The organism is Nocardioides turkmenicus (assembly GCF_011045035.1).
GTDB lineage: Bacteria > Actinomycetota > Actinomycetes > Propionibacteriales > Nocardioidaceae > Nocardioides > Nocardioides turkmenicus.
On sequence record NZ_JAALAA010000030.1, the window covers coordinates 1 to 48,988 of the forward strand.

General features: G+C 68.4%; 57 protein-coding genes and 1 pseudogene. 28 read left to right on the plus strand and 30 right to left on the minus strand.

Features of this window, described 5'->3' with window-relative positions:
- From G5C66_RS23780 to G5C66_RS26650, 3 genes are all read right to left on the minus strand, one after another.
- Window positions 1-1,468 (minus strand): hypothetical protein (locus G5C66_RS23780; protein WP_206444498.1); only part of this gene is annotated, 1,468 nt, incomplete at its 3' end.
- A gap of 312 nt (window positions 1,469-1,780) precedes the next feature.
- Entirely contained in the window at window positions 1,781-3,118 is a 1,338-nt protein-coding gene (locus G5C66_RS23785) for a hypothetical protein (protein WP_165113817.1), read from the minus strand.
- A complete protein-coding gene (locus G5C66_RS26650; protein WP_165113819.1) occupies window positions 3,115-3,744 on the minus strand; it encodes a peptidoglycan DD-metalloendopeptidase family protein in 630 nt (209 codons plus the stop codon). Before G5C66_RS26650 ends, G5C66_RS23785 begins: the two co-directional genes overlap by 4 nt.
- Before the next feature lie 939 nt (window positions 3,745-4,683).
- Here G5C66_RS26650 and G5C66_RS23795 point away from each other — a divergent pair.
- Both G5C66_RS23795 and G5C66_RS23800 read left to right on the plus strand, forming a co-directional pair.
- The gene (locus G5C66_RS23795; RefSeq protein WP_165113821.1) at window positions 4,684-5,409 is read left to right on the plus strand and encodes a YcnI family protein; all 726 of its coding nucleotides are present in this window, start codon (window positions 4,684-4,686) and stop codon (window positions 5,407-5,409) included.
- Window positions 5,410-5,474: 65 nt separating this feature from the next.
- Window positions 5,475-7,022 carry a copper resistance CopC/CopD family protein gene (locus G5C66_RS23800; protein ID WP_241248812.1) on the plus strand — a complete coding sequence of 516 codons (1,548 nt, stop codon included), beginning with the start codon at window positions 5,475-5,477 and terminating at the stop codon, window positions 7,020-7,022.
- A 12-nt stretch (window positions 7,023-7,034) separates the two neighbouring features.
- On the opposite strand, the gene G5C66_RS23805 is transcribed toward G5C66_RS23800, so the two are convergent.
- The 4 genes from G5C66_RS23805 to G5C66_RS23820 form a co-directional block, all read right to left on the minus strand.
- A complete protein-coding gene (locus tag G5C66_RS23805; protein WP_165113824.1) occupies window positions 7,035-7,514 on the minus strand; it encodes a GNAT family N-acetyltransferase in 480 nt (159 codons plus the stop codon).
- Between the two features lie 108 nt (window positions 7,515-7,622).
- Entirely contained in the window at window positions 7,623-10,649 is a 3,027-nt protein-coding gene (locus G5C66_RS23810; protein ID WP_165113826.1) for a 3-keto-alpha-glucoside-1,2-lyase-like domain-containing protein, read from the minus strand.
- A gap of 89 nt (window positions 10,650-10,738) precedes the next feature.
- The gene (locus G5C66_RS23815; RefSeq protein ID WP_165113828.1) at window positions 10,739-11,416 is read right to left on the minus strand and encodes a DUF998 domain-containing protein; all 678 of its coding nucleotides are present in this window, start codon (window positions 11,414-11,416) and stop codon (window positions 10,739-10,741) included.
- 35 nt (window positions 11,417-11,451) lie between these two features.
- Window positions 11,452-12,096 (minus strand): TetR/AcrR family transcriptional regulator, encoded by a 645-nt coding sequence (locus tag G5C66_RS23820; protein WP_165113830.1) that lies wholly within the window; start codon window positions 12,094-12,096, stop codon window positions 11,452-11,454.
- 71 nt (window positions 12,097-12,167) lie between these two features.
- Between G5C66_RS23820 and G5C66_RS23825 the strand changes: the two genes are divergently transcribed.
- Window positions 12,168-12,659, plus strand: a complete 492-nt coding sequence (locus G5C66_RS23825; protein WP_165113833.1) for a DnaJ family domain-containing protein — start codon at window positions 12,168-12,170, stop codon at window positions 12,657-12,659.
- 61 nt (window positions 12,660-12,720) lie between these two features.
- Here the strand turns inward: G5C66_RS23825 and G5C66_RS23830 are convergent, their stop codons facing one another.
- The 6 genes and pseudogenes from G5C66_RS23830 to G5C66_RS23850 all read right to left on the minus strand — a co-directional run bounded on the left by G5C66_RS23830 (window position 12,721) and on the right by G5C66_RS23850 (window position 15,943).
- Complete coding sequence (locus tag G5C66_RS23830) at window positions 12,721-13,158, minus strand: iron chaperone (RefSeq protein WP_165113836.1); 438 nt, start codon at window positions 13,156-13,158, stop codon at window positions 12,721-12,723.
- Window positions 13,159-13,234: 76 nt separating this feature from the next.
- Window positions 13,235-13,492: a hypothetical protein gene (locus G5C66_RS26985; protein WP_338144300.1), complete on the minus strand. Its 258-nt coding sequence runs from the start codon at window positions 13,490-13,492 to the stop codon at window positions 13,235-13,237.
- 118 nt (window positions 13,493-13,610) lie between these two features.
- Window positions 13,611-14,180: pseudogene (locus G5C66_RS26990) on the minus strand (methyltransferase domain-containing protein); the annotation flags it as partial.
- A 117-nt stretch (window positions 14,181-14,297) separates the two neighbouring features.
- Window positions 14,298-15,173 carry a Scr1 family TA system antitoxin-like transcriptional regulator gene (locus G5C66_RS23840; RefSeq protein WP_165113838.1) on the minus strand — a complete coding sequence of 292 codons (876 nt, stop codon included), beginning with the start codon at window positions 15,171-15,173 and terminating at the stop codon, window positions 14,298-14,300.
- Between the two features lie 47 nt (window positions 15,174-15,220).
- Window positions 15,221-15,772 carry a DUF6879 family protein gene (locus tag G5C66_RS23845; RefSeq protein ID WP_165113841.1) on the minus strand — a complete coding sequence of 184 codons (552 nt, stop codon included), beginning with the start codon at window positions 15,770-15,772 and terminating at the stop codon, window positions 15,221-15,223.
- Between the two features lie 6 nt (window positions 15,773-15,778).
- A complete protein-coding gene (locus G5C66_RS23850) occupies window positions 15,779-15,943 on the minus strand; it encodes a hypothetical protein (RefSeq protein ID WP_165113843.1) in 165 nt (54 codons plus the stop codon).
- A gap of 270 nt (window positions 15,944-16,213) precedes the next feature.
- Here G5C66_RS23850 and G5C66_RS23855 point away from each other — a divergent pair, with 270 nt between their 5' ends.
- Entirely contained in the window at window positions 16,214-16,891 is a 678-nt protein-coding gene (locus G5C66_RS23855) for a TetR/AcrR family transcriptional regulator (protein WP_165113846.1), read from the plus strand.
- Between the two features lie 207 nt (window positions 16,892-17,098).
- Here the strand turns inward: G5C66_RS23855 and G5C66_RS23860 are convergent, their stop codons facing one another.
- On the minus strand, window positions 17,099-17,467 hold the full coding sequence (locus G5C66_RS23860; RefSeq protein ID WP_165113848.1) for a pyridoxamine 5'-phosphate oxidase: 369 nt from the start codon (window positions 17,465-17,467) through the stop codon (window positions 17,099-17,101).
- A gap of 134 nt (window positions 17,468-17,601) precedes the next feature.
- On the opposite strand from G5C66_RS23860, the gene G5C66_RS23865 reads away from it, so the two are divergent.
- Both G5C66_RS23865 and G5C66_RS23870 read left to right on the plus strand, forming a co-directional pair.
- Window positions 17,602-18,009 (plus strand): ArsI/CadI family heavy metal resistance metalloenzyme, encoded by a 408-nt coding sequence (locus G5C66_RS23865; protein ID WP_165113851.1) that lies wholly within the window; start codon window positions 17,602-17,604, stop codon window positions 18,007-18,009.
- A 14-nt stretch (window positions 18,010-18,023) separates the two neighbouring features.
- Window positions 18,024-18,908, plus strand: a complete 885-nt coding sequence (locus G5C66_RS23870) for an NAD(P)-dependent oxidoreductase (protein WP_165113854.1) — start codon at window positions 18,024-18,026, stop codon at window positions 18,906-18,908.
- 86 nt (window positions 18,909-18,994) lie between these two features.
- On the opposite strand, the gene lpdA is transcribed toward G5C66_RS23870, so the two are convergent.
- Both lpdA and G5C66_RS23880 read right to left on the minus strand, forming a co-directional pair.
- Window positions 18,995-20,410: a dihydrolipoyl dehydrogenase gene (gene lpdA / locus G5C66_RS23875; RefSeq protein ID WP_165113857.1), complete on the minus strand. Its 1,416-nt coding sequence runs from the start codon at window positions 20,408-20,410 to the stop codon at window positions 18,995-18,997.
- The gene (locus G5C66_RS23880; RefSeq protein WP_165113860.1) at window positions 20,407-21,021 is read right to left on the minus strand and encodes a TetR family transcriptional regulator C-terminal domain-containing protein; all 615 of its coding nucleotides are present in this window, start codon (window positions 21,019-21,021) and stop codon (window positions 20,407-20,409) included. The genes lpdA and G5C66_RS23880 overlap by 4 nt, the downstream gene beginning before the upstream one ends.
- A gap of 67 nt (window positions 21,022-21,088) precedes the next feature.
- Between G5C66_RS23880 and G5C66_RS23885 the strand changes: the two genes are divergently transcribed.
- Together G5C66_RS23885 and G5C66_RS23890 are read left to right on the plus strand one after the other, a co-directional pair.
- Window positions 21,089-21,766 carry a GDSL-type esterase/lipase family protein gene (locus G5C66_RS23885; RefSeq protein WP_165113862.1) on the plus strand — a complete coding sequence of 226 codons (678 nt, stop codon included), beginning with the start codon at window positions 21,089-21,091 and terminating at the stop codon, window positions 21,764-21,766.
- A gap of 54 nt (window positions 21,767-21,820) precedes the next feature.
- Window positions 21,821-22,384, plus strand: a complete 564-nt coding sequence (locus G5C66_RS23890) for a TetR/AcrR family transcriptional regulator (RefSeq protein WP_165113865.1) — start codon at window positions 21,821-21,823, stop codon at window positions 22,382-22,384.
- On the opposite strand, the gene G5C66_RS23895 is transcribed toward G5C66_RS23890, so the two are convergent.
- Window positions 22,369-22,827: an SRPBCC family protein gene (locus G5C66_RS23895; RefSeq protein ID WP_165113868.1), complete on the minus strand. Its 459-nt coding sequence runs from the start codon at window positions 22,825-22,827 to the stop codon at window positions 22,369-22,371. The two genes, G5C66_RS23890 and G5C66_RS23895, sit on opposite strands and share 16 nt — an antisense overlap.
- A 66-nt stretch (window positions 22,828-22,893) precedes the next feature.
- On the opposite strand from G5C66_RS23895, the gene G5C66_RS23900 reads away from it, so the two are divergent.
- Window positions 22,894-23,682 (plus strand): pentapeptide repeat-containing protein, encoded by a 789-nt coding sequence (locus G5C66_RS23900; RefSeq protein WP_338144298.1) that lies wholly within the window; start codon window positions 22,894-22,896, stop codon window positions 23,680-23,682.
- Between the two features lie 4 nt (window positions 23,683-23,686).
- Here the strand turns inward: G5C66_RS23900 and G5C66_RS23905 are convergent, their stop codons facing one another.
- Together G5C66_RS23905 and G5C66_RS23910 are read right to left on the minus strand one after the other, a co-directional pair.
- On the minus strand, window positions 23,687-24,739 hold the full coding sequence (locus G5C66_RS23905; protein WP_420901755.1) for an NAD(P)-dependent alcohol dehydrogenase: 1,053 nt from the start codon (window positions 24,737-24,739) through the stop codon (window positions 23,687-23,689).
- 23 nt (window positions 24,740-24,762) lie between these two features.
- On the minus strand, window positions 24,763-25,218 hold the full coding sequence (locus G5C66_RS23910; RefSeq protein ID WP_165113875.1) for a MerR family transcriptional regulator: 456 nt from the start codon (window positions 25,216-25,218) through the stop codon (window positions 24,763-24,765).
- A gap of 163 nt (window positions 25,219-25,381) precedes the next feature.
- Here G5C66_RS23910 and G5C66_RS23915 point away from each other — a divergent pair, with 163 nt between their 5' ends.
- From G5C66_RS23915 to G5C66_RS23950, 8 genes are all read left to right on the plus strand, one after another.
- Window positions 25,382-25,855, plus strand: coding sequence for an agglutinin cell wall attachment protein (locus G5C66_RS23915; protein WP_241248809.1), 474 nt, complete (start codon window positions 25,382-25,384; stop codon window positions 25,853-25,855).
- Between the two features lie 142 nt (window positions 25,856-25,997).
- Window positions 25,998-26,657, plus strand: coding sequence for a DUF433 domain-containing protein (locus G5C66_RS23920; protein ID WP_206444499.1), 660 nt, complete (start codon window positions 25,998-26,000; stop codon window positions 26,655-26,657).
- Window positions 26,611-27,030 carry a PIN-like domain-containing protein gene (locus tag G5C66_RS23925; protein ID WP_165113877.1) on the plus strand — a complete coding sequence of 140 codons (420 nt, stop codon included), beginning with the start codon at window positions 26,611-26,613 and terminating at the stop codon, window positions 27,028-27,030. Before G5C66_RS23920 ends, G5C66_RS23925 begins: the two co-directional genes overlap by 47 nt.
- Window positions 27,031-27,170: 140 nt before the next feature.
- Entirely contained in the window at window positions 27,171-27,968 is a 798-nt protein-coding gene (locus G5C66_RS23930) for an ABC transporter ATP-binding protein (protein WP_165113880.1), read from the plus strand.
- The gene (locus G5C66_RS23935) at window positions 27,965-28,729 is read left to right on the plus strand and encodes an ABC transporter permease (RefSeq protein ID WP_165113882.1); all 765 of its coding nucleotides are present in this window, start codon (window positions 27,965-27,967) and stop codon (window positions 28,727-28,729) included. Before G5C66_RS23930 ends, G5C66_RS23935 begins: the two co-directional genes overlap by 4 nt.
- A gap of 41 nt (window positions 28,730-28,770) precedes the next feature.
- Window positions 28,771-29,550: a MerR family transcriptional regulator gene (locus tag G5C66_RS23940; RefSeq protein ID WP_165113885.1), complete on the plus strand. Its 780-nt coding sequence runs from the start codon at window positions 28,771-28,773 to the stop codon at window positions 29,548-29,550.
- Window positions 29,551-29,626: 76 nt separating this feature from the next.
- Window positions 29,627-30,106: an SRPBCC family protein gene (locus G5C66_RS23945; protein WP_165113887.1), complete on the plus strand. Its 480-nt coding sequence runs from the start codon at window positions 29,627-29,629 to the stop codon at window positions 30,104-30,106.
- Entirely contained in the window at window positions 30,103-30,438 is a 336-nt protein-coding gene (locus G5C66_RS23950) for an ArsR/SmtB family transcription factor (protein WP_328528182.1), read from the plus strand. The genes G5C66_RS23945 and G5C66_RS23950 overlap by 4 nt, the downstream gene beginning before the upstream one ends.
- Window positions 30,439-30,499: 61 nt before the next feature.
- On the opposite strand, the gene G5C66_RS23955 is transcribed toward G5C66_RS23950, so the two are convergent.
- The 4 genes from G5C66_RS23955 to G5C66_RS23970 all read right to left on the minus strand — a co-directional run bounded on the left by G5C66_RS23955 (window position 30,500) and on the right by G5C66_RS23970 (window position 35,494).
- Entirely contained in the window at window positions 30,500-32,368 is a 1,869-nt protein-coding gene (locus tag G5C66_RS23955; protein ID WP_165113890.1) for a hypothetical protein, read from the minus strand.
- Window positions 32,250-32,972, minus strand: a complete 723-nt coding sequence (locus tag G5C66_RS23960) for a hypothetical protein (protein ID WP_165113892.1) — start codon at window positions 32,970-32,972, stop codon at window positions 32,250-32,252. Before G5C66_RS23960 ends, G5C66_RS23955 begins: the two co-directional genes overlap by 119 nt.
- A 136-nt stretch (window positions 32,973-33,108) precedes the next feature.
- Window positions 33,109-34,611, minus strand: coding sequence for a glycerol kinase GlpK (gene glpK / locus G5C66_RS23965; RefSeq protein ID WP_165113894.1), 1,503 nt, complete (start codon window positions 34,609-34,611; stop codon window positions 33,109-33,111).
- 112 nt (window positions 34,612-34,723) lie between these two features.
- A complete protein-coding gene (locus tag G5C66_RS23970; RefSeq protein WP_165113896.1) occupies window positions 34,724-35,494 on the minus strand; it encodes an IclR family transcriptional regulator in 771 nt (256 codons plus the stop codon).
- Window positions 35,495-35,675: 181 nt separating this feature from the next.
- Here G5C66_RS23970 and G5C66_RS23975 point away from each other — a divergent pair, with 181 nt between their 5' ends.
- From G5C66_RS23975 to G5C66_RS23990, 4 genes are all read left to right on the plus strand, one after another.
- Window positions 35,676-36,494 (plus strand): MIP/aquaporin family protein, encoded by an 819-nt coding sequence (locus G5C66_RS23975; protein ID WP_165113898.1) that lies wholly within the window; start codon window positions 35,676-35,678, stop codon window positions 36,492-36,494.
- A 55-nt stretch (window positions 36,495-36,549) separates the two neighbouring features.
- Window positions 36,550-38,067, plus strand: a complete 1,518-nt coding sequence (gene glpK, locus G5C66_RS23980) for a glycerol kinase GlpK (RefSeq protein ID WP_165113900.1) — start codon at window positions 36,550-36,552, stop codon at window positions 38,065-38,067.
- Between the two features lie 141 nt (window positions 38,068-38,208).
- Window positions 38,209-38,463 carry a hypothetical protein gene (locus G5C66_RS23985; RefSeq protein ID WP_165113902.1) on the plus strand — a complete coding sequence of 85 codons (255 nt, stop codon included), beginning with the start codon at window positions 38,209-38,211 and terminating at the stop codon, window positions 38,461-38,463.
- Between the two features lie 11 nt (window positions 38,464-38,474).
- On the plus strand, window positions 38,475-38,861 hold the full coding sequence (locus tag G5C66_RS23990; RefSeq protein WP_165113904.1) for a VOC family protein: 387 nt from the start codon (window positions 38,475-38,477) through the stop codon (window positions 38,859-38,861).
- Between the two features lie 31 nt (window positions 38,862-38,892).
- Here G5C66_RS23990 and bfr read toward each other — a convergent pair whose 3' ends face one another.
- Together bfr and G5C66_RS24000 are read right to left on the minus strand one after the other, a co-directional pair.
- Entirely contained in the window at window positions 38,893-39,381 is a 489-nt protein-coding gene (gene bfr, locus G5C66_RS23995) for a bacterioferritin (protein WP_165113906.1), read from the minus strand.
- An 89-nt stretch (window positions 39,382-39,470) separates the two neighbouring features.
- On the minus strand, window positions 39,471-39,674 hold the full coding sequence (locus G5C66_RS24000; protein ID WP_165113909.1) for a (2Fe-2S)-binding protein: 204 nt from the start codon (window positions 39,672-39,674) through the stop codon (window positions 39,471-39,473).
- 147 nt (window positions 39,675-39,821) lie between these two features.
- Between G5C66_RS24000 and G5C66_RS24005 the strand changes: the two genes are divergently transcribed.
- A complete protein-coding gene (locus tag G5C66_RS24005; RefSeq protein ID WP_165113911.1) occupies window positions 39,822-41,234 on the plus strand; it encodes a flavin-containing monooxygenase in 1,413 nt (470 codons plus the stop codon).
- Window positions 41,235-41,310: 76 nt separating this feature from the next.
- A complete protein-coding gene (locus tag G5C66_RS24010) occupies window positions 41,311-41,529 on the plus strand; it encodes a hypothetical protein (RefSeq protein WP_165113913.1) in 219 nt (72 codons plus the stop codon).
- A gap of 72 nt (window positions 41,530-41,601) precedes the next feature.
- On the opposite strand, the gene G5C66_RS24015 is transcribed toward G5C66_RS24010, so the two are convergent.
- The gene (locus G5C66_RS24015; RefSeq protein ID WP_338144299.1) at window positions 41,602-42,231 is read right to left on the minus strand and encodes a Rid family hydrolase; all 630 of its coding nucleotides are present in this window, start codon (window positions 42,229-42,231) and stop codon (window positions 41,602-41,604) included.
- Window positions 42,232-42,257: 26 nt separating this feature from the next.
- On the minus strand, window positions 42,258-43,835 hold the full coding sequence (locus tag G5C66_RS24020) for a flavin monoamine oxidase family protein (RefSeq protein WP_165113917.1): 1,578 nt from the start codon (window positions 43,833-43,835) through the stop codon (window positions 42,258-42,260).
- 122 nt (window positions 43,836-43,957) lie between these two features.
- Here G5C66_RS24020 and G5C66_RS24025 point away from each other — a divergent pair, with 122 nt between their 5' ends.
- Window positions 43,958-44,452 carry a GNAT family N-acetyltransferase gene (locus tag G5C66_RS24025; RefSeq protein ID WP_165113919.1) on the plus strand — a complete coding sequence of 165 codons (495 nt, stop codon included), beginning with the start codon at window positions 43,958-43,960 and terminating at the stop codon, window positions 44,450-44,452.
- 2 nt (window positions 44,453-44,454) lie between these two features.
- Here G5C66_RS24025 and G5C66_RS24030 read toward each other — a convergent pair whose 3' ends face one another.
- Window positions 44,455-45,300 carry an SDR family oxidoreductase gene (locus tag G5C66_RS24030; RefSeq protein ID WP_165113921.1) on the minus strand — a complete coding sequence of 282 codons (846 nt, stop codon included), beginning with the start codon at window positions 45,298-45,300 and terminating at the stop codon, window positions 44,455-44,457.
- A 90-nt stretch (window positions 45,301-45,390) separates the two neighbouring features.
- Here G5C66_RS24030 and G5C66_RS24035 point away from each other — a divergent pair, with 90 nt between their 5' ends.
- Window positions 45,391-45,768 carry a winged helix-turn-helix transcriptional regulator gene (locus G5C66_RS24035; RefSeq protein ID WP_165113923.1) on the plus strand — a complete coding sequence of 126 codons (378 nt, stop codon included), beginning with the start codon at window positions 45,391-45,393 and terminating at the stop codon, window positions 45,766-45,768.
- On the opposite strand, the gene G5C66_RS24040 is transcribed toward G5C66_RS24035, so the two are convergent.
- Complete coding sequence (locus tag G5C66_RS24040; RefSeq protein WP_165113925.1) at window positions 45,757-46,227, minus strand: winged helix-turn-helix transcriptional regulator; 471 nt, start codon at window positions 46,225-46,227, stop codon at window positions 45,757-45,759. The genes G5C66_RS24035 and G5C66_RS24040 overlap by 12 nt on opposite strands.
- 93 nt (window positions 46,228-46,320) lie before the next feature.
- Here G5C66_RS24040 and G5C66_RS24045 point away from each other — a divergent pair, with 93 nt between their 5' ends.
- Together G5C66_RS24045 and G5C66_RS24050 are read left to right on the plus strand one after the other, a co-directional pair.
- Window positions 46,321-46,911, plus strand: a complete 591-nt coding sequence (locus tag G5C66_RS24045) for a dihydrofolate reductase family protein (protein ID WP_165113927.1) — start codon at window positions 46,321-46,323, stop codon at window positions 46,909-46,911.
- Window positions 46,912-46,934: 23 nt separating this feature from the next.
- Entirely contained in the window at window positions 46,935-47,330 is a 396-nt protein-coding gene (locus tag G5C66_RS24050; protein ID WP_165113929.1) for a TIGR03618 family F420-dependent PPOX class oxidoreductase, read from the plus strand.
- A gap of 13 nt (window positions 47,331-47,343) precedes the next feature.
- Here the strand turns inward: G5C66_RS24050 and G5C66_RS24055 are convergent, their stop codons facing one another.
- Window positions 47,344-47,913, minus strand: a complete 570-nt coding sequence (locus G5C66_RS24055; protein ID WP_165113931.1) for a TetR-like C-terminal domain-containing protein — start codon at window positions 47,911-47,913, stop codon at window positions 47,344-47,346.
- A 47-nt stretch (window positions 47,914-47,960) separates the two neighbouring features.
- Between G5C66_RS24055 and G5C66_RS24060 the strand changes: the two genes are divergently transcribed.
- The gene (locus tag G5C66_RS24060) at window positions 47,961-48,329 is read left to right on the plus strand and encodes a VOC family protein (RefSeq protein ID WP_165113934.1); all 369 of its coding nucleotides are present in this window, start codon (window positions 47,961-47,963) and stop codon (window positions 48,327-48,329) included.
- Window positions 48,330-48,988 lie beyond the last annotated feature (659 nt).

The window sequence follows — 48,988 nt, forward strand, 5'->3', positions numbered from 1 at the left end:
GCTGCTCACCGGACGGCTGCTCCCCCGAGGGCTGCTCCGAGCCCGGCAGGGGCAGGCCGCCGGTCAGGCCGCCCAGCGGGTTGCTGCCGCCGAGGAGACCACCCAGGGGGTTGTCGCTGCTCGGCTCTTCGCCAGCGGGCTCCTCGCCCGAGGGCTGCTCACCGGACGGCTGCTCACCCGAGGGCTGCTCCGAGCCCGGCAGCGGAAGGCCGCCTGCGCCGGGGAGACCGGGCATGCCGAGGGACTCGAGCGTCTTGAGGTTGTTGGTGACCTCCAAGACGTCCAGGATCGCGGTCGGGTTGCCACTGCTGACCTGCTGGAGCGCCGTCGCCCACAGCAGGCGGAAGGCGTCGAAGTTGTTGCCGGCGAAGGAGAGGTACTCGTCCGGCGTCATGGTCGAGCTCGGTCCGATCCGGCTCATGATCTCCTTGGTCTGGAGGGTGTTGTAGAGGTAGTCCGGACCAGTGATCTTCGAGACGGACGGGACGCTCGGGAAGATCTTGCCCGCGAAGGTCGTGACCTTCTCCGGGGTCGGGATCTTGTTGAGGTCCACGCTGCCGTCCTTCGGGTTGACGGGCAGGCCCATGCCGCCGCACCCGGTGAGGAGCGTGACGTAGTCGGTGCCGTGGCCACGCACGTGGGACGGGTTGAAGATCGGGATCCAGCCCAGCGGGCCCCCGTAGATGTCGATGATCGGCATTTGCGAGTTGCCGATCGCGCCGCTGGCCAGGGACAGCGGCAGGTTCTTGTACGACGGGTCGGTGTGGTAGGTCAGGAAGTGCGAGTTGGTTCCGATGACGGGAATGCCGTCCTCGTTCTTCCACATGTGCTGCAGGAAGAAGTCACACGCGTCCCCGCCACCCTCGTGGGAGGTGTCGCCGCTCGAGTGGGCTCCGCCCGACTGGTTCGGGTCGGTCGAGGTCTGGACGGTCTCTCCGCCGAACAGTCCGGTCTCGAACAGCTCCGGGGCGTTGGCGATGAAGCCACCGGCGACCGGGAGACCGGCAGCCGACGACGTGGGCAGTGACGAGCCGATGCCGCCGACAGCCGAGCCGGCGCCGGTCGTGCCGGTGCTCTCCGGCCGGCCATCGCTGGGCTGCTTGTCCTCCGGCACCTGCGAGGTCGGCCCCGAGGTGGTGGCCGACGCATCGGCGGTGGTGCTGGGTGCCGAGATGGTCTGGGCATCGATCGGGGTCTGCGGGTCGTTCGACGCCGCGAGGGTCTCCGAGGTGTGGGCCTGGGCAGAGGGCGCCATCGCCGCGACGGACACGACTGCCACGCTCGCGGTGAGCGCGGCGGCCGGAGCGGCCAGGCGACGGACGGTCCTGTGAACGGTGTTGCGGAGCGCGGGCGTGGTCTCGCGACGAACGAGAGCGACCGGGGCAGCCGGTGCGGCCTTGGGAAGCCCGATCGGCTGCCAGCCAGCGGGAGCATCGGCACGACGCCGAGTCCTGATGTTGATAGACATGAGAGTTTCTCCGTTACTCGAAATCAGAGTGATGTCGGTCAGGCAGCGGCCGATCCCAGGTGCTGATCGCGTACTGCCGTACTGATGAATTCGGTTGGACTGAAACGGTGAGAATCTGCTGGGTCGCAGTGGGGTCGGCGTGTCCTGGCCGTGGCGGTGGATCGCGAAGATCACGGGTGCCGTTGAGGAGGCTCGAGCGAGTCCGACACGTTCCGAGGCGTGCTGGTGGATCGAGCTCCGTCGGCAGGGCCGTGCCGTGGCCGGGGCGACGTTGCTTCCCTGGCGCGCTCGAGAGTGGCGCGCCGTCACCGGTCAGTCCGGAGAGAAACCCGGGTCGAAGGTCGGGGTAGCCGGCAGGTGCCAGCCGTAGTCCCGGACGAGGCTGACGAAGCCGCCGCCGGGAAGCGTGAAGGAGGTCAGCCGTCCGCTCTGCTGATGGCTGGAGCCGGAGCCGCCGTCGTTGCCGCCAGCGGGGCTGTGCGGACCGGGCGGGGCCGGGATGGAACTGTCGCCCGCGTCGGCACCCCTTGTGTCGAGGAGCGCGCGGGAGAGGTAGACATCATCCTGGCCGGTGCCCTCGGAGCCGGCGTCGGCCAGCGAAGCAAAGGTCGCCGGCGAGTCGGTCGAGCCCGGGAACGTCTTGAAGGGCAGCAGGATCGGGACCGCCGGGAAGGCGTCGATCGTCGACGGGTCGCTCGGCGACACGGCCACCGGACTCGGCGAGCTCGGTACGTCCGTACCGGTGCCAGGGGCGGGAACGGTCGTCACCGGGCTCCCTGACGGGTCCGTCAGGACCGGCCCGAGGACCGGGTCGAGGACCGGGTCGATGCCGGTGGTGTCCACCGGCAAGGCGCCGAGTACGTCGTTGACGGGCTCCTCGATCACCGGGAGCGGCGGCAGCGCAACCGTCGGCAGCGCCGAACTCACATCCAGCGAGTCGAGCGTGCTCGAGAGCAGCTTGACCTCCGGCTCGGGCAGCGCCTTGTCGAGCTGCGTGGCGGTCAGCACACTCCCGGTCAGACCGTTCACCGTGTCCTCGGCGCCACCCACGAGTCCGGGGAGCGAGAGTCCTCCGGGCGATCCCTGGACGGAGGCCGCCTGGGTGTCAGTAGCGGGACCATCGGCTGGCTGCGCGGACGAGGACTGCGGGACCGCGTATGTGGTCAACCCATGCACGGTGGAGCCGATCAGACCCGCATCGCCGAGTGAACCGGCCGGTGCCGGAGGCTTCTGCGTTGTGGTGGTCTCGACAGACTCGACCACCACGCTCGATGGGTTCTGCGCGGCGGTCGGGTCCGACGCAGCGGCTGGGGAGACACTCTCAGAGGAGAGGGGCTCAGGGGCCACGGTCTCAGGGGCAACGGTCTTGGGAGCGACGGCGTCGGCGGCCTCGGTGAGGCCGCGCAGCGCGTCGTCGGTGAGTGAGCCGAAGGCATCGCCGATCCGGGCCTGGCCAGATGCCGGGCCCGATGCCTGTCTCGGAGCCCCGTCGGCAGGCTGGTCAGAGCTGTCCTGCGCCATCGCCGTGCCTGTGAAGGCCGCCCAGGACAACGCGGCGAAGCCCAGCACGGCGACTGTCCGGCCGCCCGCGCGTCGTAGCGTGCGAGCCCGGCGTCGCGCGTGCAGCGCGTTCTCGGCAGGCGTTGTCATGACCCGGCCTTGCCTCCTCCGGAGAGCAGGCTGCCCAGGCCGATCGGCTCGGTCACTGCCTGTTGCTCCCCGACCGCGCCCCGAGGGACGGCGTAGGCGCCTGGCACCTTGGTCTGAGTCGTCTCAGGTGTCTGGGCGATACCGGCCGACTGCACGGCGCTCCGTGAGGGCGCGTTGCCAACGTAGCGGGCCAGCCACATGCTCGGGTTGACGTTGTCCTGGTACATCCCGCCGCCGTTCGCGTGCACCTCGAAGTGCAGATGGCAGCCGGTCGAGTTGCCCTCGGAGCCGACGTATCCGATCTGCTGACCGGCGCGGACGATCTGGCGGCCCTCGACGGTGAGTCCTTGCATGTGGCCGTACCAGGTGGTCACCTTGCCGTTGCCGGTGGTCACCTTGACCAACCAGCGGCCGGACCAGCCACCGCCGGTCTCGATGATGACCATGCCGGCCGTCGCCGCGAGTACCGGGGTGCCGCAGGGAGCGGAGAGGTCGGTGCCGGTGTGCCAGCGGGTCCAGTGCCTGCTGGTGTCGCCGAAGTTGTGGAGGTCGGTGTACGTCCCGCGGGGCAGCGGAGGTGTGACCAGTGCGTTGAGGTCGTTGGCAGTGGTGACAGCCTTGGGCACGCTTGGCAGCCTGCTCGACGCATCGTCCGCGCGGGCGGACTGCGGAGCGAGGCCGGCAAGTGCGATTGCAGAGAGCGCAGTGGAGAGCGCAGTCGCCGCAAGGCTGTTTCGAGCGCTGTTGTGAGCTCTGGTTCGAGCAAAGGTCGACATCTGACAATCCACCACCCTTCGGCCTCCGGCGGGAATTTCCGGAACGCTGACAACGGACAGACGAGTTCAATCGGTTGCGATGGAATGCGCCTGTGGATCTTGGCTTGGCCGCGGATGCCCGAGTGAGGTGACAGCCGCTTTGACACACGGATACGGATGTGGGGCGCGATGCCGACAACGTCAGCGCGCAGGCATCAGACATGCGCACGAGACATCAACGACATCTCAGGACCAATAGCGCTCGGTAACGGCGATTAAGCCGCCGCTCTCGGTCTCAAACCGGCTTGGGTGACGAGTCCTCGCCGGTACTTCCAAACACGATGATTACCCCTTGACGTAACAGTTGTCCAGACCCACGGCAAAATAAATTGGGACCAACTGCTCGGTAACAGCGGGACTATGGGCCTGGCTTGGTCGTCGGCGAGAATTGCCGGTCAAACGTGGACAACCCGCCCGATCCGATGACATCATCAAATCCGTCACGTCTGGTGGCGGCCTCGTGCCGTTTCCGAGCACCCGACGAGATTGACATCCAGCCTTCGCTGGGGAGTGTCACAGGTTGTCGAGCCGCTGCCCGGTTCCTGGTCAGCGGAGTTCCGACCGAGGGAACTGACGGTCGTCGTTCTCTGGGGTGCGAGCGCATGCGTCTGCGCCATGCGCCGAGGACCGCGCTCGCCTGTGCGCCCGCTCCATCGATCTCCTGCACCGTCGTCGACTGCGGCGTCGGTCAGCCAATGACACCGCTGCGGTCACCTCGGTCGTGGTGGAACCGGATGAAGGAACCTCGCTATGAAATGCTCCGCCAGAACTATCCGTATCGCCCGTTTCGGTCTGGTCGCCGCCGGCATCCCGACGTTGCTCGTCGCCACCGCCGCCGCCGCTTCCGCGCATGTCTCAGTCAACCCGGACAGTGCTCCAGCAGGGGGCTACTCCAAACTCACCTTCAAGGTCCCCAACGAGTCCGACACCGCTTCGACGACCAAGCTGCGGGTGGTCCTGCCGACCGAGCATCCGCTCACCTCTGTGTCGGTTCAGCCGCGCGCGGGGTGGACCTACCAGGTCAAGACGACCAAGCTCTCCAAGCCGCTGACCGACCATGACGGCAACGAGATCACCCAGGCTGTCTCCGAGGTGAACTGGACCGCCGAGTCCGCCGCGACCGCTATCAAGCCCGGTGAGTTCGACGAGTTCAGCATCTCGGTCGGCCCGTTGCCGGACAGCGGTTCCATGACGTTCAAGGCCCTGCAGACCTACTCCGACGGATCCGTCGCCCGCTGGATCGACGAGGACGAGTCGGGGGAGAAGCCGGCTCCCACACTCGATCTGACCGGTGACGCTGGTGAGACGGTTGGCGCCGGGCACCACGACGAGGCCGGGGGAGATGGCCACACCGCTGCCGCCGACGGGGCGGAAGAGCCGGAGGCGGCGTCGAAGACACCTCTCGTACTGTCGATCATCGCGATCGTCGTCGCGGTCTTCGGGGCCGGACTCGGAGTGCTTCGGAGGCGGTCCTGATTCTTGACCTCGGCCGACGAGCCCGCGCTCTTCTCCTGGTCGCGGGCTCGTTGGCGTGCGTCGTGATGCTCGGCGTGGTCCTCGCTGCCGGTCCGACCGAGGCGCACGCCGTGCTCAAGAGCAGCACCCCCGCCGAAGGTGACGTTCTCGACGTCGCGCCGACCGAGGTCACGCTGATCTTCAACGAGCCCGTCAACATGGTGCCGGAGTCCGTCCAGGTCTTCGCGCCCGACGGGACACGGGTGGAGCACGGCAAGGCTGCCCATCCGGACGGCACCGCCAACGCTGTCCGGATCGGTGTGGCCTCCTCGCAGCGCGGCACGTACCTCGTCTCGTGGCGTGTCGTCTCCGCCGATTCGCACCCACTCGCGGGAGCTTTCACCTTCTCTGTGGGAGCGGCATCGAAGACCGACGCCAAACCTCCCGCCCAACCATCCCAGGTCCTGTCTTGGTCCCTGGGCGGGGCACGGTGGCTCGGCTACCTCGGATCGGCGCTCCTGCTCGGCATCCTCGTCGTGCTCGCTTGGTGCTGGCCGACCGGGAGCGCGACGACCTTGCAGCGGCTGGTGTCCGCCGGCGCCGTTCTGCTCGCCGGCGGTGCGCTGCTGGAGATCCTGCTCAAGGGTCCGTACGACGCGGGCCTCGGGTTATCGGTGATAGGGCGTCCCGATCTGCTGCAGGAGGTATGGCAGACCACGTACGGCAAGGCTGTCGTGGCACGTTTCCTGCTCACGGGCTTGGGTGTCCTGGTGATCTGGCGCAATCGCTGGGTGATCTCGATCTGGGCTCTGCTCGTCGGTATGACGTTCGCGCTGGCCGGCCATGCGGCAGGCGGATCACTGCGAGTGTTCGCCGTGTTGAGCGAGACGGCACATGCGATCGCGGCCTCGATCTGGCTCGGCGGGTTGTTGGTGGTCCTCGTTGCGATCCGCCTACGCGACGCCGAGGCGCTAGCTGTCGTACGGCGGTTCTCGCGGCTGGCGTTCGCGGCTGTGTGTGCACTGGTGATCACCGGCCTGTTTCAGTCGTGGCGCGGCGTCGGGTGGTCGTGGGGTGCGTTGACCGAGACCACGTATGGTCACGAACTGCTGGTCAAGACGATGCTGGTCGTGGCCGTACTCCTCCTTGCCTCGTTCTCTCGGGCCTGGGTCAACCGCCGGATCGCCGGATCGTCGGCGCCCGCGCGGCGCGGGATCGACCTGCGGTGGACCGTGCTCGGGGAAGCCGTCGGCATCATCGTCGTGCTCGCCGTCACCAGCAGTCTGACCGCCACCGAACCCGCAAGAACCGCGTACCACCCGAAGACGACCGCGGAGCTCGTGATCGAGGGAGATACCGTGCGCGTCGCGGCCACACCCCGCGGTGACCGCAGCGTCGACCTGCGCCTGTACGTCTTCGACGCCAGCGGTCAACCGACCGACCCGCCCGAGGTCAAGGCCGCGGTGAGCCTCGGCAAGATCGGACCGCTCCCGGTGCCGCTGGAAGCCGTTTCCTCCGGCCAGCGTCTGGGGAGCATCGATGTGCCGGTCGCCGGCACCTGGAAACTCGCGATCACCGTCCGCGCGACCGAATTCGACCAGTCGACCAAGACGATCGACGTGCCGATCCGCTGAGAGCGGCGGTCGTCATCCACCGTATCCGGAGGCCGGCTTCGCCAGATCGAGAGACCAGGTCACGACCCGATCGCCCTCGTCGTACGCCCACGGTTCGGAGACAGCGGTGAAGCCGGCCCGCTCGTAGAGCGCGATGGCCCGTGCGTTCGTCTCCCTGACTTCCAGCTCGATGCGCTGGAACCCGGCATCCCGCGCGTGCTCGACGGCGTCGGCGACCAAGGCCGCGCCCATGCCGCGCGAGGTGACGGCCGGGTCGACGCAGAGCCGGGACAGCAGCGCGACGCCGTTCTCTCGGGTGAGGGTGAGCGCGAAGCCGTCGGGCGCTGACCCGACGACGGCGAAGCGTACGGTCGGTTCCGTGAACGCCGCCTGTGCTTTCCGGGCGGCCTCATCGGCGACCTCGGACCCGTCTCGGGCGACGATCACCCGCGTCCACAGATCGACGCAGCGACCCACGTCGCCGATGGACCCGCCGCGGATCGAGAAGCTCATGCGCCCAAGTGTCGCTGGTGGGTGGGTGGCCACGCACAGGCGTGCGCCGGCGTGAGCGCCCCTGCATGAGGGAGGAGGGCGCTCACGCCGGCGCGGCGTGGACCAGCGTCAGTCGGTCAGGTCCTTCAGCTGGACGTTGCGGTAGTGGACGGTCTCACCTCCGCCGTGGTTCTGCATGCCGACGAAGCCGGCCAGGTCGCGGGCGGGGTCGGTGCTGGTGAAGTCGTTCACCAGAGTCCCGTTGAGGAACACCTTGATCGTCGAGCCCTCGACCCGGATGTCGTACGAGTTCCATGACCCGACCGGCTTGAGAGCCGCTGCGACCGCCTCCGGGTCGGCGCCCTTGAAGGTGTAGATGGCGCCGGTGGTGCGGTCAGGAGCGTCGGAGGCGTCGATCTGGACCTCGTAGCCCTGGTTGACCGCGACCCAGGGGTCGTTGCCGGGGTTGGGGAAGCCGACGAAGACGCCGCCGTTGTCGTCGCGGAGCAGCTTCCAGTCGAGGCGCAGGCTGTACTCGCTGAACTCCTGCTCGGCGTACCACAGCAGGCCCAGGCCGTTGGTCGTACGCAGCGAGCAGTCGTCCTGGCGACCGAACGAGCCCGGTCCGGCCATCCGCCACGCGGCCAGGGACGACAGCGTCCCGTCGAAGAGCGACTTGTAGCCCGGGGCGGGCTTCTGCGGCGTACAGATGTCTTCGCCGCCGCCGACCTTGAGGGCGTCGAAGTTGACGTTCCCCTCGTCACCCTGGTCGTAGCGCAGGGTGATCCGGTTGACGCCGGCCTTCAGTCGCATCGACCGCGTCACCGTCGCCCAGGTCTGCCAGTCGCCGGTGGACTCGAGCGCCCACGGCTCGACCTCGGTGCCGTTGAGGTAGACCGAGACCCGCTTGGTGCCGGGCGCCGGGTCGGGGCCGTTGGCGTAGCGCAGCCGGACCGGGTACGTCCCGGCGCGGTCGACCTTCGCGTCGAAGGTCACCGACGCGCCGACGTTGCCGAAGCCGTCGACGAACCCGGAGCCGGAGTAGCCGTTGTGCTCGACCGCGACGTTGGCGCTGCCCCGCAGGGTCGCCTGCTCGGCCTCGAGATAGCCGCGGTCAGCCGGTGACTCGTAGCCGGGGATCGAGTTGAGCGTGTACCAGGCCTCGGTGTTCCACAGCTCTTTCCCGCCCTCGCTGGTGAACGGCCGCGGCGAGCGCAGGTGCACGACACGGCCCTCCTCCAGGCCGTCGACGGTCAGCTTCACCGAGGTGCGATCGGCGGAGACCTCGGCACCCGAGACGAACAGCGGCCGCTCGTCGATCTTCGGCCCGCCGTACGACGGTCGCGGCGCGTAGCGCCAGTGGGTCATCCGGAACGCGGCGTTCGGGTTCGCGGCGATCTTCTCGACGGTCTCCTGCGAGAGCGGCTTCGTGTACCGGATCTCGAAGCCGTTCCTGGTGGCGCGCATCTGGTGCATGTCGAACGCCGAGCCGTCGGCCGGGCTCATCCGCTGCAGGCCATAGCGGAGCTTGCCCGGCTCGCTCCAGTTGCCGGCCTCGCCGATGCCGCCGACGTAGATCGACCCGTCGGGGCCGAGCAGGGTGCGGTTCACGCCCGCCTCGAGTCCGGCGGACCAGCGGAAGACCGCGCCCTGGTACTCACCCTCGACCTTCTCCAGGAAGCCGCGCTGCAGGCCGCCGTAGGTGACGTCGCCGAAGATCATCTGGCCTTCGTACGTCCCCTGCGACAGCATCATCGGGCTGCTCGGGGAGTTGCCGATCTCGTTCTGCGGCACCCACAGGGCCGGGTCGGTGACCGGCTTCTCGTCGAACGGGCCGGCCGGGTTCGTGTAGTGGTTGAAGAACCGCCCGGGCTTGACGTGCACCAGCTTGGAGCTGGGCAGCCAGGCGCCCTGGTTGTCCATCACGAACAGGTCGCCGTCGGGTCCGCGCATCATCCCGTTGGGCGTACGCAGCCCACCGGCGAGGTAGGTGATCTCCCCGGTCTTGCGCGAGATCTTCAGGGTCGTGCCGCGGTTGCGTGCGGGCTGCGGGTCGGTGGTCGCGCCACCGAAGTTGATGGCGACGGAGAGGTTGACGTAGAAGCTCTCCTCGTCGTGGAGGAGGCCGAAGGCGAACTCGTGGAAGTTCTCGCCGAAGGGCCATTCCGCGACCTTGCGGTGGCTGTCGTAGAAGCCGTCGCCGTCGGGGTCGGTCAGCTCGGTGAGCTGGTCGCGCTCGGAGACGAAGATCGACTCGCCGATGACGGCCACGCCCATCGGGTTGAACAGGTCGGTCGCGACCTTCTCCACCTCGACGTCCTCGGGTCCGCTGGCCGTACGGGCGTTGCTGAGGAAGAAGATCTCGCCCGGCTCGGGGTTCTCCACCCAGCCCGACGGGCTCACCGACCCGGAGGTCACCACGGCCAAGCGGCCGTCCGGCGCCCAGTCCAGCGCGGACACCATCGGCTCGAAGCCCTCGGGCCGCAGGTCGGTCAGGTCGTACGCCGGGTGGACGCTGTCCAGTTGCATGCCGTCACCGGCGGTGTCGTTCTGCCCCTCGCAGTACTTCGTGCCCGGGGCGGTCACCCGGACGACTCCTGCCTCGGTGCTCAGGACCTCGGTCGGCACCAGCGCGAAGTCGGTGGCGCCCGGCGGACGCCACTGCAGGCGGAGCACCTCACCGCCGCCGTTCTCGAAGTGCTCCACGCGCAGGTCGTGGTAGCCCTCGCTCAGCGCGACGGAGCCGTCCTTGGCGGTCTCCCCGTGGAGCCCGTCGTGGTTGATGACCTCCGAGCCGTCGATGACCAGCCGGGAGCCGTCGTCGCTGATCAGCCGGAAGTCGTACGTCCCGGCAGCATCGATGCGCAGGTTGGCCAGGGCGTGGGAGATGAACCGTTCGGCGAGCCCGAAGTCGTCGGGCGAGTCGTAGTCGATGACCGAGGTGAGCTTGTCGACGTTGGGCGTCTGGCCGGCTCGCAGCGTGCACAGCTGCTCGATCGGCCGGCTCATGTCGTAGGTGCGCAGCGTGACGCCGGGCTCCTGTGGTGGGAGCTCAGCCTCAGCAGCGGTGGCGGGGCCGCTGCCGAGCAGCGCCGCCGCGACCGACAGGCCGACGAGTGAGCCGAGCACGGCTCTGGATGGGGGGACGTGGATCATGGGGGCCTCCGCGTGAGATGTGGCGCGAGTCACATCCGAAGGTAGGGACCCCGTGAGACTTCGTCAAGAAGTTTGGGAACTTTCGCAAATTAGTTTTGAATGTCGGGATGGCGAGGCTCCCGGGTGGTCCTCATGAGGTGGCGGGACACCAGTGCCAGCCAGGCGAACCACACCGTCAGGCCGACGCGTGGGCCGAGTCCGAGGCCCACGAACGACAGTCCGATGAAGGCCGCGACGGTCGCGATTCCGGCGATCAGGGTCGGGGTCCGCAGGTCGCGCCAGCGCTCACCGCGCCCGAACGCGTAGGCCAGTGCGAACACCGACACCAGCAGCCCCAGCACCGTGACCAGCGACTCGATCTGATGCGCCACGGCGAGCCCTGAGCTGCCCCCGTTGTCGCAGCCCGCATCGAGCGAGCGGCAGTCGAGCCGGAGCCACCCGTCGAGGAACACGCCGGCGCCCACGACCGCCAGTGCGATCACCCCGAGCCCGCCCGCGACGCCGGGCGGCCGAGCTCGCCAGAGACCGAAGGCGAGCGCCATGACCAGCAGACCGGTCAGGTTCGCCCCGATCTGGTTGTAGATCCAGGCATGGTCGGCGGTGCGTGCGCCGAGGTCGCTGATCGCGTCGTCGACCACGCTGTAGGCGTCGGGCTGGACGATCCCGCCGACGACCCAGGCGGCCGTGAACACGATCGGTGCGAACAGGCCGCACAGCGCGCTGAGGCGCAGCAGGCTGCGGGGGAGATGGTCGGCACCGGTCGTCATGCCCTCATCGTGCCGACTCCGCCGCGCGCCGTGGATCAGGGACGACCCGGACCCGGCCCTCGGTCCCGCCTGAGATCGTCAGCTGTCGGGTCGAAGAGCCGGTCGAGGTGCTGATCGACAGCCGCGAGCGCGGCCTCCGGCTCGATCACGCCGAGCTCCAGGAGCGGGGTGAAGCCGGTCAGCGAGAGGATCAGGTCGGTCTCGAGCGCAGGGTCGCGATCCGAGGAGATCTGCCCGTTGGCGATTGCCTCGCGGACGAGGCGCTCGACCATCTCCCGCCCCTCCCGGAGCCCGGCGCGCGCCACCTCGCGCAGTTCGGGGTCGTGCAGTGCCTCGAGGACGTACGCGGCGTTCATGCGGCTGGTGGCGCGCGCATCGGTGTGCATGGGGAGCATCTCGGTGACGACCACCCGCAGCACGTCTCGGGGGTGCGGAGGCTGGTCGAGCCCGGACAGGCCGTGAGCGACCCGCGCGGACGTCTGCTCGGCGGCGAACTCCATCGCGAAGGTCAGCATGGAGGTGCGCGACGAGAAGTAGTGCTGGAGCTGTCCGAGCGATACGCCGGCCTCGCGAGCCACCTCGCGCATGGTCGCGCGTGGCCAGCCCTGTTGCTCGACCACCCGCCACAGTGCGCTCGCGATGGCCTCGCGTCGTTCGCGGTGGTCGACCAGCTTCGGCATCCTCGCCCTCCCTGTTCCAATACGCGTGACATAATACAGGTGACTGATATCCGTGATGGAGGGAGCGCCGGGTGACGCTTCATGACCCGTACGCCTTCGCGATCGACGATGCGGTCGCGGTGGCCCTGCTCGCCGACCTCCAGGTCCGCAGGGCGATCGCGCGCGGCGACTTCGACGATCTGCCCGGCAGCGGCGAGCCGATCGACCTGCCGGACCACCACGACCCCGACTGGTGGATCCGGAGCCTCGTCCAGCGTGAGCACATCGCACTTCTGCCGCCATCGATCCAGCTCCGCAAGGACGACGCGGCGCTCGACGATCGCCTGGACAAGTTGATGGACGAGAAGTCCGTACGCCGCGAGGTCGACGACTTCAACGAACGCGTGATCCGAGCGCGCTACGAACCGCCGGCCGGGCCGCCACTGATCACGATGCCGCGCGACCCCGACGCCACGGTCGCTGCGTGGGCGGAGCGCCGAGCGGCGCGAGCAGCGAGGCACCGTGAGGCTGCTCGGGCGGCGGAGCGGCGGACCCGGCGACGCGGATTCTTCCGCCGCCGGTAGCGCTCACCGCGCCATCTCCTCCAGCACCCGCGGCGAGGTGACCCTCGGGTGGCGACGCCGGCTAGCGGACGGCGCGCTGCACCAGGGCGGTGAGCTGTTCCTCGACGGCGGGGGTCATCGCGGCGACGGCGAAGACGGTCGGCCAGATGTCGCCGTCGTCGAGGTTCGCCCACTCCTGGAAGCTGACCTCGGCATAGCGCATCTTGAACTTCCCGGCGCTCTTGTGGAACACCACGACCTTGCCGTCGGCGTTGGCGTACGCGGGCATGCCGTACCAGGTCTTCGGGGCGAGATCCGGCGCGTGCGTCGTGACGATCCGGTGGAGCGTCTCGCCGATGGCGCGGTCGTTGTCGTCCATCGCCCCGATCTTCTCGAGGCAGTCGGCGAGGTCGGCGGCGGCCTCCTTGCTCCCGCTGCCACGCTTGGCGGCGGTCCTGCGCTCGGCGGCCGCCTCCTTCATCGCGGCCTTCTCTTCCTCGGTGAAAGTGCTGTTCGCCATCGGTCTTTCCTTCCTGAGCAGGTCTGTTGAGACGAGCCTAAGGAGCCGGACTGTCCGTACGCTTCTTCGTTCCTGATCAGTCGAAAGCAGGCTTCTGGGCGAAGACGATCGCGCCGGGGACCTCGTCGTCGGGACGCATGAGGAGCTCGGCCTCGATGGTGAACCCGGCATCGCGCAGCCATCGAGAGATCTGCTCGGGTCGCCGCCGGTGGCTGTCGACGTTGATCGGGCGTCCGGTGTAGCCGGTGGTCGAGTGCTGGGTCTGGTCGCCGACATGGAAGCCGACGAGCACCGGCCCGCCGGGCCGCAGCACCCGCCAGAACTCCTCGAACACCCCGGGCACCGCCGGGTCGGGGATGTGGATGACGGACCAGAAGGCGAGTACGCCGCCCCACCGATCCGTCCGCCAGCGGTAGGTCGGTCATCGACCCGACCTCGAAGCCGAGATCAGGGTGGTCGCGCCGGGCGATGGCGATCATCTCGGGGGAGAGGTCGATCCCGAACGCCTCCACTCCGAGATCGTGGAGATGCCGGGTGACGTACCCGGGGCCGCAGCCGACGTCGGCAACAGGTCCGCCCCCGCCATCGCGCACCGCCTCGGCGAACGTGGCCAGGCCGGCGCGCAGATACGGGCGGCCGTCCAGCAGGCCGCGTACCTTCTCGGCATAGCCCGCGGCGTCGGTGTCGTACGACTCGCGGGTCTCGTTCAGCCAGTCGTCGGGCATCGGAAACGACCCTAGACCAGAGTGAAGCGCGAGATTCTTGCCGCGCTGCCCGCTGCCGCGCTGCCCGCAGCCCGCTGCCCGCAGCGCGTCGCCGAGCGCTTGTCGTGCTCGCCGCGTGCTGCTCTCGTTCTGGACGTTGGTCAGGCCTCGCGATGAATAATCGTTCAGCGGCACCGCTGCTGACAGCGCCGTGTCCCGCCAGCGCCGATGCCGGGTCGCGCACCAGCTCGGCGCCGGGGAAACCATCGCCCCCGTCGTAGTCCATCGCCCATGCGGTGCCGATGGGGTGCCCATCATCGATGAGCCAGAAGTCGGTCTCTCGTGGCAGCTCTTCGGGCCGCTCGCCGCGGGCGAGGGCCGTATCGCGAGTTTGATGATGCTCGCGGTCTCGGGTCAAGGGACCGAGCGGGTCGGTCAGGCGCCGCCCTCGTTTGACCGTGAGAGACCTCGAGCGAGCTCGAGGCACCGGTCCGCCGCATCGCTGCCGGTGAGGGCGACCTTCGTGAGGGCCTCGGCCCAGCGCTCGTACTGCGCGACCTCTACGGGGTCAGCGATCTCCAAACTTCCAGCCGTGGTCTCGATGGTGACAACCTGGTCGCGCTGGACCCAGCCATGCCCGACCAGCACGGGGTACTGATTCAGCGGGACAATCCCGACCGTCGCTTTAGCACGGATGGCCAGATCGGCCAGGTGCTCCAACTGTGCTCGCATCACTGCGGGACCCCCGATACAGGGGTGGAGGGCAGTCTCCGAAACAAGGATGGTCACGTTTCGTCCTGGCTCGTACAGGATCGACGAGCGACGCATCCGGGCTGCGATCATCGCGGCCACGTCGTCCTCGCTTGCGCCGTGCTCGACTGGTCCACCGAGCAGTTCTAGCAATGCGGCTGCGTAGCCGGGGGTCTGGCATAGTCCAGGAACGGCGGCAGGCTCGTAGTTGAAGATCGTCGTTGAGGCCTTCTCGGCGGCGGCGGTTGCCCGCTGCAGCGCCGCTGCGCCGTCATCGTCCTGGAAGGCGTCCCGAAAGACTGAGTACTCCCATGAGGCACGCTGCTGGATCGCCAGGAGCCGGTCGAGGTCCGCGCCAACGGCTGTTGCCCAGGCGCGGACCTCGTCGCTGGTGGGCACCTGGCGTCCGGCCTCGATCCTGGAGATCTTCGGCTGCGACCACGCTTGGCCGGTCCGCTGCAGCTGCGCGGCGAGAGCAACTCCGGTCACCCCGGCCTCTCGCCGCGCAGTACGTAACGCGTCCCCGAGGGCTTCTCGTGCTCGCCGCGTCGGGCCACTCACCGAACCTGCTCCTTGCTGATCGTCCTGTCCTCGTTCCGGCCCGTCGATCAGACCTCGCGACGAAGATAGTCGTTCAGCGGCACTGCCGCTGCCAGCGCGGTGTCACGCCACCGCCGATAGGTCTCGATCGTGCCCGGGTCGCGCACCAACTCGGCGCCGTGGAAGCCACCACCATCGTCGTAGTTCATAGCCCACGCGGTGCAACTTGGCAGGCCATCGTCGAACAACCAGAAGTCTGTCCCGCGAGGCAGGCCTTCGGGCCACTGCCCGCGGGCGACAGGGAGTAGAAGGATGTCCTCGCCAGCGGCATGGTTGCCGACGTATGCGGCAATCTCGAAGCGCAGGTAGTCAGTCAGCGGCTCTTCGACGACATGCACGCGCCGCAACGATCGGCCTTCCGCCTTGTGTCCGGCGATCACTGCTCTCCAGTCGTCGCTGCCGGGGGACTGGACCTGTCCGGTGCGCAGGAACTCCTGGTACTTGTCCCGTTCACTGTCGACGTTGTAGATCTGCAGCGTCTCAAGGCGGAACCACGAGTCGGTCAACGTGTGGAACACCTCCGGCCATGTCGGCTCTGCAGCCGTCGTCTCCTCGCCCACGCCGAATCAGGCCTGAGCCTCGATGGCCCGCGCCGCGCGCAGGATGACGTCGGCCGGGATGGTCACGGCGTCCTCGTGGTCAGGCAGGTTCGCGCCGAGCTCGGTGCGAGTGGCGTCGTCGATCTTGATGCCCTGGACAACCAGGACGGCGGGGTCGTCCGTGGTGTGCACGGAGGGGCAGCCCGTGTTTTCGCATCCGTTGATGACAGCGATTCGTGTGAGGGCCATACCGAGAAAACCTTCCATCACTTGGTTGGCTCGGTCTGTTTCGAGCCAACCCCGAGTCGCCATCTTGGCGGAATCAGACACCGCACGCAATCATGTGGCTTATATTTGAGTGGATAATATGATTCACTAGCGGAGTCCGGGGCGTCGAAAGGGTTTCCAGCCATGCGGTCGGCGTCCTGGGTTCCAGCCGTCCACCGACACGTACGGAGCAGTATGAGTTCCGCAGTCAGCAGCAGACGTTCTCGCCCGGGCCGCCCTGGTCGTCCACGGCACATCCCGGCGTACGACGACAGGCTCTCGGGCCGTGAGCAGATCCTCGACGTGGCGGCTCGCCTGTTCGTCGGCCGCGGCTTCGCTGCGACCTCGACGCGGGAGATCGCGGAGGGGGTCGGGATCAGGCAGGCCTCGGTCTACTACTACTTCTCCAGCAAGGACAAGATCCTCGAGGAGCTGCTGGCGCTCACGGTGCGCCCGACCCTCGAGCAGATCGACCGGGTCGAAGCGGTCGCCACCGAGCATGGGTGGGCTGCGGCTCTCTATGCGCTGGTCATGATCGACACCGGCACCCTCGCCGAAGCGCCTCACAACACCGGGCTCCTGCCCTCGCTGCCCGAGGTGCGTTCGCTGGAGCAGTTCCAGCCCTACCGTGAGGTGCGCTCCGACCTGGTCGATGCATACGGCCGGCTCGGGTCCCACATCGTCGGCCACCAGGTGGACGGGAACCTGATCACTCACCTGGTCGAGAGCGTGGTGGCGTCTCGCGCCGACGGCGTCGCGGTCGACGAAGACGCCCGCCACGCGATCGCCACGGCCGCCTTGGGTGCGTGCGGCGCCACCAAGGAAGAGATCACCATCGCGGCCGCGGTTACCTGGGCCGAACTGCTCGCATAACCGGCCCCATCGACTCCCGGCCGGGTCAGAGCTCCCGCCGGACACGGGAGCCAGTCACATCTGAGCGCAGATAACGCGCCATCGTCACGCACCCCAGCCACAGGCCGTGTCCGGTGGAACGTCCACCCGATGCAGATCCAATGGCGAACCCAACGTCCTACCAGCATCTTTGACACGCTGAGGATCGCCTGAGCCCCCGCGGATCCGTCAGACCGGGTGGCAGTCCTGCCCGCAGCCGTCCTCGGGGACGGGCCCGGAAGCGTGCGACGCCGGTCGATGCAGTACGGCGCCGGTCGGCGTCACCACGACGTTGGAGCCCTCGACGCGGCCGGTGCCATCGACGATCAGCGCGTGCTCGCGCGGCGTGAGCGGTGCGTACGTCAGGGTGAGCACCGGGTTGGCGGCGAGGTTCGCCCGCGTGCCGCCACCGGGATCGGCGATCCGCAGCGACGAGCCCTCGACGACCGGGTCCACGACCACGACCTTGATCCGTTCGCCCGCGGTGGTCAGCAGGAACCCGCTGCCGAACCGCTCGAGGGTAGAGGCGAGATCGGGAAGCGCGACCGGGATGCTCATGACGGTCACCCTAGGTCCGCGCGCGCCGGGAGGTCGAGGTCTCAGCCGTCTGGCCGGAATAAACATTGACATCCGTCGATATGAGGCGGAGAGTCATACATCGACAATCATCGATATGTTCCTGAGGAGGAGCCATGTCACGCATCCAGCTCGCGCTCAACGTCGAGAATCTCGAGGAGTCGGTCGCGTTCTACTCGACGTTGTTCGGTGTCGAGCCGGCGAAGACCAAGCCCGGCTATGCCAACTTCGCGGTCGCCGAGCCGCCCCTCAAGCTGGTCCTCGTCGAGAACTCCGGCCACGGTGGCACCATCAACCACCTCGGCGTCGAGGTCGCCGACACCGACACGGTCGACGCTGAGCAGACCCGGCTGCACGCCGCGGGATTCGCCTCGGTCGATGAGCGCGCGACCACCTGTTGCTACGCCAAGCAGGACAAGTTCTGGGTCGAGAACGCTCCCAATGGTGAGCGTTGGGAGGTCTACACCGTGCTAGCCGACAGCGACACCTTCAACGCCGAGCCCGCGGCCGCTGGCTGCTGCTGATCGGGGTGGACGTGATGAACGACCACGTTCGGGGCGATGTAGCCGTGATCGGGCTGGGTGCGATGGGCACCGCGCTCGGCCAGACCCTTCTGTCTGCCGGTACGCGCCCCGTGGTCTGGAACCGGACACCCGGACGGGCGGACGGCCTGGTCGAGGCCGGCGCCCGCGCCGCGACCGAAGTGGCCGACGCCGTATCCTCGGCGGGCCTGGTGCTGATCTGCGTATCCGACTACGACGCGGTACGCAGCGTGCTGGCGCCGCTCGAGGACCGTCTCGCGGGTCGGGACATCGTCAACCTCACCTCCGGCTCGTCGGCGGACGCACGGAGTCTGGCGGCATGGGTCGAGGAACGCGGCGCGCGCTATCTCGACGGCGCGATCCTGGCTGTGCCGGCCGAGATCGGCGGCGCGGACACGGCGATCCTCTTCAGTGGCTCCCCGGAGGCGTACGAAGCCCACCGGTCGACCCTGGAGACCCTGGCCGGCCGTGCCGCCCACCTCGGCACGGACCCTGGGCTCGCCGCAGTACACGACGCCGCGAGCCTCGCGATCATGTGGTCGGTCCTCAACGGATTCCTGCATGGCGCCGCGGTGCTGAAGCGGGCCGGGGTGAAGGCCGTGGACTTCCTGCCCATCGCACGGGGTGGGATCACAACCACGGCCGGCTGGCTCGATGCGTACGCCGCACAGATCGATGCAGGAGACCACCCCGGCGACGACTCGACGATGGCGACCCACGTCGCGGCGATGGGGCACCTTCTCGAGGAGACCGTCGGTGCCGGCGTCGACACGTCCGTACCTGCAGGCTTCAAGGCGCTCGGAGATCGGGCGATCGAAGCGGGCCTGGCCGACCGGGGATATACCGCGCTGGTCGACCTGCTCCTGACCGAGACGGCCTGAGGCCGCCGAGGAATCCGCGATACCGGAGCCTGCCGGGACTGACCACGAGGTTCTGGTCCCGGCGGGCTCCGCAGTCTCCGGCGCGGTCAGAGGTTGATCATGTGGCCCGCGATGCCGTGGACCGCCTCCTTGACCGCCTCGGAGAGGGTCGGGTGGGCGAACACGTTGCGCGCGACCTCGTCGGCGGTGAGGTCCCACTGCTGGGCCAGGGTGAGGACCGGCAGCTGCTCGGTGACGTCCGGGCCGATCAGGTGCGCGCCCAGGAGCTCGTTGTGCTCGGCGTCGGCCACGACCTTCACGAAGCCGACGGTCTCGCCGAGGCCGCGTGCCTTGCCGTTCGCGGAGAAGGGGAAGGTGGCGGTCCTGACGTCGTACCCCTTCTCCGCGGCCTGCGCCTCGGTGTAGCCGAAGGAGGCGATCTGCGGCTGGCAGAACGTCGCTCGCGGGACCATGTCGATGTCGATCGGCATCGTCTCCGCCCCGGCGATCGTCTCGGCGGCGACGACGCCCATCCCCTCGGCGACGTGGGCGAGCATGAGCTTCCCGGTCACGTCGCCGATCGCGTAGACGTGCGGGACGTTCGTACGTCCGCGGTCGTCGATCGCGATGGCGCCGCGCTCGGTGATGGCGACGCCGAGCTTGTCCAGGCCGTAGCCGTCCACCCGCGGCGCGAAGCCGAACGCGGCCAGCATCGTGTCCGCCTCGAGGACGGTCTCGCCGGCGTCCCCGACGGGAGAGACGGTCACGCGGACCCCGGACCCGGTGTCCTCGGCCCGCGTCACCGCGGTCGAGGTGAGCATGTCGATGCCGAGCTTCCGGTACTGCCGCAGCAGCTCCTTGGACACGTCGGCGTCCTCGGTCGGGACCATCCGGTCGGCGTACTCGACGATCGTCACGTCGACGCCGAAGCTCTTCATCACGTAGGCGAGCTCGACGCCGATGGCCCCGGAGCCACCGATCACGATCGACCCCGGCAGCTCCTCGGTGAGGATCAGCTCCTCGTACGTCACGATGTTCCGCCCGTTGGGCTCCACACCGGGCACGCTGCGGACGGTGGCGCCGGTGGCGATGATCAGGTCGTCGCAGGTGTAGGTCTCGGTCGCGCCGTCGCGGCTCGTCACCTCGATCGCCAGCGTGCCGTCCGCCTGTGGCGCGGCGAGCATGCCCCAACCGTCGATCTCGGTGATCTTGTTCTTCCGCATCAGGAAGTGGACGCCCTTGGCGCTGGCGTCGGCGACCCGCCGGCTGCGCCGCCAGCTCCCGGAGTAGTCGACGCTCGCGTCGCCCCGGATCGAGAACTCCTCCTTCTGGTGGCTCAGCAGGTGGGCGATCTCGGCGTTGCGTAGCAGTGCCTTGGCCGGGATGCAGCCGACGTTGAGGCAGACGCCGCCCCAGTACCTGTCCTCCACGACCGCGACGGACCGGCCGAGCTGCGCGGCGCGCACCGCCGCGGTGTAGCCGCCGGGTCCGGCTCCCAGGACGATCACGTCCACGTGGTTCATCGCTCTTCCTCCGTGACGCCGATGATCCGGCGCATCCCCTGATAGGCGTGGTCCGCGGCCCGGTCGTCACCGTGGAGAAGCAGGGCCGGGGTGATGAACGAGGCGAGCGACTCGAGCCCGAACACGACCGCCTCCACGTCGGTGTCCTCCGGCAGGTCGCCGGCCTGGACAGCGGTGGTGACGTCGGCGCGCAACGCTGCCCGCCACTGGTTGCGGCCCTCGAGCAGCCGCTCGTGGACGACGCCGGAGCGGCCGTCGTAGTCGTAGGTCACCTGCGTCATCAGACAGCCGCCGGGATAGCCGGGGTCGGCTGCGTACTCGGTCCAGGCCTCGCACATCGCCAGCAGGCGCGGGAGGCCTGCCGGGAACCGCTTGACCGTGTCCCAGACGCGGGTGCGGAAGTCGCCGAACACCATCTCGACCGTCTCCAGCTGGAGGGCCTCCTTGGTGCGGAACTGCCCGATCACCCCCGACTTGCTCATCTGGACGATCTCGGCGAGCCGTCCGATCGTCACGCTGTCCAGACCCTCGACCGACGCCAGGTCGGCGGCTGCCTTGACCACGCTCCGTCGGGTCTCGAGTGCCGCCTGAGCGGATGCACGTCCTGCCACGCCTCAGACTTTAGCGCACGAACGATCGCTATTGCATGACGGACGATCGTGCGCTTAATCTCGTTTCGTGACGACTCACGAACTGACCGGCCCCTTCGGGGTGGAGGTGGCCGATCCGCACTGCATCGACCCCATGATCGCCGCCGAACGGCTCCGCCACCGCCCGTGGCGGCGGTTCGCTGTGCTCGGCGACTCCGTCACCGCCGGCGTGATGGGGCCGCTCGACGGCTACCGCGAGGCGTCGTTCTCCGACCGGCTGATCGAGGCGCTGGCGAGCACCCGCCCCGGGTTCGCGTCGGTCAACCTCGCCATCCCCTACCTGACCGTCGCCGAGATCCGGGAGGTGCAGCTCGAGCCGGCCCTCGAGTTCGCGCCCGACGCCGTGCTCGTCAGCGCGGGCGGCAACGACGCCTTCAACCCGTTCGACCCCGACCACCTGCGTACGCAGCTCGAGCTGCTCCTCCGACCGCTGGCCGAGAGCGGCGCCACGGTGCTCACTGTCGGGCTCTTCGACCTCGCCCGCTCCGGGCTGGTGCCCGCCGAGCATGCCGGGGACATGGCCGAGCGGTTCGACACCCTCGACCGGATCACCGCCGAGGTGACGCGGAGCCTGGGCGGGATCCACATCGACACCCACCACCATCCGCTCTCGGCCGACGCGTCGATCTACGCCCGCGACCGGATCCACGGCAACGCACGTGGGCACGCGGTGGCCTTCGCTGCCATCGTCGACGCCCTCGCCTGACCAAGGCGGCAACCTCAGCAATCTCGCTGGGTCGAGCGGGCTACCCTGCCTCCGATGAGCACTCCGGAGACGTCACCCCGCCAGCGCCTGGTCGAGCGCGCGGTCGCGGTGATGACCGAGCGGGGATCGACGGGGTGGAGCCTGCGCTCGCTCGCCGAGGCGCTCGGCACGAGCCATCGGATGCTCAACTATCACTTCGGGTCGCTGGACGGAGTGCTCCTCGCGGTCGTCGAGCATGTCGACGAGGCCGCACGCGCGCGGTTCGCCGCGCTCTCGGCGGCGTACGACGACCCGATGGAGGCCGCGCGGGCCTGGTGGCAGGCACTGGCCGACCCTGCCGAGGCGGCAGGGGAGCGGCTCTTCTTCGAGCTGTACGCGGCGGCTCTGCAGGGCAAGGCGCACGCACGACCGCTGCTCGAGGGTGCGGTCACCGAGTGGCTGGCCCCGCTGACCGCGGCCTTCGCCGACCTCACCGGCGACGCGGAGCGGGCCGGACTGGACGCCCGGCTCGGGGTCGCCGTGATCCGTGGACTGCTTCTCGATCTGCTCGCGACCGGTGACCTGGAGGGCGTGACGGCCGCTCACGAGCGCTATCTGGCGCTCTACTCGCCCGACTGAGCCCGGCGCTCGGACTCCTGGGTGAGGCCGGCCAGCTCCAGGCCGACGTAGCGGCGGGTGGTGGCGGCGACCAGCCGCCAGATGAGCGGAGCGAGCGGGCCCTGGAGCTCCACCCCGAGAGCGACCTCGCTCTGTCGCTCGTCGACCGGCCGAACCTCGTGACGCCCGACGGTGCGTACGCCGGGTCCGCTGCTGCTCCAGGTGAACGACGTCTGCGGCGACCACTCGTCGACCTTCCAGATCGCCGGGAGCAGCCGTGGTTGCCGGATCTTCGCTGCCGATCCGACGGCGAGCGGCCCTCCGCCCACGATCTCGACCTGGGTCATCGACGCGGTCCAGGTGGGCATCGCCTCGACGTCGGTGAGTACCTCCCACACCACGCCAGCAGGAGCGGCGATCCGGCCGCTCACTTCGTACGACGGACCGGTGGGGGAGAGCAACATGTTCCAAATGGTACATCGATGGCAGGTGCCGGCAAGCGAAATCCGTCGATGGGGGAGGATGGTGAGGTGACGCGCCCCCGATCTGCGTACCGGTCCGACTGCTCCAGCTGCGCCGGTCTGTGCTGCGTGGCGCTGCCGTTCGCCCGCTCGGCCGACTTCCCGGAGGACAAGGCCGGTGGCGACCCGTGCCGCCACCTCGGGCCCGACTTCGGCTGCGGCATCCACGACCGGCTGCGCGAGCGCGGATACGCCGGGTGCACGGTGTTCGAGTGCTTCGGTGCCGGTCAGCAGGTCACCCAGGTGACCTTCGGTGGCACGGACTGGCGCACCGAGCCGGCACTGCGTCAGGACATGTTCGACGTGTTCGCGGTGATGCGGCAACTGCACGAGATGCTGGCGCTGCTCGAGGAGGCTTCCGAGCGCAGCTCGGCACCGGACCTCGCCGAGGTGGCCGAGCAGGTCTCCGCCGTGGCGGCCGGATCCGCCGCCGAGGTGCTCGCCACCGACCTCGGCACGCTCCGCTCGGCGGTCGGGAGCATCCTCCGCCGGGTGAGCGCGGAGGTACGCCGTCCCGCGGGCCAGGCCCTCGCCGGAGCTGATCTGCTCGGCCGCGACCTGCGCCGGCGCGACCTGCGTCGTGCCGACCTCAGGAGCGCGCTCCTGGTGGCGGCTGACCTGCGTGGCGTCGACCTCACCGACGCCGACCTGCTCGGCGCGGACCTTCGCGACGCCGCCGTCGCGGGCGCCGACCTCTCCCGGGCCCTCTTCCTCACCCAGGCGCAGGTCAATGCCCTGCGAGGAGACGGGACCACCCGCCTGCCCGCAGGGCACGACCGGCCCGCCCACTGGGGCTAGGCACTCAGCCCAGCGTGGCCGTGTCGATGACGAAGCGGTAGCGCACGTCGGAAGCCAGGACCCGGGCGTACGCCTCGTTGATCTGGTCCGCCGAGATCACCTCGACGTCGGCGCCGATGCCGTGCTCGGCGCAGAAGTCGAGCATCTCCTGGGTCAGCGCGATGCCGCCGATCATCGAGCCCGCGAAGTTGCGGCGGCCCGCGAGCAGCGAGAACACGTTGACGCTCAGCGGCTCGGCCGGGGCGCCGACGTTCACCAGGGTGCCGTCCACGGCGAGCAGCCCGAGGTAGTCGTCGACCGGGATCGGGGCGCTGACCGTGTTGACGATCAGGTCGAAGCTGTTCTTCAGCGTCTCGAACGTCGCCGGGTCGGAGGTGGCGTAGTAGTGGTCGGCGCCGAGACGCAGGCCGTCCTCCTGCTTCTTCAGCGACTGCGAGAGCACGGTGACCTCGGCGCCCATCGCGTGGGCGATCTTGACGCCCATGTGGCCGAGGCCGCCGAGCCCGACGACGGCGACCTTCTTGCCGGGGCCTGCGCCCCACCGCTTCAGCGGAGCGTACGTCGTGATGCCGGCGCACAGCAGCGGCGTGGCCGCCGCGGGGTCGAGGCCCTCCGGCACCTTGAGCGCGAAGTGCGCGTCGACGACGACGTGGGTGGAGTAGCCACCCTGGGTGAAGGTGCCGTCGCGGTCCTTCGCGGCGTACGTCCCGACCCCGCCGCCGGGCGTCGAGCAGTGCTGCTCGTCGCCGTTGCGGCAGTTGTCGCACTCGCGGCACGAGTTCACGAAGCAGCCGACGCCGACGCGGTCGCCGACCTTGTGCTCGGTGACGGCGGCGCCGACCTCGGTGACGCGGCCGACGATCTCGTGGCCGGGGACGACCGGGAACGGCTGCGGCCCCCAGTCGCCGTTGACGGTGTGGATGTCGGAGTGGCAGATGCCGGCGTACTCGATCGCGATCAGGACGTCGTTCTCACCGACCGCGCGGCGCTCGATGGTGATGGGGGCCAGCGGCTCGCCGGCGGAGGGGGCTGCGTACGCGTTGACGCGCAAAGCGATCTCCTTGGATCTGAGGAAGTGGGTTACTTGAGGCGGTCGCGGATCTGGTCCGCCAGCGCGAGTGACTGCTCGCCGAGCTCGTCGGCACGCTCCTGGTCGCCCGCCGAGACGGCACGCCAGTAGTCGACCTTGATCCCGACGTACCTGCGTCGCATCGCGAGCGTCTCCGCCTCGCGGGCGAGGCGCTCGGCGTGCTGGGCGAGCAGGTCGACCTGCTCGTCGGCACCGTCGCGGCCGAGGCGGACGTTGGAGACGTACGTCCTCATGTCGTCGATCGAGAGGCCGATCGCGGCGAGACAGGCGATGCCGGTCAGCTTGTCCAGGTCGGACTCGTCGTAGACCCGGTGGCCGCTGCTCGCGCCGCGGCTGACCGGCTCGATCAGCCCGATCGTCTCGTAGTAGCGCAGCGTGCTGGCCGGCAGTCCGGTCAGTGTCGCCACCTCCCGGATCGTGTAGGTCCGAGTCGTCGATGCAGTCACGTCAATGACGCTAAGAACTTCAAGTACTTGAAGTCAAAGGGCAGATTTGTCGATTTATCCATCGTCCTGCCGGCGTTCTGAGGTGTGACTTCGACCGCGAGATGAAGCGCTGTGACGGTGTCGTGCGAGACACTGCTACGCCCCGACGACGAAAGGCTCGGCGATGTCAGTGAGTGATCTGACTGCTCCTGAGGTGGTTCGACAAGAACAGCTCTTCGAGCAGATCGCCATCCGTCTCCCCGACGAGGTCGACGGCGACTGGACGACGCTCGTCTTCAACCACCGCAACCTCTCGAGTCTCTGCGACGGCCGCATCGACATCCATCGACCAGGTGGCTACATCGACTACTCCTTGCCTCCGGACGTGGTCGTCCCGTCGATCGACGAGCTCAGGCGGGTCATGTACCGGCCCGGGCGGGGCACCTGGTTCTCCGGGCAATGGACCGTCACCAACATCGACGGCAACGGGGAGAAGATCTCGGCCAACGCCTCGTTCAACCGCGACGACGAGCCCTTGTGGCGCCGCACCGTGCACGCTGAGATGTACGCCCACGACCTCGAAGCCTTTCCGCGCGACGAGGAGAGCACCCCTGACTGGCTACGTCAGAAGATTGCTGAGGCGCGAAGTGGGTCCTAGGCGCGACCCAGATTGCAGGATTCACCGATCCGGCGTGGCCATGCCACACCTTGGTGCGTAAGTGAGAGGCTGACGATAGGCAAGTGAGAGGATGTCGTCTCACTTGCGTTCACTCGATCCTCTCCAGTACGGGAGGTCCACCATGACTGCCGACATCTACACCACACCACTGCTGACTGCGCGCGAGACCGCGCGTTACCTTGGCATGCCCGAATCGACTCTGGACAACTGGTTGCTTCCTCGTGGTTCTGCGCCGCTGGTGCACGCTGTCAAGCCGGAGAAGCGCGGGTGGCCTCGGGTGCCGTTCGTTGGAGTCATTGAGGCGTACGTTCTTCGCGCACTCCGAGATGCAGGTATGACCCTGGCCGCCATCGACAAGGCGGCGGCGATCGTGCGCAAGGAGTTCGACGACCCGTATGCCTTGGCGCGGCGACGAATCGCGACCGACGGCGTGAATCTGTTTGTCAAGCTTGCCGATGAGTCGCTTGTGCGCGCGCATGATGAACAGCGCGCAATCCCCGAAGTACTACGCGACCACCTGCGTTTCATCGAGTGGGCGACTGACGACACGCCGGCCAGACTCCATCTGCGAACGTTCCCCAAGACCGCCGACGTCATCATCGATCCACGTTTCGGATGGGGTGCCCCAGTGCTGGAGTCGACAAAGATCCGTGTGGCAGACATCGTCGGGCTTTGGAAGACCGGAGAGGCGATGACCGACGTTGCCGATGAGTACGACCTGGACGTGCGCGTAGTTGAAGACATCATCCGAGCCGCGACCCCGGCCACCGCAGCGGCCTGAGTTCTTCCTGGACCGCGGCCTCGGGCGCCGCACCGCTGCTGCGCTGCGCGATGCCGGCATCATCCTCCACCTGGTAGCCGACGTCTACCACGACGACGCCGACAACGTGCCCGACGAGGTCTGGATCGCAGAGGGGTGTCGGCGAGGATGGGTGATGCTCACAAAGGATCAGCGGATCCGCTACCGGCGAACTGAGCTTGAAGCGCTCCAAACGGGCCACATCTTCTGCCTCGCCAACGGCAATTTGCCGATTAGTCAAGCGGTCCATGCGTTCGTCACAGCACTACCGGCCATCGAACGGGCTGTCGCTCGCAGCGAACGCGGCTTCTGGAAGGTTTACACCGACGGGGAACTCAAGCAGACCTGGCCGTGACCGGCCGATAGAGCATGTGCCCGGTCATCCCCCCCCGATCAGCGATCTTGCACCGTCTGAAGGCCTCGGTCGGGGCCGTCGAAAAAGGTCAGAACTTCCGCTTGACCTTGACCCTGCGTCAACCCTCGACGCTGTTCGACATGAACCCGACACCAGCCATCCAGATTGCCGGACTGACCAAGTCCTACGGCGACGTACACGTCCTCCAGGGCGTCGACCTGACCGTCGAGAAGGGCAGCATCTTCGCCCTCCTCGGGTCCAACGGCGCCGGCAAGACCACGACCGTGAAGATCCTGACGACGCTCCTCAAGGCGGATGACGGCACGGCGACGGTCAACGGCTACGACGTCACGAGCCAGGCTCAGGACGTACGCGGCTCGATCAGCCTCACCGGCCAGTTCGCCGCCGTGGACGAGATCCTGACCGGTCGCGAGAACCTCATCCTGGTCGCCAAGCTGCTCCGCCAGCAGAACCCGGGTGCGGTCGCCGACGACCTCCTCGCCCGGTTCTCGCTCACCGAGGCCGGCAACCGCCGGGTCGCGACGTACTCCGGTGGTATGCGCCGCCGGATCGACATCGCGATGAGCCTCATCGGCAACCCGCCGGTGATCTTCCTCGACGAGCCGACCACCGGGCTCGACCCGGAGGCGCGGATCGAGGTCTGGCAGGCGGTCAAGGAGCTCGCCGACAGCGGCACGACCGTGCTGCTCACCACCCAGTACCTCGAGGAGGCCGAGCAGCTCGCCGACCGGATCGCGATCCTCCACGAGGGCCGCATCATCGCGAACGGCACCCTCGCCGAGCTCAAGGCGATGTTCCCGCCGGCCAAGCAGGAGTACATCGAGAAGCAGCCGACCCTCGAGGAGATCTTCCTCGCCATCACCAGCAAGTCCAACGGCACGTCCGCCGACACCAACAACGTCAAGGAGTCACGATGACCACCCGATTCTTCGGCGACACCGCCGTCCTGCTCGGCCGCTCCCTGCGTCACATCGGCCGCAGCCCCGACACCATCGTCACCACGGCGATCACCCCGATCGCGATGATGCTCATGTTCGTGTACGTCTTCGGCGGCGCGATCGACACCGGCTCCCACGAGAGCTATGTCAGCTATCAGCTACCTGGCATCCTGTTGATCACCATCGCCTCCGGCATCGCCTACACCGCCTACCGTCTGTTCCAGGACAAGAACAGCGGCATGTTCGACCGGTTCCAGTCGATGCCGATCGCGCGGTCTGCGGTGCTGTGGGGTCACGTGCTGACCTCGGTCGTCGCCAACATGATCTCGCTGGTCGTGGTGGTGCTCGTCGCCCTGCTGATGGGCTTCCGCACCGGTGCGAGCGTGCTCGACTGGCTGGCGGTCGTCGGCATCCTGGCGCTGTTCACCCTCGCGCTGACCTGGCTCGCGGTGATCCCTGGGCTGACGGCCGGCACGGTCGAGGGAGCCAGCGCGTTCTCCTACCCGCTGATCTTCCTGCCCTTCCTCAGCTCGGCGTTCGTGCCGACCGACACGATGCCCGGCCCGGTGCGAGCCTTCGCCGAGCACCAGCCGGTCACCTCGATCGTCGACTCCATCCGGGCGATCTTCTCCGGTCAGGAGCTGGGCAACGAGCTGTGGATCGCACTGGCCTGGTGCGTCGGCCTCCTGGTCGTCGCGTACGTCCTGGCCACCGCTGCCTACCGCCGCAAGTTCGCCTAAACCGCGAGACAAACCCGGGCGTTCCCGCCACTATTCGGAGAATGCTCACGATCAGCCAGCTGGCGTCGTACGCCGGTGTCACCGTCAGGGCCGTTCGTCACTACCACGCCAAAGGGCTGCTGGTGGAGCCGGAGCGAGACCACTCGGGATACCGACGCTACGACGCCGCTGCGGTGGTCGACCTGATCAAGATCCGCATCCTCGCCGACGCCGGCGTCCCGCTCTCCCGTGTCAAGGAGCTGCTGGCCGCCGGCGACGACGATTTCAAGAAGGCCGTCGCCGAGATCGACAAGCGCCTCCGGCTCGAGATCCGCGAGCGGCAGAGCCACCGCGAGCGCATCGCCCGCCTCGTCCACGGTGACGGCCTCGCCCTTCCGCCCGAGGCGGTCGCCTACCTGGAGCGGATGCGGGAGCTCGGCATCTCGGAGCGGATCATCAGGGGCGAGCGCGACGCCTGGATCCTCGTCGCGGCCCAGCAGCCGCAGAGCATGGACGCCTTCATCCGCAACAAGGTCGGCCAGCTCGACGACCCCTCGGTCGTGGAGACCTATCGCGAGCTGGAGGCCATGCTCGACTGGGAGCCCGGCGACCCCCGTCTGGAGACCATCGCCGACCAGATCGTCGCCCAGATGGACGCGGTGTCCGACGAGGACTGGGCCGCCTACGTCGACGGCGACCAGGCCATGCCCGACGAGCTCGCCGCCCTGCTCGACTCCATGTTCGTCGAACAGGTCCCCGTCGCCCGCGACCTCATGCGCCTGGTCGAGAAGCGCGGCTACACCGGCTGGACCAAGCTCGAGCGGATCGAGGCGCGGGGCTGATCTGCAATCAAAGGGTTGCAAGTTGAGGGTTGAAGTGCAACACTGTGGTTGCAGTTCAATCATCCGAGGAGGACCCATGGTTCACACCACCGAAGAGCTCGCCGAGCTCGACAGCATCAGCCGTCAGATCGACATCCAGGCCAGCGCCGAGAAGGTGTGGTCCCTGATCACCCGCCCGGGCTGGTACGTCAACGACGGCACCGTCCTCGACGAGCAGGACACGCGTGTCGAGACCGCCGACGACGGCACCGAGATCGCGGTCGTCACCCACCCGACGATGGGCGAGTTCCGCTTCCGCACGGTCGAGCTGGACGAGCCGCGCTACGCCGCCTTCCGCTGGCTCGGCACCCCTTATCGCGACGTCACCGAAGGCACCCTGGTGGAGTTCTGGATCGAGGACAACCCCGCCGGCGGAGTGACGCTCAAGGTCCTGGAGAGTGGCTTCTCCACCCTGTCCGACGACCCCGCGGTCTGGCTCAAGGAGCGCGAGGGCAACGACAACGGCTGGGCCATGGAGCTCGAGGCCGCCAAGACATACGTCGAGGCCCTGGCGTGACCACCACGCCCACGCTCCCCGAGATGTGCGCGGCCCTGGGCGACCAGACCCGCTGGGACATCCTCACCCGGCTGGGGCAGGAGACCATGTCCGCCTCCGCCCTGGCCAGGGTGCTCCCGGTCAGCCGTCAGGCGATCGTCAAGCATCTCGACGTACTCTCCGAGGCCGGCCTCGTCACCGCCGAGCGCCGCGGCCGCGAGATCGTCTACGCCGCCCTCGGCTCCCGCCTCAACGCCCTCGCCCACGAGCTCGACCGCATCGGCAACGCCTGGGACACCAGGCTCCGCGCCCTCAAGTCGCTTGCCGAGGCGACGGACGACGGACGCCGTTGAGGCAGGCGACGTTGGCGGCATACCGATGTCTCGCCAGCTCCAGGAAGCCGGAACGCCGAGCTCACTTGTGCACGAACGTGAACTCCAGATCGAGGGATCCGGTTCCCGTGGGGCCGGCATAGACCAAGAAGTACGACCGTCTGGAGTAGAACGAATCGCCGGCCCAGATCTGGTCCCAGGTGTTGGCGCGCCATTCTGCGCCTGGCGTGTTGCTCCAGGGATCACCTCGGCCTGTCATGAAGGCTGTCGCATTCGGGAAGGTCGAGCTGGTGGCCCTCATGTCGAGTCGACCGGACAAGGATCCGGCGTCGTAGTCCACGACCATGACCTGCCCGGGCTGGCTCGCCGTCACTGCGACCTCATGAACGTCCGTTGTCATGCCCCACTGGTCGACCGTGGAACTCGTCAGCGTAGGCGTAACCGGCGAGACCGCGTTGAACCGGATACTTCCCGTCGCGCTGCAGGGGATTACTCGCAGATCGGAGTCACCAGCTGTGGCGGTGTGGAACACCCCGGGAAGCTGTCTCCCTCGGATCACCCAGTCGATCGGGTCGGTGCTGCTGCGGACACTGGCATTCCCGGTGCAGAACTCGCCAGCATTGTCGAGAACCTCGAATGAAAGCAGTTGGCCTGCGCTGACGGGCACCTTGATGTCGACCGGTCGCGCCGGGGCGGGCCCGCGGTCGAACGAAGTGACGCCCTCCGACGTTGCGTCGACGGCCAACGGCGTCGAGGCGTAGAAATCGACGTCCACTGCTGGGAGCGTTTCGCCGGGTATGGGCGTCTGAAACACCAGTAGCGTATATGTTCCGGGCCTTGTCGAGCCGACGGATGTATCGGAGAGGTTTCTGTCGTCCGGGTCGATGAGCGTCTTGTTCAGATGGGTGTCGCCGGTATGCGTGACGTGTAACTCCACTCCGCTAGGGACTTCGAATGTCACGATCCCCAACCGCCCTGGGACATCGAGATTGATCGAGGCGGGAGAGCCGTCCAGAACCATGGCCCCCGTCCTGGTGGACAGCACGCGCTCATCGGGTCGTGTGAACCTGTCACCGGCATTCGGGGCGAACCGGACCGTATAGGTCCCGGTCTCTTCGAGGCGCCAGGCCCGCTGGTAGTAGCCCAAATGCCACTGAGCGATGCTGTCGCCTGTCGGATCGAGCAGCATCTCCGTCGAGCGCCTCGGAGACTGCAACGTGAATTCCGAGATCGTCGAGCCCGCAGTGCCATCGAATCGCAGGTCGACGACCTGGCCGGGCAACTGATTGGCCAGGTCGATCGCCGGTGCATCGATCGCGGAGTCGACCACGAGAGGGGTGCTGAGGGTGATGTCCACCGATTCAGCGTCCGAGAAGCCCGCAGTTGTCAACGTGATGATGTAGTCGCCCGTGAGCGGAGCAACTCGCGTCGTTCCGTGGTCGGACGGACCGAACGCGGGCACCGTGTTCCCAGAAGGGTCGGTGACGCTCTCCTTCACCACGTACCAGCTGTAGTAGGTGAACGTCTGACCCTTCTCGAGCGCGACGACCAGCTGCCGCTGTGTCGCCCGGCTCGGAAACACCACAGGTGTGGTGGTGTTGAGGTCTACGCGGGCGGGGCTGCCTTCAGCGACCTGGAATGGTGCCGACGTGGCGGCTCTCCGGAGACCGTCGCTCGGTGCGTAGACGCGGTAGGAAAGGGACATGCTTGGTTGGAACGTCATTGCGAATGTGCCGTCTGCGGCGACGGCGGATCCTGTGTCGAGGAACTGCCATCCGTCGGAATAGAGCACCTGCAGGCGTACCCATCCGTCGGCAGGCAGACCGGTGGAGTCACCGCGCAGCGACGCATCGCCGGTGTGAGGAACGAGTGCGGCGAAGGCGGTGATCGTGGGCGTCCAGTGCCCATCGACGACGAACGAGCTGCTCGCCTTGGCGAGCCGAGACCCCATAGGCGGGAGCGACGTAGCGGAACCGCTGGCCGTGGCGACTGGAGAAGCGGTCACGCCAGGTCTGGTCGGACGCCACGCGTACGCGTCCGTGCAGTGCCCAGGTGCCGTCCGAGCGCTGCAGCTCGCGGCGCAGCTCGAAGCCGGCGCTGAGCCGGGTCGTCTTGCCGTTGGTGGTGGTCGTGACGGCGCCGGTGGAGTAGTCGACAACCTGGTGCTTCACGGTGCCGAGCGTGAACGCAGGACGCCAGGTGACCTTGATGGTCTTGGTCGCGGACACCCTGCCGGGCTGGCCCAGCTGAGCCGGCTTCACGACGCGGTACTTCTGATAGCCGCGCGGAGGGGTGGTGCTGAAGCGGTAGCGCCGAGTATCCACCAGCTTGCGGGAAGCCACGACCACCCAGCTCCCGTCGGTGCGCTGGCGCTGGAGGCGTACGACGCTACCCAGGCGCGCGTCGATCGCTCTGCCGGTGAAGGTGACGGTGGATCCCTCGGGAACGGTCGAGGCCGAGGCGTAGATGGTGACCGACAAGGCGGCGTGCGCCGGCGGACTCACCAGCACCAAGCCGGCCAGAACTCCCGCCAGGACGAGCACGGACGAGGCCAAGTGACGCATTCTGTCTCCCGAAGATGAGGCACCACATGCAGAACATGCCCCCATAGGGAGCCCCCGAGTCACCCGAATTGGACCACGAACCGACACGCTCGGCAACCAATGCGAGCGCAGGCAAGCCGACGAAAACCTAGGCACCCCAGCCGATCGCGAGCTCGACCGCCCGCCGCCACCGCGCGAACTCGGCCTCCCGCGCGGAAGCCGACATGGCCGGTCGCCACTCGGCCGCCCGCCGCCAGTGCCGCCGCAGGACCTGCCGGTCGGGCCAGTAGCCGGCCCCGAGCCCGGCGGCATAGGCGGCACCTCGGGAGACCGTCTCGGCCACCATCGGACGTACGACGGGGATGTCGAGGAAGTCGGCGATGGTCTGCATGAGGAGGTTGTCGGCGGTCATGCCGCCGTCGACGGCCAAGCGTGTCAGCGGCACGGAGGCGTCGGCGTTCATCGCGTCGACGACCTCGCGGGTCTGCCAGGCGGTGGCCTCGAGGACGGCTCGACACAGGTGCGCCTTGGTGACGTACGAGGTCAGCCCGACGATCACGCCGCGGGCATCGGGCTCCCAGTGCGGTGCGTACAGGCCGGTGAACGCCGGGACGACGTAGCAGCCACCGTTGTCGGGGACGGTCAGCGCCTGGGTCTCGATCTCCGCGGCCGAACGGATCAGGCCGAGGCTGTCGCGGAACCACTGCACGAGCGCGCCCGCGACGGCGATCGACCCCTCCAACGCGTAGGCGGCGGGCTCGCCCTCCATCGCGTGCGCGACCGTCGTGATCAGCCCGTGCTGCGACCGGACCGGAGACGAGCCGGTGTTGAGGAGCAGGAAGCCGCCAGTGCCGAAGGTGCACTTCGCGTCGCCGCGGTCGAACCCCGCCTGGCCGAACAGCGACGCCTGCTGGTCGCCGATCACCGCCGTCAGCGGGATCCCCGCGACCGGTGCGACCGTGGTGCCGAACGAGGAGACCGTCGGCCGGATCTCGGGCAGCATCGCCCGCGGCACCCGCATCGCCGCCAGCAGCTCCGGGTCCCAGTCGAGCGTGCCGAGGTTCATCAGCATCGTACGGCTGGCGTTGGTCACGTCGGTGACGTGCGCCCCGCCGGAGACTCCGCCGGTCAGGTTCCAGACGAGCCATGAGTCCATCGTCCCGAACAGCAGGTCGCCGCGCTCCGCCCGCTCCCGCAACGACGGCGACGAGTCGAGCAGCCAGCGCACCTTCGGCCCCGAGAAGTACGTCACCAACGGCAGCCCGCACCGAGCCTGGATCTCCGCCTCCGGCATGTCAGCGGCGACAGCGGGCAGCACGGCGGACGACCGGGTGTCCTGCCACACGATCGCGTGGTGGACCGGCCTGCCGGTGTGCCGGTCCCACACGACCGTCGTCTCGCGCTGGTTGGTGATCCCGAGCCCGACGACCTGCGACGGCACCGCCCCGGCCTCCGCGATCGCCTCCGGCACGACCCGGCAGACGATGTCCCAGATCTCCAGCGGATCGTGCTCGACCCAGCCGGCGCGCGGATAGTGCTGATGGTGCTCCCGCTGCGCCAGCGAGACCATCCGGCCCTCCCGGTCGAAGAGCATGCACCGGGTCGACGTCGTGCCCTGGTCCAACGCCGCGACATACCGCGGAAGACTCATGGCGCCTCGGATGCAGACCGAGGTAACTCGGTGTGGTTGCGCCTACTTCGCGGAACCCCACGAAGTAAGTGGCAGCTCACCGAGTTACCTCGGTGAGCATTCACCGCGCACCTCATGCCGCCCTGCCGTGACCGAGCGCCCGCGAGATCGACCGGGAGACTCCGACGACCTCCTCCACGAGATCCGAGCGAGGCAACCCACGCGCATCGCACAGTCGCACCACCGGTCCCGCGATGCCGACGGCCGCGACGACATAGCCACCGCGGTCACGCACCGGCGCCGCGATCCCGGCGAGCTCCGGTCGCGCCTCGGAGACGGCCGAGGCCCACCCGGTGTCGCGCGCATCCGCCAGCGCCCGCAACAGCGCCGCCCGATCGGTGATCGTCCGGAAGGTCAGCCGGTCGAGCCGCTGCCCGATGACGCTGCGGGCCGCGCCGGGGTCGAACGCGACCAGCACCTTCCCGAGCGCCGTCGCATGCAGCGGGAGCGCCCGCCCGGTGTCCATCACCTGCACCCCCGGCCCGGCCCGGAAGACATGGTGCGCCACCACCGCCGCCCCGTCGCGGTAGGCCGCGATCCGCGCCTCCTCGCCCGTACGCGCGGCCAGCGTGTCCACCCAGTTGAGCGTCTCCGAGCGCAGCTCGTTGAGATCCAGCGTCACCGACCCGAGATGGAGCAGGCCGGAACCCAGCAGATAGCGCCCGGTGACCGGCTCCTGGTCGACGAACCCCGTCCCCGCCAACGTACGCAGCAACCCGTGCGCCGTCGGCTTGGCCAGCCCCACCGCAGCCGCCAGCTCACCGAGAGCCATCGGTTCACTCTCGGCGGAGAGCACGCGTAGCAGCGCAGCCGCCCGCTCGACGGATTGCACGGTCCGAGACATTGGGTAAAAGCGTAGGGTCCGAACAAACCCGCGGCACCGGGTTCGAGGATCCGAGGACCGACCGGTGCCACCCGGTGAAACAGGGCGGCGTTCGACGATGCCGAACGCGCCCCGTTGTGACGTGCGTCACTCGCTCCTACGGTGCACAGGTCCGCCAGACCCCACACGGCAGGAGCAGCGCATGAAGGCCAACAGAACGCTCATCGGGGAGCTCAGCGCCGAGTTCGCCGGGACGATGATCCTGATCCTCTTCGGAGTCGGCGTGGTCGCGCAGGTCGTGACCGGCGACGGCGGACTGGGCGACCACGACTCGATCGCCTGGGCCTGGGGGATCGGGGTGATGCTGGGCATCTACACCGCAGGACGGATCAGCGGCGCCCACCTCAATCCGGCCGTCAGCCTCGCGATGGCCGTGTTCGGCGACTTCCCGTGGCGCAAGGTCCTGCCCTACAGCATCGCCCAGATCCTCGGCGCCTTCGTCGCCGCACTGATCGTCCGCGCCGCCTACGGGGACGCGATCGCCAGCGTCGACCCCGGCCACACCCACGCCACCCAAGGCATCTTCTCCACGCTCCCGGGCAACGGCGACGCCGGTCTCGGGATCAGCCTCACCACCGCCTTCGCCGACCAGGTGATCGGCACCGCGATCCTGCTGTTCCTGATCATGGCGATCACCGATGCGAAGAACTCGGCGCCCATCGCCTGGTTCTCGCCCGTCGCGATCGCGTTCGTGATCGTCGGCATCGGAATGGCCTGGGGCACCAACGCCGGCTACGCCATCAACCCCGCCCGCGACTTCGGGCCGCGGCTGGCCTCCTTCGTCACCGGCTACGACGGAGCCTGGGTGACCGCTGCCGGCGACGTCTACTTCTGGATCCCGATCGTCGCCCCGCTCGTCGGTGGACTCATCGGTGCCGGAGCGTACAAGGTGTTGATCGCACGCTTCTTGCCCGCCGAGGAGGAGGCTGAGGAGACCAGCGACCTGCCTGCCGCCGCCTGACCGACCGCCCCCGCCCGACACACCAGACACAGCAAGAACCCCCGAAAGGACCGACATGCCCGACTACGTCGCAGCCGTCGACCAAGGCACCACCAGCACCCGATGCATGATCTTCGACCACGGCGGCAACGAGGTGGCCCGCCACCAGCTGGAGCACGAGCAGATCATGCCGAAGGCTGGCTGGGTGGAGCACAACCCGGTGGAGATCTGGGAGCGCACCAGCTCGGTGATCCAGACCGCGCTCGGCCGCAAGGGGCTCACCGACAAGGACATCGCCGCGCTCGGCATCACCAACCAGCGCGAGACCACCGTCGTGTGGAACAGGAAGACCGGGCGGCCCTACTACAACGCGATCGTCTGGCAGGACACCCGCACCGACCGGATCGCGTCCGCCCTCGACCGGGACGAGCGCGGCGACATCATCCGCCGCAAGGCCGGCCTCCCGCCCGCGACCTACTTCGCCGGCGGCAAGATCCAGTGGATCCTGGAGAACGTCGACGGCGTCCGCGAGGCGGCCGAAGCCGGCGACGCCATCTTCGGCACCACCGACAGCTGGGTCGTCTGGAACCTGACCGGCGGCCCCAACGGCGGCGTCCACGTCACCGACGTCACCAACGCCAGCCGCACCATGCTGATGAACCTCGAGACCCTCGACTGGGATGACGAGCTGCTCGGCTTCTTCGACATCCCGCGCCAGATGCTCCCCGAGATCCGGCCCTCCTCCGAGCCGAAGGCCTACGGCACCACCCTCGCGCACGGACCCCTCAAGGGGGAGATCCCGATCACCGGCATCCTCGGAGACCAGCAGGCGGCCATGGTCGGCCAGGTCTGCCTGGACGCCGGCGAGGCCAAGAACACCTACGGCACCGGCAACTTCCTCCTCCTCAACACCGGCCAGGAGCTCGTACGCTCCGAGAACGGCCTGCTCACCACGGTCTGCTACCAGTTCGGAGACCAGCCGCCCACCTATGCGCTCGAGGGCTCGATCGCGGTCACCGGCTCCGCGGTGCAGTGGCTGCGCGACCAGCTTCGGGTGATCAGCAACGCCGCCCAGTCCGAGACGCTCGCCAAGGAGGTCGAGGACAACGGCGGGGTCTACTTCGTCCCCGCGTTCTCCGGCCTCTTCGCGCCCTACTGGCGCTCCGACGCCCGCGGCGTGATCGTCGGCCTGTCCCGGTTCAACACGTCCGGCCACATCGCCCGGGCGACCCTGGAGTCGATCTGCTACCAGAGCCGCGACGTCGCCGACGCGATGGAGAAGGACTCCGGCGTACGCCTCGAGGTGCTCAAGGTCGACGGTGGTGTCACCGTCAACGAGCTGTGCATGCAGATCCAGGCCGACGTCCTGGGCGTCGAGGTCAGCCGCCCGGTCGTCGCCGAGACCACCGCGCTCGGCGCTGCGTACGCGGCTGGGCTCGCCGTCGGCTTCTGGAAGGACACCGACGAGCTGCGCCAGAACTGGAACGAGTCCAAGCGCTGGAAGCCCGCCTGGAGCGAGGAGCAGCGCGAGGCCGGCTACGCCGGCTGGCGCAAGGCCGTCGACCGCACCCTCGACTGGGTCGACGTCGACTGACGGCCGCGGAAATCGTCTGAAAGAGCCCTGTTTGGGGTATGCGCGGGGCGCCCCGGCCGACGTACGTTGCGAATGGGCCCGGCCGGGGCCCAGCACCAGCCTCGACCGGTCCGTTGGCACACCGACGACCGAGGAGGCAGCATGTTCATCCAGATGATCCAGGCGCCCTGCACCCGGCAGGACGAGGCCCACCTGATGCTCGACGAGTGGCGTCGTGACCTGGCGCCGGGCGAGGAGGACGGCAGCTTCGTCGACACCATCGCGTTCACCAGCGAGGCCGAGGCCCGCAGGGGCGAGCAGATCGAGCCGCCGCCCGACGTACGCCGCGAGCTCGACTACGCGATGAAGGGCGCCACCTACTACGACCTGCGCCACCCCTGGTTCGAGAGCGCCTGAAGGAGGCCGTGATGCTCAACGACAGCAAGGTGATGGCGAACATCCCGGCCGCCGACCTCGAGCGGGCGCGTCGCTTCTACGCCGACAAGCTCGGGCTCGAGCCGGCCGGCGAGGACCCCGGTGGGCTGACCTACACGACGTCCGGCGGGACGTCCTTCCACCTCTACGAGACCGACCAGGCCGGCAAGGCCGGACACACCATCGCCCAGTTCCACGTGGCCGACGTCCGCAAGGAGGTCGACGACCTCGGGGCCAAGGGCATCACCTTCGAGCACTACGACATGCCGGGCGTGACCTGGGACGGAGACGTCGCCGGGATGGGCTCGGCCGGGCACGCCGCCTGGTTCAAGGACAGCGAGGACAACATCCTCTGCATCGACGACATGGTGCCCGCCTGAGGCAGCCGAAACAGAGCGGGAAGGTCCCGGATCAGCCGGGGCCTTCGCCTGCGGCGACGTGCTGGGCGAGATACTGCTGGAGCCCCACGCGTTCGATCGCGTCGAGCTGCGACTCGAACCAGTCGGCGTGCTTCTCCTCGTCGCGGACCATCTCCTCGAAGACCGCGGCGGTGCCGTGGTCGCCGAGCTCGTGGCACTCCTTGGCGCCGGTGTTGAACTGGGCGACCGCGTCTCGCTCGCTCGCCAACGCCAGCCGGAGCATCTCCTCGGCGGTCTCACCGACCTGGATGGCGTTGAGCCGCTGGACGTTGGGATGGCCGTCGAACATCAGGATCCGGTTGATCAGGTCGTCGGCGTCGCGCATCTCGTCGATGGAGAGGTCGTAGAAGACCTTGCCGAGCTTGGACAGACCCCAGTTGTCGAGCATCCGAGCGTGCAGGAAATAGGTGTTGGTGACGGTGAGCTCGAACGTGAGTGCCTCGTTGAGGAGCTCGACGACGCGTGGATCGACTGGCTGCATGACGCACCTCCGGGAACGGGTTCTTTCCCGATACTCGCACGGCACCCCGGGAGTGAGGACAGACTCAGTTTGCGACCGGTTGCGGTGGGTCAGCTGGCAGCGCCGTCGGCCGCGAGGTGCGAGCACTCCTGCTCGAGATGCTTGGTGACCAGCTTCTTCACCGAGAAGATGCAGGAGCCGCAGTCCTGCGCGGCACCGGTCGAGCGGCAGATCGCGCTGACCGTACGCGCCCCGTCGGCCAGCGCGGCATCGACGTCACGGTCCGTGACGACTCGGCACTGGCAGACGATCATACGATTAGGTTAGCCGAACCTAAGCGCGACGACGAGACCGCGTCCCAGTTCTTACCTTTCGGGCGGTTCGCTCGAGCCCGCGCGGAGATTCACATTCTCCCGGTATGGTCCAGGTCACATCACGCTCCCGGCCCCTCGGAGGATCTCTTGCGCATCGCTGTCATCGGCACCGGCTTCGGCGGCCTGGCCGCCACGATCGAGCTCAAGAAGCGTGGCCACGACGACATCGTCGTGTTCGAGAAGGCCGGTGACGTCGGCGGCGTGTGGCGGGAGAACACCTATCCGGGAGCCGCCTGCGACGTACCCTCCAGCCTCTACTCCTTCTCCTTCGAGCCCAACCCGCACTGGCCCCACAAGTTCTCCCGGCAGCCCGCGATCCTCGACTACATCCACAGGGTCGTCGACAAGTACGACGTACGCCGCCACATCCGGTTCCACACCGAGGTGGCCTCCGCTCGCTGGGACGACGAGGCGAAGACCTGGCAGCTCGACCTCAGCACGGGCGAGACCGAGACGGTCGACCTCTTCGTACCTGCCGTCGGTCAGCTCTCCAGGCCGTCGATCCCGGACATCCGGGGCGCCGACACGTTCCGGGGCGAGGCCTTCCACTCCGCCGAGTGGAACCACGACCTCAGCCTCGAGGGCAAGCGGGTCGCGGTGATCGGCACCGGCGCGAGCGCCATCCAGTTCGTGCCCGAGATCCAGAAGGAGGCCGGGCAGGTGCACCTCTTCCAGCGCTCGGCGCCCTACATCGTTCCGCGCAAGGACTTCGAGCGCGCCGACCCCGCCCATCCCGTCGGGCAGCTCCTCGACCGCGCGAAGATCTGGACGCAGGCCGAGTGGCTGACCACGACCTTCCACGTCAAGCCGCTCGGTGCGATCATGCGAGCCTGGTCGAAGCGGCACATGAAGGCGCAGACCGCGGCCAAGCCGGGACTCTTCGAGAAGGTCTGGCCCGACTACCCCTTCGGCTGCAAGCGCATCCTCTTCGCCGACGACTACCTGCCGGCGCTCGCCCAGCCCAACGTCGACGTGGTCACCGACGACATCACCGAGATCACCCCGACCGGCATCACCACCGCCGACGGACAGCACCGCGAGGCCGACGTGATCATCTGGGGCACCGGCTTCAAGGCCACCGACTTCCTCGCCCCGATGACGATCGCCGGCACCCAGAGTCGCGACCTGCACACCCACTGGAAGGACGGCGCCCACGCCTACCACGGCATGACCGTCCCCGGCTTCCCCAACCTGCTGATCATGTACGGCCCCAACACCAACACCGGCGGCGGCTCGATCATCTACTTCCTGGAGACCCAGGCCCGTTACCTCGGCAGGTACGCCGACCACATCGCCGAGGCCGGCCCGCTCGAGGTCCGAGTGGAGGTCGAGGAGGCGTACGACGCCCGGATCCAGGACCGGCTGGCCGACAGCGTCTGGAGCAAGTGCACGTCCTGGTACCGGGAGAAGAACGGCCGCATCACCACCAACTGGCCCAGCATCTCGGCCCACTACCGGCGTAGCGCCAGCTACCGGAAAGCGGACTACGCGTCCGCCTGAGGGAACCGTCCTGATGGGTCTTTGTGCCCGATCTGTTCCTTCCCTTATGCGTGTGCTAGGCCACATACTCGAAGGGATGACTACCTCAACCCCCCGGCGGCGACACTTCGCCGCGAGTCCTTTCAAGGCAGATCCCGAGCCGGTCATTGAGCAGTTCGAGTCCGGAGACCTGGTCTCCCACGACTCCTTCGGCCTGGGTCGGGTCGTCAACAAAGAAACGGCCGCAGTCACTGTCGACTTCGGTCCCCGACTGGTGCGTATCGCCAGCCCCTTCCCCAAGCTTGCCAAGCTCTGACCACCGTCTGAGCTGAAACGAGATCGCCCTCCCCGAGCACTGCTCGGGGAGGGCGATCTCGTTGCCGGAGACTTACCTCCTCTTCACCGGATACGCCGCGTCGACCTCCACCTCGACGAGCCATCCGTCCACCGGCAGGTTCTCGATCTCGAGCGCGAACCGCGACGGTCGAGCCGGGTTGACGACCATCGGAGCCGCCGGCGCAGCAGTTCCGATCGGCACCGGGATGGCCTCGCCGGTCGAGACCGACGTGTTCGCGAAGAACTGCCGGTAGGCCCGGTTCCAGCCCGCGAAGTCCATCTTCGCCTCGCCCGCGGGGTTCTGCAGGAAGACGCGCATCGTGATGACGTCCTCGTACGTGAGTCCGGCCGCCTCGAGGTTCTCCCCGATCCGGCGCAGCACGTTGATCCCCTGCGCCTCCGTGATCGTGACACCCGGCGGCAGCTGGCCTCCGGGGAACACCTCGGTGTCGATGTAGGCCAGCTCCCCGCTCGCCCCGGTGTTCAACCGCGACGGTCCGAGCCCGCTGGTCTTGTAGATCGCGGCCTCCGGGCCGATCGCGACCCCGTTGGCGATCGACGGGTTGTCCTGCCCCGCCGGCAGCACCGAGATCGTCTCGCCGCCCCGCGGCGGAAACTGTGACCACTTGCTCCCGGCGACCGCCGCCGTCGGAGCGACCAGCGCCACGGTCAACCCGACCACGGCCACCACCTTCGTACGCGGCGACATCATGCCGTCACCCGCGCGTGCAGCTTCTCGACGGCGGCTCGGGCCGCCGTGATGGCACCGTGCTGCCAGGCGACCGCGTGACTGAGGTGGTCGCCGGCGAAGTACGTGTTGCCGGTGGCGTCCAGCAGCCGGGTGTAGAGCGGGTCGGTGTCCGCCGTGGTCGAGTAGGCCCAAGCTCCCTCGGAGAACTTCGCCGACCTCCAGTCCTGGCTGTAGGAGGCGGTGATGCCCTGGCCGTAGACGTCTCCGAAGATCTGCTTGCCCCGGTCGACCGCGCGCGAGAGCCGCTGGGCCGGCGTCAGCGCGCCGTAGGCATCGGCCGCGCTGCCGGTGTTGTAGTAGCCGATCATCGTGCCCTTGTCGCCGTGGAACCCGTACGACGGGTGCCACATGTTGCGCAGGTCGAGGCGGGTGTTGGTGATCCCGCCGTAGATCCGGAAGTCCTCCTCCCACCAGCGCCGGTCGTACTCGATCCCGATCTTCCCGGCGTTCGACGGCCCGAAGGACTTCAGGCTCGCGGTGATGTCGGCGCCGAGGTTGTGCGGGATCTTCGCCGCGATCTGCGGCGGCATGCAGTTGATCGCGTAGTCGGCCTCGACGACCTCGGTCCGCCCGCGGGCCTTGTAGACCACGGAGACGCCGGTCGAGGTGTTGTTCCACTCGACGACCTCGGCCCCGTAGCGGATGTTCCGCGACCCGATCGCCCTCGCGAAGGCCTTCGGGATCGCGTCCATGCCACCCACCGGCTGGTACATCATCATCGCCTGGTCGTAGCCGAACTCGAAGGAGAAGTACTGGCCCAGGCCGGAGGCGAGGACCGCGCTCATCGCGTGGGGCGCCACCTCGGTGCCGGACTCCTGTCCGGCCCCGGGCTCGACGGTGTAGCCCGCGCGGCTGGAGCCGGTGTAGGCGTACCCCTCCGCCTTGGAGCCGATGTCACCGAAGCTCCGCAGGAACGCGATCAGCGCCTCCTTGTCGGCAGCGGTCAGCTCCTCGTCCAGCGCGCCCTTGTCGGTCGCCTTGGCGAGCAGCTCGGAGACATAGCCGTACGTGTCCGCCTTCGCCTGACGCATCTGCACCGCACCGATGCCGTGATCGCCCGGGTAGTAGAGCAGCGCGTTGGCGTTCTGGTTGGTGAACGCCTCGATCGGGACGCCGAGCTCCTTGCAGTAGTCCAGCGTGATGTGGCTCTGCGGCAGCCGTCCGGGGCCGGCGTTCATGTACTCGCCCTGGGAGAAGCCGGCGACCTGGGTGACCCCTTTCAGGTCGGTCACCCGGGTCCCGCCGCGCACGGTGAAGTTGCGACCGCCCGGCCGGTCGCGGCCCTCGAGCACGGTGACGCGGTAGCCACCCTTGAGCAGCTCGTACGCAGCGGTCAGCCCGGCGATGCCGCCGCCGAGGATCACCACCGACTTGCTGCCGGCGCGGCCGAGGTCCGACGGCTTGGGAGGAGTGAAGGCGGGCGTCTCCGCGGCGTGGGCCGAGGTGAGCCCGAGTGCGCCCATGCTGTGCAACATGACTCCTGCTCCGCCGGCGAGGCCGACGTTGCGCAGGAAGTTCCGACGTGACTGGGTCATGTGGGGTTCCAATCTGTTGGGGACGTCCCGCAACGTAGGAACCGCTTGTTGCACAGCGATTGCGTTCACGTCTCGCTAGAACACGTGTTCCCGAACTCGTCAGTAGCCCTAGGATCGGCACCGTGACCGTCACCATCCGCGATGCAGCTCCCGCCGACGTACCCGAGATCCTCCGCCTCGTCCACGCCCTCGCCGTCTACGAGAAGGAGCCCGACGCCGTCGAGGCCACGGAGGCCGACTTCACCGCGGCGCTCTTCCCCGAGTCCGGCACCGCGACCACCCACTGCCTGATCGCCGAGAACGACGGCGTCGTCATCGGGATGGCGGTCTGGTACGTCACCTTCTCCACCTGGACCGGCCGCAACGGCATCTGGCTCGAGGACCTCTTCGTCGACCCGGAGCAGCGCGGCGCCGGGGCCGGCAAGGCCCTCCTCTCCCGTCTCGCCGAGATCTGCATCGAGAACGACTGGCGCCGGCTGGAGTGGTGGGTGCTCAAGTGGAACGCGCCGTCGATCGCCTTCTACCGCTCCCTCGGCTCGGTCCCGCAGGACGAGTGGGAGGTCCACCGCATCGACGGCGCCGAGCTCAAGGAGCTGGGCGCCGCCGGCGGCAGCTGACCTCAGACCTCGTACGCAGCGGCGAACCGCCGCGCCCACTCCCCGAACCCGCGGGCCGGCCGACCGAGGATCTCCTCGACGTGCGGGCTGACCGCCTGCTCGTCGGCCGTCGGCTGCCCGAGGATGGCGAGCGTGCCCTCGACGACGACGGGAGGCATGAACGCGGACATCTGCTGTCGCGCCTCGTCGGGCGTCTGCTCGACGAACTCCACCGCTCGCCCGGTCGCCGCGGCGATCTCCGCGACCCGCTCCCGGGGCGTGGTCGCGACCGGCCCGGTGATCTCGTAGGTCCGTCCGGCGTGACCGTCCTCGGTCAGAGCAGCCGCGGCGACCTCGGCGATGTCGAGCGGGTCGACCACGGGAAGCGCGACGTCACCGAACGGCGCATGGACGGCGCCCATCTCCTTGATCATCGGCACCCACGCGAGCGCGTTGCTCGCGAAGCCGCCCGGACGCAGGATCGTCCACTCCATGCCCGAGCCCCGCACTGCCTCCTCGAGCTCGACGAGCGGTGCGTGCGACGCCGCTCCCGGCCGAGTGCCGACAGCCTGGGACGACTGCAGCACGACCCGGCGTACGCCTGCCGCCTCCGCGTGCTTCATCAGCGCCGGGCCGTCGACATGGGCGCCGGCGCCGCTGACCAGCAGGAAGAGCGCTTCGGCCCCGGCCAGGGCCGGGGCGAGCGTCGCGACGTCGGTGAGGTCGGCGACCGCGGTGGTGACTCCGGGCCGGGTCGGCAGTGGCGCCGACGTCCCGCGCGAGACGGCTGTGACGGTGCGCCCGGCTTCGGTGAGCAGTTCGACGAGGGGCTGTCCGACATTTCCGGTCGCTCCGGTGATGACGATCATCGAGGTCTCCATTCATGGGGAACTAGGTGTGTGACGCGACATTAGATCCCTCGATACAGTGGGTTCCCCAAGGTAAGTATTGGAGCAGCGATGACCTGGCGCCCGAGCACCGACGAGCCGGTGGAGGCATGCCCGATCGCGCCGGCGGTCGAGCTGATCTTCAGCCGGTGGACGACGCCGATCCTGTGGGCCCTGCACGAATACGGCACCCAGCGCTTCGTGGAGCTGGAGCGTCGTCTGGGTTCGATCTCGTCGAAGGTCCTGACCCAGCGGCTGCGCCAGCTCGAGCGCGACGGCCTCGTCGAGCGCCGCTACCACGCCGAGGTCCCGCCCCGCGTGGAGTACGACATCACCGACCTCGGCCGCAGCCTCCAGCCGGTCTTCGCCGCCGTCGGCACCTGGTCCGAGACCAACATGCCCTCCGTGGAGAAGGCGCGGGAGGCCTACACGGGTCCGCTACCCCGCTGACGCCGGCTCCGGCGCAGCCCCTGGTCCGGCCAGCACCTCGACGTCGTCGGCGTGCATCGGCTCCCCGCAGTGGGCGCACCGCAGATCGACGCGGCCGATCTCCCCGCAGGCGTGATGCCGGTAGAGCACGGGCGGTCCGGCCTCGCCCGCGAGCCACTTGTCGCCCCACCCGGCCATCACCATGAGCACGTCGACCAGCTCGCGCCCCTTCTCGGTGAGGACGTACTCGTAGCGCGGCCGGTTGTCGTACGCCCGCCGCTCAAGCACCCCACGCTCGACCAGGTGACCGAGCCGCTCGGTGAGAACCTTCCGCGAGATCCCGAGATCCGCCTGGATCTGGTCGAAGCGGTTCATGCCCACCCAGATGTCGCGCAGCACGAGCGGCGACCACGGCTCCCCGATCACGTCCAGCGTGCGCGCGATCGAGCAGGCCATGTCGCCGAAGTTCGTACGTTGCATGCCCCGAATCTACCATTTGGGGTTCCCTGAGGGAACTCGAAGTGCTACGGTCACAGGGTCTCCTCAGGAAACCCCGACTCTCAAGGAGCGGTCATGAGCAAGGTCCTCGCAGCACTCTCGGTCTCCGTCGACGGCTTCATCACCGGGCGCGACCCCGGCCTGGGACGAGGCCTCGGCGACGGCGGCGTCCTCTTCGACTGGTACTTCAGCGGCGACACCCCCAGCCAGGTCTTCGACGGCTTCAACCTCTCCGAGCCGAGCGCGCGCGTCTTCGACGCCCTGGCCGCGCGGGACGGCGTCAGCGTCGCCGGCCGCAACACCTACGACGACTCCGGCTGGGACCAGGGTGGCGCGCCGCACCCGACCGCACCCCTGGTCGTCCTCTCTCACCGACCCGCCCCGGCCCACCACGACCGCCAGACCTTCACCTCGACCATCGAGGAAGCGATCACCGTCGCCAAGGAGCAGGCAGGGGGCAAGGACGTCGGCCTCATGGGCGGCGGCGTGGTCACGGCAGCTCTCGAGGCAGGCCTGGTCGACGAGATCGTCCTCCACCAGGTCCCGGTGCTCCTCGGCTCCGGCCGGCGGTTCTTCAACGAGCTCCCGGAGCACATCTCGCTCGACATCGTCGATGTCGTCCCGGCACCGGGCGTCACCCACCTCCACTACCGCGTCATCCGCTGACCACGACAGCTAGGAGAAGTCCGATGATCAACCCTGACGTACGCCCCTTCCTCGAAGGCACCGACCTCGCCCATGTCGCCACGATCGGACCCGACGGTGCTCCCCGCACCTCGCCGGTCTGGATCGGCACCCACGGCGACCACGTCGTCTTCCTCACCGGCAATCGCGGCCGCAAGTACCGCAACCTCCACACCGACCCGCGCATCGCCCTCTCCCTGGCGCCGGCCGACAACGACTACATGCCGGTGATCCTCCGCGGCCGCGTCGTCGGCTGGGTCGAGGACGAGAGCCGCTGGGAGATCATCGACGAGCTCGCCACCCGATACACCGGCGCTCCCTACCCCCGCGAGGTCGACGAGTACGGCGACCGCGCCATCGCCCTGATCGACCTCGACTACCAGCACATCGGCGTCGGCTGACCCGTCCGGCCGATCACCGTTCCCCGAGAACGGTCGCCACCAATCCCTCGACCTCGTCCGTACGCAGCGGCTCCGGCGTCATCAGCCGCCGGTAGAACACCGCACCCGCGAGCGCTTCCGCCGCCCGCTCCGGATCGCCGACGACATGCCCCGATTCCTGGAGCCGGATGATCGCCTCGACCAGCCGCGTACGCCGCTGCGCGCTGTAGCGGTGATGCAGCTCCCGGAGCCCGGGGTCCCGCTCGGCGCCGTCGAGGACCGCAGGAAGACAGTCGGACATCAGGGACGACTGCATGGCGGAGGCGAGGTGGGCGACGATCGCGACCACGTCGGCGCGCGGGTCCTGGCCGCCGGCCTCCGGCCGCGGCTGCACGTTGAGCGTCTCCATCGCCGCGGCGACCAGACTGAGCCGGTCGTGGCCGAGCCGATAGATGGTGCTCCGCGCGACGCCGGCTCGCGTCGCCACGCCGTCGATGCTGAACCCGCCGTATCCCCGCTCCGCGAGCTCGGCGAGCGCCGCCTCGAGCACTCTCTCCCGGCTGCGTACCACCCGAGGGTCTGTCCGCCCTTGACGAGAAGCCATGCCAGGAGCCTACTATGCAACATTAGTGTTGCAGAGAGGAGAGACGGATGATTCCCGGATTCCGCTACATCGTCGACGACATCCCTGCCGCCGTCGCCTTCTACCGTGAGCTCGGGTTCGAGGACGTCGGGCCCAGGGCGGGCGGCTTCGCCATGCTCGAGGGCCGTGGGCTCAGGCTGATGCTGAACAGTCCCGGCGCGGGTGGTGCCGGCCATGCTGCCGACGACGGCTCGATGCCGACCCCTGGCGGGTGGGGCCGTATCCAGCTCGAGGTGTCCGACGTGGACGAGGAGCTACGCCGTCTGAGCGACGCCGGCGTACGCGTGCGGACCAGTCGCATCGACGGCCGGGGCGGCGCCCAGGCCGTGATCGAGGACCCGGCCGGCAACCCGGTCGAGCTGTTCGCGCCAGCCTGACCAGGGGTTACAGGGCCCGTGGGGCTGTGTGCGGCAAACGGACTGCGGGCCTTGTCTCGGGGGTCTACAGTGGAGGCCAGGACATCGCACGAAAAAACTTGCTCTGACGATTTGAAACGGCGTCAGGGTGTGTGTAGTGTTCTCCGAGTCGCCAGGGTGCGGCGGGAAGCAAGCGCGAGTCTTCGGGCGGGCTTCCGGCCCCGGAGCGGCCACCTCCACTCTTCGAGCATCGCTCGAGCCAGGGTGTTCTAGATGTTGATCTTCGAATCGACGACGGAACCTCAGCCGGATCTGGTTCAGCCAGGTCGGCTCGGTCATGGGTGGGCAGGTTTGAGCGATAAACACCGCGGGTTTCCCGAATTGGTGATTAGAGCAAAAGCCACTAAGGTCCTCCAGGACTGAGGCGGATAAAGCTTCGAACTTTCAGCGAAAAGGTGCGAAACGCGCCGAATTGCGAAAGCGAGAAAGACTCCGCTAAAGTCGGGAAAGACGAAGCAGAGAAACAGTTGCTAATCCGGCAGAAAGCGCGAATAGCGCCGAGTTGGAGAAGCGAGAGTGGCTCTGATAAAGTCTGCGAGGCAGGACCGGCCAGAGGGTCTGGAGCTGGTAAGGAAGCGCGGTTAGCGCCGAATTGCTGAAGCGAAAGAGAGCCTGGTAGG

Excerpts from the sequence above, each read along its gene's own strand:
- G5C66_RS24055 (WP_165113931.1), bottom strand. The coding sequence starts at position 47,913 with ATGGCTTCTCGTCAAGGGCGGACAGACCCTCGGGTGGTACGCAGCCGG.
- G5C66_RS24000 (WP_165113909.1), bottom strand. The coding sequence starts at position 39,674 with ATGATCGTCTGCCAGTGCCGAGTCGTCACGGACCGTGACGTCGATGCC.
- G5C66_RS23890 (WP_165113865.1), top strand. The coding sequence starts at position 21,821 with ATGAGCACTCCGGAGACGTCACCCCGCCAGCGCCTGGTCGAGCGCGCG.
- G5C66_RS23820 (WP_165113830.1), bottom strand. The coding sequence starts at position 12,096 with ATGCCGAAGCTGGTCGACCACCGCGAACGACGCGAGGCCATCGCGAGC.
- G5C66_RS23795 (WP_165113821.1), top strand. The coding sequence starts at position 4,684 with ATGAAATGCTCCGCCAGAACTATCCGTATCGCCCGTTTCGGTCTGGTC.
- G5C66_RS23975 (WP_165113898.1), top strand. The coding sequence starts at position 35,676 with ATGAAGGCCAACAGAACGCTCATCGGGGAGCTCAGCGCCGAGTTCGCC.
- G5C66_RS23810 (WP_165113826.1), bottom strand. The coding sequence starts at position 10,649 with ATGATCCACGTCCCCCCATCCAGAGCCGTGCTCGGCTCACTCGTCGGC.
- G5C66_RS23990 (WP_165113904.1), top strand. The coding sequence starts at position 38,475 with ATGCTCAACGACAGCAAGGTGATGGCGAACATCCCGGCCGCCGACCTC.
- G5C66_RS24010 (WP_165113913.1), top strand. The coding sequence starts at position 41,311 with ATGACTACCTCAACCCCCCGGCGGCGACACTTCGCCGCGAGTCCTTTC.
- G5C66_RS23855 (WP_165113846.1), top strand. The coding sequence starts at position 16,214 with ATGAGTTCCGCAGTCAGCAGCAGACGTTCTCGCCCGGGCCGCCCTGGT.
- G5C66_RS23860 (WP_165113848.1), bottom strand. The coding sequence starts at position 17,467 with ATGAGCATCCCGGTCGCGCTTCCCGATCTCGCCTCTACCCTCGAGCGG.
- G5C66_RS23930 (WP_165113880.1), top strand. The coding sequence starts at position 27,171 with ATGAACCCGACACCAGCCATCCAGATTGCCGGACTGACCAAGTCCTAC.
- G5C66_RS23940 (WP_165113885.1), top strand. The coding sequence starts at position 28,771 with ATGCTCACGATCAGCCAGCTGGCGTCGTACGCCGGTGTCACCGTCAGG.
- G5C66_RS23865 (WP_165113851.1), top strand. The coding sequence starts at position 17,602 with ATGTCACGCATCCAGCTCGCGCTCAACGTCGAGAATCTCGAGGAGTCG.
- G5C66_RS24050 (WP_165113929.1), top strand. The coding sequence starts at position 46,935 with ATGATCAACCCTGACGTACGCCCCTTCCTCGAAGGCACCGACCTCGCC.
- G5C66_RS23805 (WP_165113824.1), bottom strand. The coding sequence starts at position 7,514 with ATGAGCTTCTCGATCCGCGGCGGGTCCATCGGCGACGTGGGTCGCTGC.
- G5C66_RS23785 (WP_165113817.1), bottom strand. The coding sequence starts at position 3,118 with ATGACAACGCCTGCCGAGAACGCGCTGCACGCGCGACGCCGGGCTCGC.
- G5C66_RS24040 (WP_165113925.1), bottom strand. The coding sequence starts at position 46,227 with ATGCAACGTACGAACTTCGGCGACATGGCCTGCTCGATCGCGCGCACG.
- G5C66_RS23915 (WP_241248809.1), top strand. The coding sequence starts at position 25,382 with ATGTCAGTGAGTGATCTGACTGCTCCTGAGGTGGTTCGACAAGAACAG.
- G5C66_RS23895 (WP_165113868.1), bottom strand. The coding sequence starts at position 22,827 with ATGTTGCTCTCCCCCACCGGTCCGTCGTACGAAGTGAGCGGCCGGATC.
- G5C66_RS24035 (WP_165113923.1), top strand. The coding sequence starts at position 45,391 with ATGACCTGGCGCCCGAGCACCGACGAGCCGGTGGAGGCATGCCCGATC.
- G5C66_RS23830 (WP_165113836.1), bottom strand. The coding sequence starts at position 13,158 with ATGGCGAACAGCACTTTCACCGAGGAAGAGAAGGCCGCGATGAAGGAG.
- G5C66_RS23870 (WP_165113854.1), top strand. The coding sequence starts at position 18,024 with ATGAACGACCACGTTCGGGGCGATGTAGCCGTGATCGGGCTGGGTGCG.
- glpK (WP_165113900.1), top strand. The coding sequence starts at position 36,550 with ATGCCCGACTACGTCGCAGCCGTCGACCAAGGCACCACCAGCACCCGA.
- G5C66_RS23935 (WP_165113882.1), top strand. The coding sequence starts at position 27,965 with ATGACCACCCGATTCTTCGGCGACACCGCCGTCCTGCTCGGCCGCTCC.
- G5C66_RS23970 (WP_165113896.1), bottom strand. The coding sequence starts at position 35,494 with ATGTCTCGGACCGTGCAATCCGTCGAGCGGGCGGCTGCGCTGCTACGC.
- G5C66_RS23800 (WP_241248812.1), top strand. The coding sequence starts at position 5,475 with ATGCTCGGCGTGGTCCTCGCTGCCGGTCCGACCGAGGCGCACGCCGTG.
- G5C66_RS24030 (WP_165113921.1), bottom strand. The coding sequence starts at position 45,300 with ATGATCGTCATCACCGGAGCGACCGGAAATGTCGGACAGCCCCTCGTC.
- G5C66_RS23985 (WP_165113902.1), top strand. The coding sequence starts at position 38,209 with ATGTTCATCCAGATGATCCAGGCGCCCTGCACCCGGCAGGACGAGGCC.
- G5C66_RS23920 (WP_206444499.1), top strand. The coding sequence starts at position 25,998 with ATGACTGCCGACATCTACACCACACCACTGCTGACTGCGCGCGAGACC.
- G5C66_RS24020 (WP_165113917.1), bottom strand. The coding sequence starts at position 43,835 with ATGACCCAGTCACGTCGGAACTTCCTGCGCAACGTCGGCCTCGCCGGC.
- G5C66_RS23945 (WP_165113887.1), top strand. The coding sequence starts at position 29,627 with ATGGTTCACACCACCGAAGAGCTCGCCGAGCTCGACAGCATCAGCCGT.
- bfr (WP_165113906.1), bottom strand. The coding sequence starts at position 39,381 with ATGCAGCCAGTCGATCCACGCGTCGTCGAGCTCCTCAACGAGGCACTC.
- G5C66_RS24045 (WP_165113927.1), top strand. The coding sequence starts at position 46,321 with ATGAGCAAGGTCCTCGCAGCACTCTCGGTCTCCGTCGACGGCTTCATC.
- glpK (WP_165113894.1), bottom strand. The coding sequence starts at position 34,611 with ATGAGTCTTCCGCGGTATGTCGCGGCGTTGGACCAGGGCACGACGTCG.
- G5C66_RS24060 (WP_165113934.1), top strand. The coding sequence starts at position 47,961 with ATGATTCCCGGATTCCGCTACATCGTCGACGACATCCCTGCCGCCGTC.
- G5C66_RS23955 (WP_165113890.1), bottom strand. The coding sequence starts at position 32,368 with ATGGGGTCTCGGCTCGCCAAGGCGAGCAGCTCGTTCGTCGTCGATGGG.
- lpdA (WP_165113857.1), bottom strand. The coding sequence starts at position 20,410 with ATGAACCACGTGGACGTGATCGTCCTGGGAGCCGGACCCGGCGGCTAC.
- G5C66_RS23815 (WP_165113828.1), bottom strand. The coding sequence starts at position 11,416 with ATGACGACCGGTGCCGACCATCTCCCCCGCAGCCTGCTGCGCCTCAGC.